The 57671-nt window shown below is 34.8% G+C and carries 40 protein-coding genes, 2 tRNA genes and 3 rRNA genes (2 of these 45 running past the window's edge); 16 read left to right on the forward strand and 29 right to left on the reverse strand.

Features of this window, described 5'->3' with window-relative positions:
* The 20 genes from rrf to EG348_RS04950 all read right to left on the reverse strand — a co-directional run.
* Positions 1-85: ribosomal RNA gene (gene rrf / locus EG348_RS04855) — 5S ribosomal RNA — on the reverse strand; it reaches 23 nt to the left of the window's first position.
* A gap of 204 nt (positions 86-289) precedes the next feature.
* Positions 290-3056, reverse strand: a 23S ribosomal RNA gene (locus EG348_RS04860).
* A 162-nt stretch (positions 3057-3218) separates the two neighbouring features.
* Positions 3219-3292: transfer RNA gene (locus tag EG348_RS04865), tRNA-Ala, on the reverse strand.
* Between the two features lie 86 nt (positions 3293-3378).
* Positions 3379-3452 (reverse strand) — tRNA-Ile (locus EG348_RS04870).
* 223 nt (positions 3453-3675) lie between these two features.
* Positions 3676-5192: ribosomal RNA gene (locus EG348_RS04875) — 16S ribosomal RNA — on the reverse strand.
* Together the 16S, 23S and 5S rRNA genes with 2 tRNA genes alongside form the textbook arrangement of a ribosomal RNA operon.
* A 1120-nt stretch (positions 5193-6312) precedes the next feature.
* Complete coding sequence (locus EG348_RS04880; RefSeq protein ID WP_123981161.1) at positions 6313-6999, reverse strand: hypothetical protein; 687 nt, start codon at positions 6997-6999, stop codon at positions 6313-6315.
* Positions 7000-7010: 11 nt separating this feature from the next.
* Positions 7011-7871 (reverse strand): dTDP-4-dehydrorhamnose reductase, encoded by an 861-nt coding sequence (rfbD, locus tag EG348_RS04885; protein WP_123981163.1) that lies wholly within the window; start codon positions 7869-7871, stop codon positions 7011-7013.
* On the reverse strand, positions 7871-8356 hold the full coding sequence (locus EG348_RS04890) for an acyl-CoA thioesterase (protein ID WP_123981165.1): 486 nt from the start codon (positions 8354-8356) through the stop codon (positions 7871-7873). The genes rfbD and EG348_RS04890 overlap by 1 nt, the downstream gene beginning before the upstream one ends.
* A 70-nt stretch (positions 8357-8426) precedes the next feature.
* Entirely contained in the window at positions 8427-8927 is a 501-nt protein-coding gene (locus EG348_RS04895) for an OmpH family outer membrane protein (protein WP_123981167.1), read from the reverse strand.
* A 66-nt stretch (positions 8928-8993) separates the two neighbouring features.
* A complete protein-coding gene (locus EG348_RS04900) occupies positions 8994-9557 on the reverse strand; it encodes an OmpH family outer membrane protein (protein WP_123981169.1) in 564 nt (187 codons plus the stop codon).
* An 8-nt stretch (positions 9558-9565) separates the two neighbouring features.
* Positions 9566-12103 carry an outer membrane protein assembly factor BamA gene (bamA, locus tag EG348_RS04905; RefSeq protein WP_123981171.1) on the reverse strand — a complete coding sequence of 846 codons (2538 nt, stop codon included), beginning with the start codon at positions 12101-12103 and terminating at the stop codon, positions 9566-9568.
* Between the two features lie 28 nt (positions 12104-12131).
* A complete protein-coding gene (locus tag EG348_RS04910; RefSeq protein ID WP_123981173.1) occupies positions 12132-12881 on the reverse strand; it encodes an isoprenyl transferase in 750 nt (249 codons plus the stop codon).
* 6 nt (positions 12882-12887) lie between these two features.
* Positions 12888-13781, reverse strand: a complete 894-nt coding sequence (locus EG348_RS04915; protein ID WP_123981175.1) for a DUF6089 family protein — start codon at positions 13779-13781, stop codon at positions 12888-12890.
* 214 nt (positions 13782-13995) lie between these two features.
* The gene (locus tag EG348_RS04920; RefSeq protein ID WP_123981177.1) at positions 13996-16479 is read right to left on the reverse strand and encodes an exopolysaccharide transport family protein; all 2484 of its coding nucleotides are present in this window, start codon (positions 16477-16479) and stop codon (positions 13996-13998) included.
* A gap of 2 nt (positions 16480-16481) precedes the next feature.
* Positions 16482-17354, reverse strand: coding sequence for a polysaccharide biosynthesis/export family protein (locus EG348_RS04925; RefSeq protein ID WP_123981179.1), 873 nt, complete (start codon positions 17352-17354; stop codon positions 16482-16484).
* A 36-nt stretch (positions 17355-17390) separates the two neighbouring features.
* Complete coding sequence (locus tag EG348_RS04930) at positions 17391-18509, reverse strand: glycosyltransferase family 4 protein (protein ID WP_123981181.1); 1119 nt, start codon at positions 18507-18509, stop codon at positions 17391-17393.
* A 110-nt stretch (positions 18510-18619) separates the two neighbouring features.
* Positions 18620-19624 (reverse strand): glycosyltransferase family 2 protein, encoded by a 1005-nt coding sequence (locus EG348_RS04935; RefSeq protein ID WP_123981183.1) that lies wholly within the window; start codon positions 19622-19624, stop codon positions 18620-18622.
* A gap of 3 nt (positions 19625-19627) precedes the next feature.
* Positions 19628-20698 (reverse strand): formimidoylglutamase, encoded by a 1071-nt coding sequence (locus tag EG348_RS04940; protein WP_123981185.1) that lies wholly within the window; start codon positions 20696-20698, stop codon positions 19628-19630.
* A gap of 154 nt (positions 20699-20852) precedes the next feature.
* Complete coding sequence (locus EG348_RS04945) at positions 20853-22316, reverse strand: T9SS type A sorting domain-containing protein (protein WP_123981187.1); 1464 nt, start codon at positions 22314-22316, stop codon at positions 20853-20855.
* 183 nt (positions 22317-22499) lie between these two features.
* A complete protein-coding gene (locus EG348_RS04950) occupies positions 22500-23588 on the reverse strand; it encodes a glycoside hydrolase family protein (RefSeq protein ID WP_123981189.1) in 1089 nt (362 codons plus the stop codon).
* Between the two features lie 199 nt (positions 23589-23787).
* Here EG348_RS04950 and EG348_RS04955 point away from each other — a divergent pair, with 199 nt between their 5' ends.
* A complete protein-coding gene (locus tag EG348_RS04955; protein WP_123981191.1) occupies positions 23788-24717 on the forward strand; it encodes an alpha/beta hydrolase family protein in 930 nt (309 codons plus the stop codon).
* Between the two features lie 116 nt (positions 24718-24833).
* On the opposite strand, the gene topA is transcribed toward EG348_RS04955, so the two are convergent.
* The 9 genes from topA to EG348_RS05000 all read right to left on the reverse strand — a co-directional run bounded on the left by topA (position 24834) and on the right by EG348_RS05000 (position 42864).
* Positions 24834-27419, reverse strand: a complete 2586-nt coding sequence (gene topA / locus EG348_RS04960; RefSeq protein WP_123981194.1) for a type I DNA topoisomerase — start codon at positions 27417-27419, stop codon at positions 24834-24836.
* Positions 27420-27710: 291 nt separating this feature from the next.
* Positions 27711-31253 carry a T9SS type A sorting domain-containing protein gene (locus tag EG348_RS04965; RefSeq protein WP_123981196.1) on the reverse strand — a complete coding sequence of 1181 codons (3543 nt, stop codon included), beginning with the start codon at positions 31251-31253 and terminating at the stop codon, positions 27711-27713.
* A gap of 437 nt (positions 31254-31690) precedes the next feature.
* Complete coding sequence (locus EG348_RS04970) at positions 31691-32956, reverse strand: hypothetical protein (RefSeq protein ID WP_123981198.1); 1266 nt, start codon at positions 32954-32956, stop codon at positions 31691-31693.
* 1 nt (position 32957) lies between these two features.
* Positions 32958-33881, reverse strand: a complete 924-nt coding sequence (locus tag EG348_RS04975) for a glycosyltransferase family 2 protein (RefSeq protein WP_123981200.1) — start codon at positions 33879-33881, stop codon at positions 32958-32960.
* Between the two features lie 524 nt (positions 33882-34405).
* Positions 34406-35023, reverse strand: coding sequence for a hypothetical protein (locus tag EG348_RS04980; RefSeq protein WP_123981202.1), 618 nt, complete (start codon positions 35021-35023; stop codon positions 34406-34408).
* A gap of 162 nt (positions 35024-35185) precedes the next feature.
* Complete coding sequence (locus tag EG348_RS04985) at positions 35186-36700, reverse strand: T9SS type A sorting domain-containing protein (protein WP_123981204.1); 1515 nt, start codon at positions 36698-36700, stop codon at positions 35186-35188.
* 189 nt (positions 36701-36889) lie between these two features.
* A complete protein-coding gene (locus EG348_RS04990; RefSeq protein WP_123981206.1) occupies positions 36890-40090 on the reverse strand; it encodes a hypothetical protein in 3201 nt (1066 codons plus the stop codon).
* A 431-nt stretch (positions 40091-40521) separates the two neighbouring features.
* The gene (locus EG348_RS04995) at positions 40522-41610 is read right to left on the reverse strand and encodes an acyltransferase family protein (RefSeq protein WP_123981208.1); all 1089 of its coding nucleotides are present in this window, start codon (positions 41608-41610) and stop codon (positions 40522-40524) included.
* 117 nt (positions 41611-41727) lie between these two features.
* Positions 41728-42864 carry an EpsG family protein gene (locus EG348_RS05000; RefSeq protein ID WP_123981210.1) on the reverse strand — a complete coding sequence of 379 codons (1137 nt, stop codon included), beginning with the start codon at positions 42862-42864 and terminating at the stop codon, positions 41728-41730.
* A 218-nt stretch (positions 42865-43082) separates the two neighbouring features.
* Between EG348_RS05000 and EG348_RS05005 the strand changes: the two genes are divergently transcribed.
* The 15 genes from EG348_RS05005 to EG348_RS05075 form a co-directional block, all read left to right on the forward strand.
* Positions 43083-46736 (forward strand): MMPL family transporter, encoded by a 3654-nt coding sequence (locus tag EG348_RS05005; protein ID WP_123981212.1) that lies wholly within the window; start codon positions 43083-43085, stop codon positions 46734-46736.
* A 42-nt stretch (positions 46737-46778) separates the two neighbouring features.
* Positions 46779-47693: a dialkylrecorsinol condensing enzyme DarA gene (locus EG348_RS05010; RefSeq protein WP_123981213.1), complete on the forward strand. Its 915-nt coding sequence runs from the start codon at positions 46779-46781 to the stop codon at positions 47691-47693.
* 1 nt (position 47694) lies between these two features.
* Positions 47695-48834, forward strand: coding sequence for a beta-ketoacyl-ACP synthase III (locus EG348_RS05015; protein ID WP_123981214.1), 1140 nt, complete (start codon positions 47695-47697; stop codon positions 48832-48834).
* Positions 48834-49265: a hypothetical protein gene (locus tag EG348_RS05020; RefSeq protein WP_123981215.1), complete on the forward strand. Its 432-nt coding sequence runs from the start codon at positions 48834-48836 to the stop codon at positions 49263-49265. The genes EG348_RS05015 and EG348_RS05020 overlap by 1 nt, the downstream gene beginning before the upstream one ends.
* Before the next feature lie 5 nt (positions 49266-49270).
* Entirely contained in the window at positions 49271-49714 is a 444-nt protein-coding gene (locus EG348_RS05025; protein WP_123981216.1) for an ABC transporter permease, read from the forward strand.
* A gap of 6 nt (positions 49715-49720) precedes the next feature.
* A complete protein-coding gene (locus tag EG348_RS05030; protein ID WP_123981217.1) occupies positions 49721-50125 on the forward strand; it encodes a hypothetical protein in 405 nt (134 codons plus the stop codon).
* 54 nt (positions 50126-50179) lie between these two features.
* The gene (locus EG348_RS05035; RefSeq protein WP_123981218.1) at positions 50180-51175 is read left to right on the forward strand and encodes a BtrH N-terminal domain-containing protein; all 996 of its coding nucleotides are present in this window, start codon (positions 50180-50182) and stop codon (positions 51173-51175) included.
* 1 nt (position 51176) lies between these two features.
* Positions 51177-51932 carry an ABC transporter ATP-binding protein gene (locus EG348_RS05040; protein ID WP_123981219.1) on the forward strand — a complete coding sequence of 252 codons (756 nt, stop codon included), beginning with the start codon at positions 51177-51179 and terminating at the stop codon, positions 51930-51932.
* The gene (locus EG348_RS05045; protein WP_123981220.1) at positions 51919-53190 is read left to right on the forward strand and encodes an ABC transporter permease; all 1272 of its coding nucleotides are present in this window, start codon (positions 51919-51921) and stop codon (positions 53188-53190) included. Before EG348_RS05040 ends, EG348_RS05045 begins: the two co-directional genes overlap by 14 nt.
* Entirely contained in the window at positions 53165-53605 is a 441-nt protein-coding gene (locus tag EG348_RS05050) for an acyl-CoA thioesterase (RefSeq protein ID WP_072411195.1), read from the forward strand. The genes EG348_RS05045 and EG348_RS05050 overlap by 26 nt, the downstream gene beginning before the upstream one ends.
* Positions 53602-54795 (forward strand): beta-ketoacyl synthase N-terminal-like domain-containing protein, encoded by a 1194-nt coding sequence (locus EG348_RS05055; protein WP_123981222.1) that lies wholly within the window; start codon positions 53602-53604, stop codon positions 54793-54795. Before EG348_RS05050 ends, EG348_RS05055 begins: the two co-directional genes overlap by 4 nt.
* A 1-nt stretch (position 54796) precedes the next feature.
* Positions 54797-55339: a 3-oxoacyl-ACP synthase gene (locus EG348_RS05060; RefSeq protein WP_123981224.1), complete on the forward strand. Its 543-nt coding sequence runs from the start codon at positions 54797-54799 to the stop codon at positions 55337-55339.
* 94 nt (positions 55340-55433) lie between these two features.
* On the forward strand, positions 55434-55691 hold the full coding sequence (locus tag EG348_RS05065; RefSeq protein WP_054512816.1) for a phosphopantetheine-binding protein: 258 nt from the start codon (positions 55434-55436) through the stop codon (positions 55689-55691).
* A 71-nt stretch (positions 55692-55762) separates the two neighbouring features.
* On the forward strand, positions 55763-56962 hold the full coding sequence (locus EG348_RS05070) for a beta-ketoacyl-[acyl-carrier-protein] synthase family protein (RefSeq protein WP_123981226.1): 1200 nt from the start codon (positions 55763-55765) through the stop codon (positions 56960-56962).
* Positions 56959-57671, forward strand: partial view of a beta-ketoacyl synthase N-terminal-like domain-containing protein gene (locus EG348_RS05075; RefSeq protein WP_123981228.1) — the 5' portion only. 349 nt of this gene lie beyond the right edge of the window; the window shows 713 of its 1062 coding nt (coding positions 1-713); the start codon lies at positions 56959-56961; its stop codon lies off the right edge, out of view. The genes EG348_RS05070 and EG348_RS05075 overlap by 4 nt, the downstream gene beginning before the upstream one ends.

Below are 57671 nucleotides of genomic sequence, written 5' to 3' on the forward strand. Positions count from 1 at the left end.
GCTTTCGCAGTACCATCGGCGCTGGTGGGCTTAACTTCTGTGTTCGGAATGGGAACAGGTGAGCCCCACCGCTAAAACCACCCTAAAGGCGTTATATAAGGTTGCAGGTTGATGGTTATAGATTGCAGGGAAAACCTGCTTTCTGACAGCTAACATCTGCTACCTGATTTTAATCGATAAAAACACTCACAAAGACAAAACCTTTCTTGCACTTGCAAGTCTCTTGAGATAGGTTTTTAATGTAATATTAATGATTACTCATTTGATGATTATATTTATTCCTTCAATAGGCAATAAATCTACGGGTAATTAGTACTACTCGGCTATGCTGTTACCAACTTTACACCTGTAGCCTATCAACGTCGTCATCTCCAACGACCCTTAAAAGATGTCTCATCTTGAGGCGAGTTTCGCACTTATATGCTTTCAGTGCTTATCTCTTCCAAACGTAGCTACTCAGCGGTGCTCCTGGCGGAACAACTGATACACCAGAGGTTTGTTCAATTCGGTCCTCTCGTACTAGAATCAAGCCCTCTCAAACATCTAACGCCCGCAATAGATAGAGACCGAACTGTCTCACGACGTTCTGAACCCAGCTCGCGTGCCACTTTAATGGGCGAACAGCCCAACCCTTGGGACCTTCTCCAGCCCCAGGATGTGACGAGCCGACATCGAGGTGCCGAACCTCCCCGTCGATGTGAGCTCTTGGGGGAGACTAGCCTGTTATCCCCGGAGTACCTTTTATCCTATGAGCGATGGCCCTTCCATACGGAACCACCGGATCACTATGTCCTGCTTTCGCACCTGATCGACTTGTAGGTCTCACAGTCAAGCACCCTTATGCCATTACACTCTACGCACGGTTACCAAGCGTGCTGAGGGTACCTTTGAAAGCCTCCGTTACTCTTTTGGAGGCGACCACCCCAGTCAAACTACCCACCACGCAATGTCCTTCTAAAAGAAGTTAGGCTCCAAGTAAGTAAAGGGTGGTATTTCAACGTTGACTCCACAAACACTAGCGTGCCTGCTTCAAAGTCTCCCACCTATCCTACACATTACTTACTCAAAGTCAATACGAAGTTATAGTAAAGGTTCACAGGGTCTTTTCGTCCCATTGCGGGTACTCGGCATCTTCACCGAGACTACAATTTCACAGAGCTCATGGTTGAGACAGTGCCCAGATCGTTACACCATTCGTGCAGGTCGGAACTTACCCGACAAGGAATTTCGCTACCTTAGGACCGTTATAGTTACGGCCGCCGTTTACTGGGGCTTCAGTCAAACGCTTCGCATTACTGCTAACGCCCTTCCTTAACCTTCCAGCACCGGGCAGGTGTCAGACCCTATACAGCATCTTTCGATTTAGCAGAGTCCTGTGTTTTTGATAAACAGTCGCCTGGGCCTTTTTACTGCGGCCACCATTGCTGATGGCGTCTCTTCTCCCGAAGTTACGAGACTATTTTGCCTAGTTCCTTAACCATGATTCACTCTAGCACCTTAGGATTCTCTCCTCGACTACCTGTGTCGGTTTTGGTACGGGTTGCTTCACTTCGGCTTTTCTTGGAAGCACTTTCCTTACAGCAACTTCGCCCGAAGGCTAGGTCTTGACTATTCCGTCAGTCTCCAGTAAGTACGGCACTCCGTCCCCTTTTTAGTGTGAGCAAGTATGGGAATATTAACCCATTGTCCATCCACTACCCCTTTCGGGTTCGCGTTAGGTCCCGACTAACCCTCAGCTGATTAGCATGGCTGAGGAAACCTTAGTCTTTCGGTGAGCGGGTTTCTCGCCCGCTTTATCGTTACTTATGCCTACATTTTCTTTTCTGTACGCTCCACAATGGCTCACGCCACTGCTTCTGTGCAAACAGAATGCTCCCCTACCAGATATAACCCAATGGTTATAAATCCATAGCTTCGGTACTCTATTTATGCCCGATTATTATCCATGCCGGACCGCTCGACTAGTGAGCTGTTACGCACTCTTTAAATGAATGGCTGCTTCCAAGCCAACATCCTAGCTGTCAATGCAGTCCAACCGCGTTGCTTCAACTTAATAGAGATTTGGGGACCTTAGCTGTTGGTCTGGGTTCTTTCCCTCTCGGACACGGACCTTAGCACCCGCGCCCTCACTGCCGTGGAACATTTATTAGCATTCGGAGTTTGTCAGGAATTGGTAGGATTTGACTCCCCCGCATCCAATCAGTAGCTCTACCTCTAATAAACTTATACACGACGCTGCACCTAAATGCATTTCGGGGAGTACGAGCTATCTCCCAGTTTGATTGGCCTTTCACCCCTACCCACAGGTCATCCGAAGACTTTTCAACGTCAACCGGTTCGGTCCTCCACTTTGTGTTACCAAAGCTTCAACCTGCCCATGGGTAGATCACAAGGTTTCGCGTCTAATACTACTAACTAAGCGCCCTATTCAGACTCGCTTTCGCTCCGGCTCCGGACCTGAAGTCCTTAACCTCGCTAGTAACATTAACTCGTAGGCTCATTATGCAAAAGGCACGCCGTCACCCAACATGTGGGCTCCGACCGCTTGTAGGCGTACGGTTTCAGGTTCTATTTCACCCTTCTATTCGAAGTGCTTTTCACCTTTCCTTCACAGTACTTGTTCACTATCGGTCTTTCAGGAGTATTTAGCCTTGGAGGATGGTCCCCCCATATTCAGACAGGATTTCACGTGTCCCGCCCTACTCATTTATCATCAAAATATACCTTTCAAATACGGGGCTATCACCCTCTATGGCTGTTCTTTCCAGAACATTCTTTTAAATATATAAAGACTTTTGGGCTAATCCGCGTTCGCTCGCCACTACTTACGGAATCTCTTCGATTTCTTTTCCTCCGGGTACTTAGATGTTTCAGTTCTCCGGGTTTGCTCTCTAAATAAATTTAGAGTGACATGTCTTCAACATGCCGGGTTGCCCCATTCGGACATCTGCGGATCAATTCGTGTGTGCCGATCCCCGCAGCTTTTCGCAGCTTACCGCGTCCTTCTTCGCCTCTGAAAGCCTAGGCATCCGCCATACGCCCTTAACGATTTCTTTCCTATTTTATTAATTACTCAAGCACTCGCAAGTGCTCGGTTTTCTCTTTGTGATATTTTTACCGTTAATGTCAATGATCTTTAATGTCTTTCTGCTTGTCTGATAAATGAATATTTGTTTTGGCTCTATTCATCGTACTTTTAAATCAGACTCACAAAACTGTGGAGAATAAGGGAGTCGAACCCTTGACCTCCTGCGTGCAAGGCAGGCGCTCTAGCCAGCTGAGCTAATTCCCCCTCTAGTCAGATGTTAGATGTTAGTAATTAGATATTAGTAAAAAACTAACTTCTAAGTTCTAATTTCTAACCTCTATTTTAATTAGTAGTCTCGGGCAGGCTCGAACTGCCGACCTCTACATTATCAGTGTAGCGCTCTAACCAGCTGAGCTACGAGACTTCATTATTTAGATATTAGAGGCTAGATTTTAGATGTTAGACTAATTTCTAACGACTAACTTCTAATTTCTAATTCTAAAATCTCTTTCTCCCTGATACTAATTTCTAGTGGGTTTTGTATTTTTTTAATATAAATCAACCGAGTAAAAAACTAAAACGTCCTTTAAGTAAGTACATGGTACACTTAAGTACCTTAATTTTGTTTAACGTCTAAAGACGCTCTAAAATGAGATGTTCCAGCCGCACCTTCCGGTACGGCTACCTTGTTACGACTTAGCCCTAGTTACCTGTTTTACCCTAGGCAGCTCCTGTTACGGTCACCGACTTCAGGTACCCCAGACTTCCATGGCTTGACGGGCGGTGTGTACAAGGCCCGGGAACGTATTCACCGCGCCATGGCTGATGCGCGATTACTAGCGATTCCAGCTTCATAGAGTCGAGTTGCAGACTCCAATCCGAACTGAGACCGGCTTTCGAGATTTGCATCACATCGCTGTGTAGCTGCCCTCTGTACCGGCCATTGTATTACGTGTGTGGCCCAAGGCGTAAGGGCCGTGATGATTTGACGTCATCCCCACCTTCCTCTCTACTTGCGTAGGCAGTCTCACTAGAGTCCTCAACTTAATGCTAGCAACTAGTGACAGGGGTTGCGCTCGTTGCAGGACTTAACCTAACACCTCACGGCACGAGCTGACGACAACCATGCAGCACCTTGAAAATTGTCCGAAGAAAAGTCTATTTCTAAACCTGTCAATTCCCATTTAAGCCTTGGTAAGGTTCCTCGCGTATCATCGAATTAAACCACATAATCCACCGCTTGTGCGGGCCCCCGTCAATTCCTTTGAGTTTCATTCTTGCGAACGTACTCCCCAGGTGGCTAACTTATCACTTTCGCTTAGTCTCTGAATCCGAAAACCCAAAAACGAGTTAGCATCGTTTACGGCGTGGACTACCAGGGTATCTAATCCTGTTCGCTCCCCACGCTTTCGTCCATCAGCGTCAGTTAAGACATGGTAACCTGCCTTCGCAATTGGTGTTCTAAGTAATATCTATGCATTTCACCGCTACACTACTTATTCCAGCTACCTCTACCTTACTCAAGGCTCGCAGTATCAATGGCAGTTTCATAGTTAAGCTATGAGATTTCACCACTGACTTACGAGCCCGCCTACGGACCCTTTAAACCCAATAAATCCGGATAACGCTTGCACCCTCCGTATTACCGCGGCTGCTGGCACGGAGTTAGCCGGTGCTTATTCGTATAGTACCTTCAGCTTCCCACACGTGGAAAGGTTTATCCCTATACAAAAGAAGTTTACAACCCATAGGGCCGTCGTCCTTCACGCGGGATGGCTGGATCAGGCTCTCACCCATTGTCCAATATTCCTCACTGCTGCCTCCCGTAGGAGTCTGGTCCGTGTCTCAGTACCAGTGTGGGGGATCACCCTCTCAGGCCCCCTAAAGATCATTGACTTGGTGAGCCGTTACCTCACCAACTATCTAATCTTGCGCGTGCCCATCTCTATCCACCGGAGTTTTCAATATCAAATGATGCCATCTAATATATTATGGGGTATTAATCTTCCTTTCGAAAGGCTATCCCCCAGATAAAGGCAGGTTGCACACGTGTTCCGCACCCGTACGCCGCTCTCAAGATCCCGAAAGATCTCTACCGCTCGGCTTGCATGTGTTAGGCCTCCCGCTAGCGTTCATCCTGAGCCAGGATCAAACTCTCCATTGTATGTTTGTCTGACTCACTCAAAGTTATTAACGTTCTAGTCTTTTCCTTACTTGGTTGTTATATCTATTTTTCAATGATCTTCTTGTATCTTCCGCTTTTTACCATACCTAATTTTCTGTCGTTTTCAGTATAGATTTGCGTGTGCAAAAGTAATTATTTATTTCTAATTGACCAAGATATTTTTGATTTAATTTAAAGTTTTTTAATTCACCCTAATCTCATCTTTCAACATCCCAATCTTCTACTCCTCTGCTCCCGTTTTACCGGACTGCAAAGATACAAATCTTTTTAAACCTTACAACTTTTATTTACTAAAAATTTAAAGTTTATTTCTAATCCGTTTCGTAGTATTCATACTCTATTACCTCCTTCTGCGCTACTTCCAACTTCTCGTTTTCAGTGGGGCAAAAGTACTCCAACTTTTCCCACCATTCCAAATATATTTAACATAATGTTCATATAAAATCTGTATTGTGGAAAAGTTTTGATTATAAGCTATTGATATAGTTTTATTTATAAAGTAAGCCGTAGTTATCCACACTATTCGATTGTCTTTTTGAGAAGTGTCAGAATAGGTGTTTTCAACGGTTGAAAGTACTTTGAAGGGTGATTTCTTATATAATCTGGTATACTATATATAAGGTATAAGGAAAACTAATATGTTTTAAGGGATGCTTTTTTATCTAACCACAGATCTACACAGATTGGCACAGATGAGTGTGGGATAACTTAGATGTTTGAGGGTGGGTAGAGTTGGAGGCTAGCTTTTCTAGTTTGTTTGGGAGTTGTTGAAAGGAAAGGCGTAAGAGAAAAGGAATCCGGATTGATAAACCGTCAATGTCTGGGGACGAGAAATAGTAATAAAAATGCCCAATACCCTAGCCCGGATTGAAGCGGCATCCTTTTGAGTGGCGGCCGGAGCGAAGCGCAGGACGTCACTCAAAAGATACAGCGGAAAGCAGGATCAAGCTCCTGAAAAGTTTTGAGTGGGAGAGGGAATGGGTGGGAGAGTCTGGGAGTGGGAGAATTGGAGGGTTTGGGAGTGCTTTGCTTCGACAGGCTCAGCACTCGCTAGCTTCGCTTCTCGCGATGATAATTTGTGGAAATAAAAAAGCAGAGTTTAATTACTCTGCTTTTCTTTATTATATATAGTACTTAGAAATTCTGCGTAGGATTTTTCTAAACCTATGATATCGCCTGATTTTAAATTTAATCCTCCTACTCCTGTTTCGTCGGATTTTATTTTTGCAGCGGAAATCTGAAAATATTGATTTTCTTCTTCAGCTTTAGGCTGCAGCTTTATTGTTGATCCTAATAGTTTCTTTGTAGAAATTGCGTAAATTTCTCCCGGCATGGTCTTCACAATTGTGTATGATCTTGGAGACAAAGTGTAGTCTTTTTTATTTATGCTGATTTTTTGAGCTTTATCTGATGAAGCAAATAAATAGATATTCCCTTTTTGGTTTAAAAATTTCTCTTTTGAGATATAATATAAGGCCAATTTATAATTTGAAGGATTGAAAGGCTGTGGTGAGCCATCAATGTTTTCAAATGGTTTTAATGAAAATGCATTAGCTCCGATTTCTTTTGCCTTCTTATAGATTAAAGAAAAAACTTCAGCGTCGTTTTTGGAAAAGCCCTGCACTTCTACTTCTCCTAAAAGTTCGGCCTGCTTTGCTTCTTCATTTATTTTATACAAAAATTTATCGGTGTTATCATGTGTCTTTTCAACCTTGGTTAAATAAACATTCTGAGCACTGAAAACCTGAGCAAAAAGAACAAAAATGATAATTCCTAAATTTTTCATGAGATATTATTTTATTGTGAAAGGATTTCTACACATTCTTCTAAACTATTCTCCCAATGTTTTAGTTCAATTTTATAAGTTTCTTCAATTTTATCTAAACACATTGTGCTTCTCTTTGGGCGTTTTGCCGGAGTTGGATATTGTTCTGTTGTTAATGCGTTTAATTTTACTGAAGATTTTGAAAATTCAGCAATCTTTTTAGCAAATTCAAACCAAGTTGTTTCCGGGTAATTTGAAAAGTGGAATACACCGAAAGTCTTCGTTGGTGCTTCAATGATTTTCATGATCGCTTCTGCCAAATCGTTTGCATTGGTGGGCTGACCATATTGATCTGCAACAATTCCAAGCTCGTCTTTTTGCGAAAATAGATTCAGCATCGTCTTCACAAAGTTTTTGTTGAACTCTGAATATAGCCAAGATGTTCTTAGAATAATGGTTTTAGGATTAATTTCTAAAGCCAATTCTTCTCCTTTTAATTTTGATTCTCCATAAACGCCGATCGGGTTTGTGAAATCATCTTCTGAATAATCCAAATTGGTTTCTCCATCAAAAACATAATCTGTAGAAACATGGATGAATATTGTTTTATTATCTAAGCAAGCCTGAGCAAGATTTGCTACACCCTCTGCATTTACAGCAAATGCTTTTTCACTTTCTTTTTCGGCAAGGTCTACTGCAGTGTACGCTGATGCATTGATACAGAAATCCGGCTTTTCATTATTGAAAAAAGTATTTACCTGATCAACGTTCGTAATATCAAGCGTTTGTGAATCTGTGAAAACAAATTCGTAATCAAGTTCAAAATCAGGTGCAATTTTTCTTATGCAGTTGCCTAATTGTCCGTTGCTTCCTATAACTAATATTTTCTTCATTATGAATTTTTCGCGTTTTGTGATCTTAAAAATTTAACTCTTGACTGAAAATCTTTCTGTTCTAAATCTACGTAGAATTTATGAAATGTATCTTTGATATCTTCAGGGTGAACTTCCGATTTTCTTGTTTTCATATTAAAATAAATTATCGTAACCCATAATACTGCATGAACTGTTTTCTCATCTAAGCTTTTCATCAGTATTTCTACTTTTGCAGTTCTGTCTTTTATCTCGATTGTTTTACTACTTATAACAACCTGTGTATTATATCTTACTTCTTTTAAATAAGCTATTTCGTTTTGAATGGCAATCCATGTACAGCCGGTTTTTTTAGTATACTCTTCATAAGTGAATCCGTAAAATGTTTCTACGTGATCCTCCCTTGCATTGAACATATAATCCAGATATTTTACATTATTCAAATGCCCTATCGGATCACAATCACTGAATCTCACTTTTACCGTGGTTGATACTTCTTTTTCCATTTGGCAAAAATAAAAAAACCACCTCTAAAAGAGGTGGTTAGTTTTATAAATCTTTGTTAATTTGTTACAATTAAAGACCTAATTCTTTTTTTACAGCTGGAGTAGCATCAACACCTGCTTTGTAAACAAATGCAGAAGAGTTAGCATCCATCACGTAATCATAACCGTTAGCTTTAGAAACTTTAGTTACAACATCGTTTAATTTCTTTTCAACCGGCTCATAAGCTGCATCTCTTTTAGCAACGAAATCTTTTTGCGCTTTATCTTGCATTTGGTTGATCTCGTCATTCATTTTAGATAATTCAGCTTCTCTTGCTTTGTTTTCTTCAGCAGTTTTCTTTGGAGCTTCTTCAGTATATTGCTTTAATTTAGCTTGTCCAGCGTCAGCTTTCTTTTTAATTTCAGCTTGTTTAGCATCTAAGAAAGTTTTTAAGTCAGCATCTGCTTTTTTCTTTTCAGGCATTGCTTCAAGAACACCCATAACATCTAAAGTAGCAATTTTTTGAGCTTTTGCCATACCTACAGATACAACCATCATTACTGCTGCAAATAATACACTTAATTTTTTCATAATTGGTAAATAAATAATTTAATTTGTTTTTAGATTTTAAATATAGGTAAAAGTTAATTATGATAATTACTTTTTACCTTTCGTACTTGTTTTTTCCTTTTTATCAGATCCTGACGAATCTTTTAATAAGATATCCAATACTTTGTCTGTATAGTCGAATCTTTTTTGAAGAAAAATAACATTAACGTTATTGGCTTTATCAAGAACTATGCCCAAGCCATTCTTCTCAGACATGGTTTTGATGGCTGTCCAGATCTGATCCTGGAACGGCACAACCAAACTTGTTCTTAGCTTAGTGATCTCACCATTAGCTCCAAACCTTAAACTTGTAGTAGTTTTGATGTTTTTATCTAAATCCATCACCTCTTTTTCTCTAAGCTTTAATTGGTCTCCGACTAATAATACTTTCTCGTTCTCAAAAGCTGATCTTTTCTTTTCAAACTCAGATTGTAAATTCTGAAGTTCTGATTGCCAAGTATCAATTTGTGAGTTTAATCTGGCTTCCGCTTCTTTATATTGAGGTAATTTATCCAAAATATATTCTGTATCAACTACGCCCATTTTTTGAGCATTGCTCAATCCGAAAAGCAAGAATAATACAAATGTGAAAGCTAATTTAAAGTTTTTCATATTGCGAATTATAATGATTGGTTCATCAAGAAATGTGGCTGCCATCCTGCAGGCTCAGTCCCAAGAACTGTTTTATCAAATCCGTAAGCAAAATCAAATCCGATCAATCCAAATGCACCCATGTAAACTCTTACCCCAAGACCAACTGATCTTTTTAATTGGAATGGATTATAATTACTCCATGAGTTCCAAACGTTACCACCTTCTGCAAATGTTAATGCATAGATTTTAGCGGTCTGGCTCATTGAGATTGGATATCTTAGTTCTAAAGTAAATCTATTATAGATTGTACCTCCACCTCTCTGAGTAATATCTTCTGCTGTACCACCATAAGTAGTAGCATTGTCGTAACCTCTTAATGGAATTAATTCTCTACCGTCATATCTACCTCCGGCAATCCCTGTTCCTCCTACATAGAATCTTTCAAATGGTGGAGCTCCCAATTCTTTGTTATATCCATCCATGAATCCCATTTCGGCAGAAGATCTTAACACAAGTTTTCCGGCAATTTCGTTATAAACATCAGCTTTGAACTTGATTTTGTAGAATTCCATCCACCTATACTTCTCTGTAGGAGTCAGTGTTGAATAATCTTTGTTATTAAACAATGAATATGGCAGTGTAAATTTTCCTGAAAGTTCAATATTAGAACCCGATGTCGGGAAAATTGGGTCAATACCTGCAGAGTTTCTGCTTAATCCGATATTAAGACTTAAGTTATTTGCTGTTCCATATAATTCAGTAGTATCACCGAATTCAAATGGATAGTTACTAAAGTCATATTTCTGATACTGAATACCTGTGTATAATGAGAAGTAATCATCCGGCCATTTCAATAGTCTGTTTAGACCTACCGAAGCAGAGAATATATTTAACTTCTGAGCATTACCATAAGCATCAGAATATTTTACTCTTGAAGTATTCAAACTTACAGAAAGTGCAGTTGGTCTTGTTCCGAATAACCAAGGTTCTGTGAAAGATACCCCGTAGTTTTGGAAATACTGCCCAGCCTGTGCCTGAATAGATAATGTTTGACCATCTCCCTGGGGAACCGGTCTGAAATCCTTAAATTTAAGGAAGTTCTTCAAAGAGAAGTTATTGAATGTTAACCCCAACGTTCCGATAAAGCTGTTACCACCGTAACCCGCCTGTAACTGAACCTGAGAAGAACCTTTTTCAACTAATTTCCAGTTGATGTCTACTGTATTATCCTGTTGATTTGGCTGAATATCCTGGCCTACCTGCTGTGGATCAAAGAATGACATACCTGCTAAATCAAAGTATGTTCTTTTAATATCACTTTTAGCAAAAAGATTTCCGGGCTTTGTTCTTAAAGCACGAAGGATAACGTGGTCATGGGTTGTTGTATTCCCTTGCCAAGTTACTTTGTTCCAAGTTGCTTTTTCACCTTCGTTGATACGGATTTCAAGATTAATCTTATCTCCGTCTACAGATTTTTCAACAGGAGTAACGTTAGAGAAAAGATATCCGTTATTCATATAAACTGACTTGATATCAGAATCATCTTCTTTACCTCCGTCTTCTCCAACTTTTTTGTTGAATCCTACTGCATCGTAAATATCTCCTTTCTTATATCCTAAAAGTCTCTGTAAATAATCTGTAGGATATACTGTATTTCCGGTAAATGTAATATCACCAATGTAATATTGCTTACCTTCTTTAAGTTTTACGTTAATCTCGTAATCATTTTTATTATTTCTCCATACAGAATCAGAAACGATAGCCGCATCTCTATATCCCAAAGAGTTATAATAGCTTACAAGACTTTGCTTATCTTCCTGGTATTTTTCTTCAATGAATTTTGAAGGCTTTAAGATCCCTCCAATACTAAACCTTTTTTGTTTCGTTTCTTTGAAAGCCTTATTTCTAAGCTTAGAATCTGTCACAGTCTCATTTCCTTCGAATTCGATGTGATTGATCTTTACTTTCTTACCTTTTTCTACATTAATAGTCCAATCTACCAAAGCAGGATCATTGGCATTTACTTTATCCTCAATTGTGATCTTAGCATCTGCAAATCCTTTTTTGATATAATCTTTAGGAATATTTGTTTTAAGGCTTGAAACCAGATTTTGGGTAATTTTTGTTCCCGGCTTCAGATTGTTGTCTTTTGCCAGTTTTTCGCTTTTAGATTTCCCAATTCCTTTACCCTTAAACTTCACTTCTCCAAGTTCTTTTAAGTCCTGTAAATAGAATTTCAAAACTACAGTTTCGCCTTCAATACTTTGTACATAGACCTCTACTTCCGAAAAAGATTGAGTATCCCAAAGCTTTTTGATAGCGTTGCTGATTTTTTGCCCGGGGATATCTACATTTTCTCCTTTTGACAATCCTGTAAATCTTAAGATCTGTGCAGGTGTGTATTTTTTAACCCCATCTACAACGATGTCTTTAAGCATGTAAGAGCCAATTTGGCTGTCTGCATGCACAGGATTATTCACTTTTGTGCTGTCCTGTGGCGTTACCTGTCCATAAAAATGTGCAGAAGCAACAAACATAATGATGGGTAATAGTCTAAACTTCATTTTATCGTAGTCTTTCTTTTCTTAAATTTTACTGAATCTTTATTTGTTCACCAGTTAGGCCGTATCTCCTTTCTTTGCTTTGATAATCTACAATGCACTGAAAGAAAATGTCTTTTGAAAAATCCGGCCACAGAACGTTTAAAAACTGCAGTTCTGCATAGGCGATCTGCCAGAGGAGGAAATTACTTATTCTTGTTTCGCCACTTGTTCTTATCAATAAGTCTACAGGTGGGAAATCTTTAGTATAGAGATAGTTTTCAAATAATTTTTCATCAATATTTTCAACATCTACCTTACCTTCCTTTACATCAGCACTAATATTCTTAACGGCATTCAGTATCTCATTTTGTGAGCCATAGCTTATAGCCAATACCAAATTACCTTTTGTGTTTTCTTTTGTAAGTTCTACCACGCGAAGTAACTGATCCTTCACGAGTGACGGCAATTTATCTAAATTACCAATAACATGCATTCTTAACCCTTTAGTGAAAATTTCCTCTGCTTCCAGCAAAAGCGTTTCTACAAGTAAACTCATTAGAGTATTTACTTCTTCTGCAGGACGTTTCCAGTTTTCCGAAGAAAACGTGTAAAGCGTTAAGTATGGGATGTTTATCTCATTACATGCATTAATAGCATTTCTTACAGCATCAATGGCATTTTTATGACCAAAGGTCCTTTCTTCGCCTCGAGATTTTGCCCATCTTCCATTACCATCCATAATGATAGCAACGTGTTGTGGTAAATTCTCAGAATCTATTTTATCTTTAATCAACGACATAATTAATTAATCACAATAACATGGTGGTCTTCCGAAAGAATAAGTAAGACCTAAGCTTACTGTATTCATCCAATCTTTAGACTTTAAATCTCCAATATTTCTTTCACCAATAAGTTTTGCCTCTCTTTCTTTAGATACGACATAATAAGCACCTGTTTGAAGTAGAGATCCTCCTGTAGCAGGGTTTAAAATATCCCCATTATAATTACTAGTAACATCTTTCTCAAGAATCCTACTGTAATCCAGCTGATCCGTCATTGTGTATCTAAAGGTAGCTTCTGCATATATTGCCCAGCTATAGTTAAATTTATATTTCAAACCTACTCCAAACGGAATATGCATTGTTGTTTTTTTTCCAGTAGTATATACAGGTGTAGTGGTAAAGTCCAGCTCGTTAATAGGAGCCTGTGCTACCCCATCTGCATCTCTTCTGAAGTCATTTACCATCGTTGCCTTTGGTGCATCAAACATCAAAGCTCCAACCCCACCAAAAATATATGGGCTCAGCATACCTTTCTGTTCATTGTTTACCGGGAAGAAATTGTATTCGAACATTAAACTCGCCTCATAAACATTATTTTTTCCTCCTGCATTTCTATTTTTTCTATATTCTTCTTTGGCCGCCTTATCACTGAACTGGATCTGATTATATCCTAAATCTAATCTAACAGTTTGGTGTGGGTTAAAATTAAATCTGTATAAAATACCTCCATAAAATGGGATCCCCCAATCCGACGCCTTATTTAAATCCAACGGCTTTTGTAAAATATAATTCGTTCTTCCTATATCACCAACTAGGTTACTCATCCCTAGACGAACCCCCAATTCGTTTCTTTGAGCTTTAATACTTACCACAGTTCCCAAAACGGCAAGGAAGCTAAATAATAATTTTTTATTCATAAAAGAATATGGATTTATGGTTATTTTAAAATTTAATTTTTGCAAATATAAAACATTTTTATATTAATGATAATCTTAATGTTTAGTTAAAAATAAACAAAAAAACATAATTTGTTATAAAGTAAACGACAAAGTAGCAAAAATATTCTTTTTTTAATAGATTTAAAATTCTTAAATACATAATAAACCCCCATTAAATGAGGGTTTAAAAACACTATTTTTTATTAAAGACTGTTCTGACCTTGTTTCTTATTCTTATTAACAAAGGCTCTTTATAATTTTTATCTTCATCGAAATACCCATAACCATATCCGTAACCATAACCGTAGCCATACCCCTGTTTTGCATCATAATCGTTATAAACCAGACCTAAATGCTCAATCTCATTGTTATGATATTTCTCTGTAATCATCTTCAGCATATACTTTTCTGTGTATTCGTGACGAACCACATAGAGGTTAGCATCTGAATATTTCATCAATTCATAAGAATCTGCAACCAAACCAACTGGCGGGGAATCAATAATAATGAAATCGTATATATTTTTAAGCTCTTCCAGAAACTTAATATTTTTATCACTCATTAAAAGTTCCGAAGGATTTGGCGGAATTGGTCCTGAAGTAGCAACATCAAGATTTGGAATATTTGTTTTATTAATAATCTGATCTATTGAAACTTCTCCCGTAAGATAATTAGAAATCCCGTATTTATTATCTATTTTAAAATCTCCAAAGATCTTTGGTTTTCTTAAATCCATTCCCAAAAGAATCGTCTTTTTATCACTTAATCCTAAAACGGAAGCTAAATTGATCGAAACGTATGTTTTACCCTCACCTCCAATAGATGATGTAACTAATATTATTTTGCTCTTACCATTTTCTACTGATAAGAATCTCATATTTGCTCTTATTCCTCTAAAAGATTCGGATACAGAAGATTTAGGTTGCTCAAGAACCGTAAGCATGTTTTCGTTACTATTGTTCCCAATAACTCCAAGCAATGGAATTCTTGTGGCATTTAATAACTCTTTAATATTTCTAATTCTGTTGTCTAGAACTGTACCTATCAAAATAAATAACAATGGCAGAACCAGCAAACCACCCATAATTGCAGCCTTGGTTCCTTTTACATTCGGACCAATAGGGCCTTGTCCAACATTTTTAGCAGGGTCAATAACTGTAATGTCTGACTGATTGGTTGCCATTCTCATTTGGGTTTCATTTTGTCTTCCCAATAAGCTGTTATAGGTTGCTTCGATCATGTTATAACCTCTCTCAGCATCCAGATATTTTCTCTGCTTCTCGGGGTAACTAAGTAAATCTGAATTTGCATCCGAAACCTGTTGATTAATTTTATTAATCTCCGTATAATATCCTGTATAGTAATTCTTTAATGAATTGGAAGAACTTAATTTAGCATCATTAATCAGCCTGTTAATTTCCAACATTGGTTCAGAATTTGGCTTATAAATTGAAGCCATTTCTCTCTTTTTAAGATAGAGTGCTTTCAACTCTGATACAGAAGCTGTGAAAAGCCCATCCTCAAAACCAGCAGCATTAGTACTGATCATCTTATCAAAATTCTGAGTTTCCAGTGTACGTCTTATCGTATTCAGAGAGTTTAATTTACTTTCTAAATCTGCTTTTTTAGCTTCAAGATCTTTTATTTTACTCAGAGATTTTTCATCTCTATCTTTGATATCATACAGTTTTTCTGAAGTTTTTAAATAATTTAAAACGGCAGCACTGGAATCTAATCTTTTTCTTATATCATCAAGATTTCCCTGCAAATAGGATTCTGTATTTTTATCAACCGTATTTTTGTCAATTAACCTTTTTTTCTGTAATTCTGCTACAGATTTGTTTAGAAAGCTTACGGTACTGTTAAGATTATAGCCTGTTTTACCGATAATCATAATACTGTTGATCTCTTTATCAAAATCTACTGATATTGAAGAAACAATATCATTAACAGCCTGATTAACAGAAGTTAGATTAACAATAATCTTATCTAAAGTAATTTTCGCCTTTACAGGGTTTTGAACTAATTTAAATCTCAAATTTGGTGAATTATACCATTCACCTACTTTTATCACTTTATTAGCAGGTCTTTCATATGCATTCACGCTTTGATAACCTTCACTTTCATAACTGTATAAGTTTGTAGATTGTCCCTCTTCAGGTAAAACTACCTCATATGTACCATTACCCTTCGGCATCAAAGTAATAGGATAATTAATCTGCTGAGCGTGCTTTTTATCTATCTGTAAAAAAACCGGCGAATCATCTTTATCTAAAAAGGTAGATTTTATAGCTCCTTTTGTAGAATAATTAACAAAAAGATCCAACTCCTTTACAAGAAATTCGTTATGAGATCTTGACAGTAGCATTTTTTTCAAATAAATACCATCCTGATTCCCTGTCTGTGCCCAAATAAAGTTAATAGACTGGTTCGGTGTAAAATAATTGGATGTATTATTAGAAACACTTAATGATAAATTTGAAGAATAAACATTTTGAGCATAATATTTACTATAGACCCATGAGATCACATAGCCAATAAGCAACATAAATACAAACCAATACCAATTCTTTAATATCCTTCTTAAAAAATGTTCTATATCAAATAATGAGAAAGAACCGTATTTTTCCTTTTGAGAATCATTTTTCTCTACAGTAGTGTCTTTTCCTGGAATCATGATTAAAGGTTTTTTATAAGTAGAAAAATTGACAATGCCGTAGTAAATACACCAACTCCAGTCGTTAAAGTTTGTACAGGATCTTTTCCAAATCCGTTCAAACTCTTCGCTCTTGTGTTAAGATAAATCTCATCACCATTTTGAACATAATAGTAAGGCGAGTTCATTATATCTTCACGGGTAAGATCTATTTTTGCAACCTTAATTCCCTCCGGTAACTTTCTGTGAATTACAATATTTTTTCTGTCGATAGTTCTGTTCATTCCGCCATTAATAGCTAAAGCTTCAGTTATCGTAAGTATATTTTTATGAACTACTTTTTCTCCTGTAAGACCTGTCGTCTCAACATCTCCCAAGATATAATAAGTTATTCCGTTAGTATTCAGTCTAACCTCAGATTTCCCTTCCTGGAAATTCTCATTCACTTTATCCTGAATTTCTTTTGTAATATCATCAACAGTTCTTCCCTCAGCTTTAATATAACCAATACCAAAGATGTTGATCTCACCATTAGAGTCAACTCTTAAGCCATTAAAATAGAAACTCATATTTCCCCCTTGGCCACCGCCTGAAGCACTACCTCCTACTGCCCCACTAGAAGCTGGATTACTTGTGCCAGCAGATACGCTAGATCCAGATGTATTCAAAGAAGAGTAAAATTGTGCCGCATCACCTTTAGGAGTGGTCACAATATTAAGGTTCAACATGTCATTTTTAGTGATTCTGTAAACGGGAACATTATACGGAATCAGACCTTCTTCGTTTATTACGAGGCTTTCATTTGGCTGCATGTATCTTACATCTTTTGTAGTTACACATGATGTAAGGAAAAAGGGCAAAAGCAAAAGGAATAAATATTTATAATTTTTCATCATATTTTCAAGTTGTTTACAAAAATAAAGATTTAATTGTTATTTTTTATTATTTCTTAAAACATATATAAAATCAGGCAGATACGCTCCCAAAAAGCCCAAGCCCAAAATGATTAATAATAATAAATTGATATTAGTATGTCTTAAATAATACGCAACGGTTACAATAAAAAGATAATATACGATAATATAAAAAGTGGATCTCCTGTGGGTAAGATCAAGTTTTAATAATTTATGGTGTATATGATTTTTATCTGCATCGAAAGGTGATTTTTTGTTAGCAAGTCGGATGACAATTACATTCAGGGTATCCACGATTGGAAGGATCAATATCGCGACCGCAATTACAGGAGCAGACTGCAAATGATACCTTGGTACTTTAGGAAGGTCCTTATCTATAAAGATATCTATAAAACAAATAGCAGTGAATGCGAGTAAGAATCCTAATAACATGGAACCCGTGTCTCCCATAAAGATTTTATTAGTTCTGTAATTTGATAAATTATAATATAAAAACGCCAAAACGGCTCCGATGATCACACCGGAAAGAACCACCAGCGGATAATTATATTCTCCTAATCTATAATAACTTACACCGAAAAGAAGACAGCATATTACAGAATAACTTCCAGCTAAACCGTCGATACCATCTATCAAATTAAAAGCATTAATAAGGATAATAAAAGTAATAATACTGAATAAAATACTTATGAAATAACTAAGCTCATAAACTCCGCATATCCCAAATAAACTTCTTATTCGGATATCAGAGCCTATAACAATAAGTGCCGAAACAACGATCTGGGCAACCAGTTTTTTGTATGCTCTCATCACCACAATATCATCCATTACCCCGATATATAAAAGAATGACCAGCGACGCAAATAGAAATTTGTAGAGATCAAAAAGCTCATACGCAAAGATAGAAGTACATATTCCTATTGAATAGAAAACAGCAATTCCTCCTAAATTCGGTATTTTTCTCATGTGAGAACTTCTAACGCCTGGCTCATCCATCAAGTTCTTCCTTCTTGAGATCTTGATAATAGTAGGTACTGAAAAATAGGTGATTAAAAAAGAGAATAAAAAACCTAACCCTATCTTCACGTAGAAAATAGAAATTCCGGTTTCGGTTAAGAACAATTCAAAATTCTTCATTTTTTTTTCTAATCAAGTACATGTGTTTCCTTATAACTTTTAGAGAAGCTTTTATATTGGGATTTATAAAAAATTTCTGCCAATCGAAACAATCGTACTAACATTTGTGTTTACATTAATTTTCTTATCAATTTTTTCTGTCCTGCAAAAAACAATAGATAAAAAATCTTTTTTTTCAGTGGCAAAGATAAAAGATAATTTTTATCAAAACGACTATACTTTAATATATCTTTTATTTTTATATCCCTATCTTTCATGAAAAGCTCTAATTTATTGGCCATATCGTAAAAAACATCATCACTTTTCACAAAAGCGAGATATGCTAAAAAGGAATAAACTCCCTCAAAAATTTGAAAGTTTTTTAATTCCGCCTTCTTTTGAGCGTATTGAGATTTCTTAAAAACAGCTTCAACATCTTCCACTGCTTTCAGAATATCAAGTCCTTTTTCAGTATGAGTTTTAGTAATAGAATCCGTACGTTCCAGATACTGATAATGAAATTTTTGAGTCTGCGCTATATTTTCGCACTCTAATAAAAGCTGCGGAATAAGCTGAATATCTTCAAAATGAACACCTTTTTTAAATCTTTTCTGATCAAAAAGTTCTTTTTTGAATAATTTGTTACACGCAAAATAACTTAGATCAGAGAAAACCGAAAAATTGTTTTCAAGATTAATATTTTCCGGCATATTGGGGATTTGTGTCAGTTTTTGAGTCACATTTCCGTGCTGATCCACTTTTTGAATATTACAAATCACCATTTTCGACTGATGCTTTTCTGCAAGATTCAGCATTTCTTCGAACATCGTTTCCGTAACGTAATCATCACTGTCTACGAAACCGATAAAGTCGCCTGTTGCTCGTTCTAGTCCAAAATTTCGGGCATCACTCAGTCCGCCGTTTTCTTTGGAAAAAGGTTTTATTTTTTCGGGATATTTTTCAGCGTATTGTTGAATAATTGCCTCAGAATTATCATTACTTCCGTCATTTATAACCAAAACCTCAATATTTTGAAGCGTTTGATTAACTAAAGAATCAAGGCATTTTGCCAGGTAATTTTCGACATTATAAACAGGAACAATTATGGAAACTTTTTGGGGAACAAGTTTTATCATACATTATATTTTCGTCAGTCTTGCATTCAGCCAGCCTTTTTTGGCTTCATCAAAATCTTTTCTTGAGCATGGAATGCAGTTTTCTATATTTTCATCATCACCAAAATACCACAAATTACTGAAAGTATCCCGTTTGAAAGCATATTGTCTGTCATCAATCAAAACATAAAATATTTCGTAATGTCTTTCCTTCGGATGCGAGTGTTGTATATTAATTCCTTCAATCAGATACCAGATCATCTGTGCTAAAAGCTGATGATTTAATTGATTTTCGGAGTAAATATTATAATTAAAAATTCCGACTGATTTCAGATTTTCGCTCAAGCCGATTTCCTTCATATAAGCGCAAATTTCTCTTCGGTTCAGCCCATTCACCTGTGGATTCATTGAAAAAGGTTCACCGAAACTTTCAATCGCGTCACAATTTACCGTCACAAGATCGGTTTTCCTGAAAAAAGGTTCTGTTTTTTCGGTAGAATTCATCATTTCGGCTAAACGAATAATATCAAACTCTACTTCTTTGATCAATTTTACAGAATCAACTTCATTTAAATGTTTTTGATATCCTAAATGATGATAATTTTTAATAGAAAAATCCTTTGTTCCGAACATTTTACTTAAAAAAGTATGTTCGTTAATATTTTCACCTTGTTTTAAGGAAATAACATTGCTGATCTGCGTATAATTAATATTTTTCTTATGAAAATTTAAAGCTGAAAAAAGCGAAAAAGCAAAGTCATTTGAGCCTCCAATAATGATCGGAATCGCTCTTTTATAATGACAAGCCGACAAAACCTCCTGCAAAATATAATGAGAATCCTGAACAGATTTTCCTGAAACCAAATCACCCAAATCTACCAACGGGATTTCAAAATCAAGTTGTGAAAGTTTATAAAATTCTTTTCTTATCGCTGTAAAATCCTGTACTTCTGCATCACCATTTGAACCTCTATAATCCGAAACAAACAAAAGAACAATACTGTCTTCCTTTATATCTTTCGTGATTCGGTTTCCGATCTGCCAGCTTTCGGTTTTGAAATTTCTTGGTGAAATGATAAAATCTTCAAAATTCATTTATAATCCTCATTATTTCCACAAACATACAAAAAACCTCATCAAGTAAAAATCTTGTCAGGTTTTTTGTCCATAAAAAAAGCCATAAACTAATAATGTTAATGGCTGTGTAGTATTTGTGTACTATTATTTTAATTTTAAATACTACTATTTTTTATTGCTTTATAAATTTAGTTGTAATTATTTTTTGCCCTACCATGATATTAATAATATAAAAACCTGATAACAAAACTTCTACATTAATTCTATTATCTGAAGGTTTAGATTTTGAATGTATTATATTTCTCCCATTCAAGTCAGTAATGTCATATCCCGTTACTTTTTCATTTGTTGTAAAATATAAGAAATGTTTAACCGGATTCGGATAAATTTTCAGATTTCTTGAAGTCGCTTCAGAAGCTCCCAAATAACTTTCATTAAAAAAATACTTACGCGCTGTGCCTACATAACGAGTTTGCCCACCATACGCTATGGAATAAATTCCAAATAATACGATTGAGTTCCCATATAGTTCAAACCCTTCATTGTATACACTCTTATTAAGCATTTGCGGGGTAATAATTTTACCGTTCAATCCAAAAGAATTATCCAAATCACCATTCTCATCCATCTTCAAAGCATATGTATTGTACCAACCAGTTCCAGAAATCATAAATGTATTATCAGGAAGACGCACTATTTTTTTAGGAGTTGAGTCTGAATGAACAGGAATAACGCTTATACCTGTATTTTTAAACGTGGTGTCCAAAGTTCCGTTTGCATTTAAACGATATGTAATAAGACCAAAACAATTATTACCATTACAAATGCTTCCAGAAGTTAAGCCTAATATTTTTCCATTATCCAGAAACATCAGCTGAGCACTGCTATCTACATTCTGACCAAATGAGTATAGAAAAGTCCCTCCGGTTCCAAAAGAGGTGTCAAAACTTCCATCAGATTGAAGTTTTGTAACCACTATTCTTTGATCGCTAACCGCAACGATTTTCTGACCAGCCATAAAAATTTCGTTATTACTATTTACTTCCACTCTTCTATATCGATAAGTAAAACCTAAGGCAAGTATCCCGCTGTTTCCAAAAGTAGCATCAATGACTCCATTGGGTAAAAGACGTACAAGGCTATAATCTGAACCAGCATTAGTAGTTGTATATTTTAAGAGATAAATTCTTCCACTCTGGTCAATTTCTATATCAGCATATGATGCAGATTGATTAAAAATAGTAAAGTCGCTGATGAAATTTCCATTGATATCAATTTTTTGAACTTTCCCACCATACCCCATATCCATTATAATATAATTTCCGTCTCCTGCCGGTTTTATATGTAAGTAGTTTCCTGATTGAGAAAACAGCTTATAGCCAGTTCCGTTAAAAGTTGTATCCAATAAGCCATTAGAGGTAAATCGGGCAATGAAATTGACCCCAACCGCCAAGACTCTTCCATCGGGAAGCTTTGCTGTTGAGTGTATCTGTAACCCTCCAGACATCTGACTGCCATTATAAAACGCGAAATCAGTATATCCTCCACTCTGACCGTAAGAAGTATCCAATAGATTTTCCTGAGCAAAAATGTGTAACGAAATGAAAAGCCCTAAAAAGGAAAGAAGTTTATACATGATTCAATAATGATATTTTCAGGTTAATATTAGTTTTTTATAAAACAGGTCACAAATATATATAAATTAAATATAAGCAGTCTTATCCATAAAAACCGTCAACAAATTGTTAACGGTTTTGTATTTATCAATTTTGTCAAAGTTTAGAACTCTGACAAAGTTCTGCTGACTCGGTTTTAAACTTTAAGATTTTAAAATCTCAAAAATAAAAGTCGTAGAAGTTTCAAATTTTCCACCTTGTGTTGCACCGACTAAAAATTTAGGTGTTTTTCCATCTTTATCGAATAAAATCATTGGACGCTCTAATCTTCCAAATCGGTTTAAATTTTTCGGAGGAGTCGGTTCCTGAATGTAATGTTTCATTTCAAGATAAGCAATTTCCGGTTTCGTCCAATGAAGTCCGTCTTTTGTGGTTAAATGTAATCCATATTCATGATTGTAAAATCCCATATCTCTTGCTACCATGTGATATTTCCCGTTTTGTTCCCAGACAAAAGCATCTTCTAATTGAGCATTGTTGGGCAACGATGAAAAATCAATGACCGGATTTGCAGACACTTTTTCGTAAGGTCCCATCGGAAAATCGGCTTTTGCCAATCCATATTTTCGGTTTCCTCGGACAGGCCCTTTTTGAGTTTCATATTCTTGGGTGTTCCAGGATTTATAAAACAGCCAATATTTGCCGTCGTTTCCTTTTACAAAAGCAGGATTTGTGGTACAGTGATCGTCCCAAGAACCTTCTTTTCCGGGAAGAAGTAGAGGTTGTTCTGGTCTGATCCAATCTCCATCAAGGCTTTTTGAAGTCGCCAACCCAATTCTTTTTGTATTTGTTTTTCCGTTGGAATTTCCCATGAAAAATAAGTAATAGTGATTATCTACTTTCTTAATTAAAGGATTGTGACAGGTTGTTGCATCCCAAAATTCGCCACCTCTCGGAGTTAAAATAACTTGTTTATGCTGAAATTCATCAAAAGGAGAATCTGCTTCTGCCCGACAAATTTCAGAACCATTGAGCCAACCGCCCATTCCTTTTTCTTTTTTCCATCGAGAATAAAAAAGATGAACTTTTCCGTCTTCACCCCAAATTGGGGAACTGCACCAAATGTAGTAACCTTCCAACGAAAACTGTCGCCCGATTGGTTTTAAATTGAAATATGGTTTTTCTTCTGAAGACAATAAATCTGTAAATGAAGAACCTAAAACAATAGCCGCAATTCCTAAAGCTGAAGTTTGTAAAAAGTCTTTTCGGGTGAAGTTCTTGGGTGTGCTCATATCACATGATTTTCAGCTAATTTAGAAGAATCATCGTAATGAAGTATCCTGTGGTTTGGGGGTTAATCTAATTATTAATAAGTATTTTGGATTAGGAAAATGATTATATTTGGCTGATTAAGTTTTACTTATAAACAAGTTGCCTGTAATGCCACAAGCGCAAGACTTTACTACAATAATAAAGGACTAATAAACTAAAATGAAAACTATAAACAAATTGACTGTTTTAAAAAACATCCTAAGCACAAAAGAATTTTGCAAGAATTTTCTTCTGGTATTGTTTCTTTTTAGTACTATTAATCACTTATCAGCAATTCCGCCAAACTTTACAACTAAGAATATAAAATTCCTGAGTGAAGGAGATTCGCTTGCAGGAAAAATTTTTAAACCGGATCATATTTCCGCAGCTGTTGTAATTGTTCATGGATCCGGACAGGAAAAAAGGATGACAGAATTTGCAACACTGTTAGCTAAAAATGGCATTGCTGTTTTGACTTATGACAAACGTGGTGTCGGAGAATCTACCGGTGTATATGCCGGACCTGAAGTAGGAACCAATAATGTAGACGCTTCAAACCTTAATCTTTTATCTCTGGATGCGAGTGCTGCCGTGAATATATTGTCTACATATTTATCAAACAATAAAATACCAATAGGTTTAATTGGTGGAAGCCAAGCTGGATGGATCATTCCTTTGGCTGCAGAGAAAAACAAGAAAGTCAAATTTATGACTATATTTAGTGGTGCATTGATAACGGTAAAAGAACAACTTAGATTTCAGTTTTACACAAACGGAAATTCGAATTTCTGGGATACCCATACAGAAGAAGATGCCCGTAAACACACCATGACCGATCCCGATAAATACCAGTTTATAGATACAGACCCTATGGATATCCTTTCTAAATTATCAATTCCAGGAATATGGATTTTTGGAGGTAAAGATATTCAGGTACCCGTGAATCTATCCATTGAACATCTTAAAATATTAAAGTCTAAAGGTAAACGATATGAATATAAATTATTTCCAACATTAGGACATAATACTGCGTTCTCAAAAAATGAAGAGCCTATGAAAGAGGCTATTGAATGGATGAAAAATATATCAAAAAAAGTCGTTGATTTGTAATAGTAACCTCATTTCAATGAACAAATTTAAATACTTCTTCCTATTCGATATCGCAGATTAAAAAACAAATCCCTTTTGAAATCATCAAAAGGGATTTATATTTAAGTTTAAAACTATTATTTTTTTGCTGCCGGTTTTTTAGCAACTGCTTTCTTCGCTGTTGTCGTCTTTTTCGCGGCTGTAGTTTTTGTAGTGGCTTTCTTAGCAGCAGGTTTCTTTTTCTCGGCAAAAGCTTTAGGATCCTGATCTGTGATCCATTTTTTAACCTCATCTAAAGAAATATCTTTCAGCTCATCAGCTTCATATTTGGTGTCATCGCTTTTCTTCGGAATTTTGAACATTGCTTTTCCGAATTTTACGAATGGCCCCCATCTTCCGTTTTCAACAGAGATTTTCTCTTTTTCCCACTGTTGAATGTATCTGTTAGCTTCTTTCTCCAGTTTAGCATCAATTAATTCATTGATATCGCTTTGCGAAAGATTGTCGAAATCATATTTCTTAGGAACATTTACGAAAATGCTTTTATATTTGATGAAAGGTCCGAATCTTCCCGTTCCTTTTGTCACACCTTCACCTTTATATGTTGCGATTGGCGCGTCTGCTATTTTCTTTTCTTTAATAATCTCTTCCGCTCTTTCCTGATTGACAGACAAAGGATCTTCACCTTTCGGGATACTGATGTACGTTTCGCCCCATTTTACATAAGGACCAAATCTACCAACCCCAACTGAAACTGGCTGATCTTCGAAACTATTTAATTCAAAAGGTAATTTGAATAATTCCATCGCTTCTTCAAAAGTAATGGTTGCAACGTTCTGACCTGTCATTAATGATGCAAAAGTCGGTTTTTCTTCATCTTCAGTCTCTCCGATCTGGATCATTGCTCCAAATCTTCCGATTCTTGCATGAACATTCTTACCAGTTTTAGGATCTACACCTAAAAGACGTTCTCCGTTGGCACGGTCTGCATTTTCTTCGACATCTGCAATTCTAGGATGGAATTTAGAATAGAAATCGGTCATCATTTCTTTCCATTTCTGTGCTCCATTTGCAATTTCGTCAAAACTCTCTTCTACTCTTGCCGTGAAACCGTAATCTAGGATCTCCTTGAAATTATCTGTAAGGAAATCACTTACAACTTCACCAATATCTGTAGGAACAAATTTATTTTTATCCCCACCGAATTTCTCGTCAAGAACTGCTTTTTTAATTTCATCATTAGCTAAAGAAATCTTTACCACTTCTCTCATTTGCGGCTCGATTTCTCTTTTATCTACATACTCACGATTCTGGATGGTTTGGATGGTCGGCGCATACGTTGACGGACGGCCAATTCCTAATTCTTCCAGTTTCTTGATCAATCCGGCTTCTGTATATCTTGCACTTGGTCTTGTATACTTTTCGGTAGCAGTGATTGTTTTGTAGTTTAAAACTTCACCAACAGTAACTTTCGGAAGTAATTTATCGTTGCTTTCGTCATCATCATCTTCAGCTTTAACGATTCCGTAAGCTTTTAAGAAACCATCAAAAATGATAACCTCTCCCTGAGCTTCAAAATGCTGTGGTAATTTTGCGTTTCCGATCTCGATAACGGTCTTCTCAATTTTAGCATTTGCCATCTGAGAAGCCAGTGTTCTTCTGTAAATTAATTGATACAATTTACTCAATTGAGCATCACCAATACTTTTTACCGAAAAATCAGTCGGACGAATCGCCTCGTGAGCTTCCTGTGCAGAAGCAGATTTTGTTGTATAATTTCTTGGAGAAGAATATTCTGCTCCGTATTCAGTTGTAATTTGTTTTTTTGCACCTTCAATAGCTTCCTGAGAAAGGTTTACTGAATCCGTTCTCATATAAGTAATATAACCTTCTTCGTAAAGTCTTTGTGCAATACGCATTGTGTTGGTTACGTTATATCCTAATCTTGAAGATGCTTCCTGCTGTAACGTAGATGTCGTAAAAGGTGCAGATGCAGAACGCATTCCCGGCTTGGTTTCAACATTCAGAACTTTAAACTCTGTTGTTCTAGCCTGCTCAAGGAATTTTTCGGCGTCTTCTTCTTTTTCGAAGTCTTTTTTAAGTTTAGCAGCGATATCCTGCTCTGTTTTATTTACGAAGATTCCATCTAGCTTAAAACTAGCTTTAGGCTTAAACTCACGGATCTCTTTTTCTCTTTCAACAATTAATCTTACAGCAACTGACTGAACTCTTCCTGCAGATAATCCCGGTTTTACTTTTTTCCAAAGTACCGGAGACATTTCAAAACCTACAATTCTGTCTAAAATTCTTCTTGCCTGCTGAGCATTTACCAAATTCTGGTCTATATCTCTTGGGTTTTCGATTGCTTTTAGAATAGCGTTTTTCGTAATCTCGTGAAAAACGATTCTTTTTCTGTTTTCCGGTTTCAGTTTTAATTCATCTGCTAAATGCCATGCAATAGCCTCACCCTCGCGGTCCTCATCGGAAGCCAGCCAAACCATTTCGGCTTTCTTCACTGCGGACTTTAATTCTGTTACCAGTTTCTTTTTATCTGCCGAAACTTCATAATCCGGATTGAAGGTCTCAAGATCGATACCCATCCCTTTTTTAGGCAAATCCCTAATGTGTCCAAAGCTGGATTTTACTTCGAAATCTTTCCCTAAATATTTCTGAATAGTTTTTGCTTTCGCCGGAGACTCTACAATTACTAAATTTTTCGACATTCTAAAATTTTTGCAAAAGTAAAGCTTTTTTATTATATACTTTTTGTTATCCGATTTTAATTTAGCAACTAAAAGAATTTAATTAAGACTTAGTAAAAAGAATTCTAAGCAATACATCTCTTTATTCAAGGTAGTTTGCCCTTAAATAGTAAAGAAGAATTTTAATTAAAATAAAATGATATAGAATTTTTCATCAACCGTAATAGATGTAGAAAACATGGCATTTTTAGCAAAATAAAAAGGGAGCGAAAAATAAATCTTTCGCTCCCTTTACTATTAGTTATTTAGATATTACTCTTTAATAATTTTAACCACAATATCAGAATTATTGATTCTTATCAGATAAACTCCAGACGACAATGAAGAAAGATAGGCTTCATCATTTACAAACTGTCCGGATTGCACCAACTGACCAGACATATTATAAATTTGATAGAAATATTTTCCATTCTCAGTTGCACTAATATAAAGAACATCCTTAACCGGATTTGGAAATAATGTGACTTTATTTTTCCTAACCTTTTCAACAACTTCATTTTTTTCCAACGGAAGAGATGCTTTAGCAGCCGGTAATGAAGTAACCTGAAGTTTTGGAAGAGCACTCTGCTCATTTCCATTCGCATCGTATTTTATTTTAACACAACGACAACTCATGGCAAAATATGGGTCATTATTATTATGGAAAACGGTAAGACGATTGGCTATAGAAGCAGCATCAAATAAAATATTAACAGGTCTTCCTATATAATTTGAAGTTAACGCAGCAGTCCATACACCGGGATATTGGAAATTAATTACATTAAAAGTTCCCGTTGCCGTTTGATTGGCTATTACGCTTCTAAAACCTCTGGAACCGGAATTGGGATAATTTCCTATTTTATAGGTAGGATCATTAAATGTATACCCTATTGTTGTTGTCGTACTGGGATTTCTTACTCTTAATCCTAAATAATCAGTGATCACGCTGTACGTTGTTCCTACATTTTTATCCTTTTTGTACCAAGGGCTAATCCCAAAATCCTCATTAGAATTATAGGCGGTATTCATGATATCCGGAATTCTCCAACCTTCAGGACAAGGATCAAATGGTGATTTTTTACCGCCTCTGCCCCATCTGTCATAAGCTAAATTTGGCTCAGTTGACAACCAGTCTGTACCATTTGTATAAAGGGGATTTGAACTATTATAAGAGGCAAAAGAACTCGGAATCATATAAACCAAAGGATTTTTAACCGAATATGATAAAACCTTTGATATTTTGTCGGATACTTTATCTGTTGCCAAAACATTTGCGTTCGCAGGATTAGAATATGTATTATATGGAGTAATATAAGCACCCGACAAATTATTGTAGGTCGCATAAGGAAGCGAAGTATACGTCAATGTTCCGCTAGCAGTAACTGTTCCTAGAAATACACCGTAAGAAGCTCTGTTATCTGCATATTGAAAAACCGGAAGCGGGTCTTTTCTTCCCCATTGATAATGCAGGCCTGTAGAAGCTTTTATTACCGCAAGCTCTGCTGCTGTTGGAGTAAGAGGGTTCACAACAGTCGGAAATGCACCTGTAGCACCTAAATTCCTATCCATAAATTCTGTCTGAAGAACAGACTTAGCTTTGAGAACATAATTTACATAATTGATAACATTAGTATTCGGAAGCTCCGTCGTATAATTATTAGACTGAATAGGTGTATCCGTCACCCAAATATGCCAGCTCCAATATACAGGATTGGTAATACTTCCGTTATGCAGAGTTACCACAGCATTCCCGCTTTGATTAGGATTAATATCAACCAAAATCTTAGATGCAGAAATAGCAGAAACCGTACCCGGAGACGGATTAATAACGGTAATCTTGTTTACCAAACCTGTGTTGGTAGTCCAAAGAATATTTGCCTTCAAATTATTAAAACTAGAAGAATTAAGAATCTCCGGATTATTTAAAAGCTGGCTTTGAACCGAAAAAGCTTTACTAACAGGAATTTCAATAGTAGAAATCGCAGTATTTTTAACAATCTGATAAGTATTAGGATTATTCAGACCTTCTCTATACTCTTGCTGTTGCGCTATATATTCTGTAGGAAAATCATAGCTATTTACAACATATAATGGATCTTTTATACATCTACATCCATTAGCATCTGAAGTTACAGCTGTCATTAATGGCATATAAAAATACCTTCCTTTTACATTGGGAAGCCCTGGGTCTGGTATATCCGGCTGGTCTTTATCTGGTATCATCCATAATATTCTAGCATTTACAGAGGGAGAAGCATCAAAATGTCTCGGCATCGTTGCCGTCCATAACCCCGTGTGATGCTCATCACTATACTGCCCTTCGTGGGCACTACGAACCAACTGCCCCGTACCTGAGAATATCCCCATATTGTTGCCTGCTACATTTGAAAGATCAAACCCGTAATTAGAATATACTTTAAAACCTGTCATAAAGCTGGGCACACCAACATCGGTAGGTTTTATGATATGGTATTTATTGGTTTCAAAAAGATCTTTTCCCATGTTGGTTTTTACTCCAAAAGGAGAAAAATCAACCCTGATATTATCCGCATATGTTGTGGAACCGAGATTGGCAACTAAGACAGAAGGTACTCGCCAGCCATTTGGACAGGGATCAAAGGAAGATTTGTCTCTATAAGGCTTGGCGCTGTCATCACTATTGTATACAGCATCAATTTTACCTTGCGAATTATCTGACCAAAGGTTCAGCTCAGTAAGTTTGCTGTCTGCCAACCCTGTTGCTTTTCCAAACCAATTAACCGGCAGATTTGCATTGTTACTATAGTACGCAGGACCAGAATTATCATCTTTATTGATGTATATAAGACTTAAAGGATTTCTTATAGACAACTTGATATTATTACTTACCTCAGCATTTGATAATAGAACATATTTAGTAAGATCATCAATTTTAATCGCATTGGTGAAATTTTTCGCACCTCTATGTCTCACTCGTCCTATAGAACCACTGGCTTCATAAAAATCGTCTATTTTGGTTACCAATGGAGGTATAGGATCTTTTCTTCCCCATTGATAAAGCAGCCCTCCGCTTTTACTCCAGTCGTTATTGGTCATGGAATTGCTAATGGCTCCTAAATTCCTATCCATCCATTTCCACTCGGAATCCGGAATTGATTCTACTGTACCATCACTTCTTTCACGCCTGATATTAACGAAACTTTTATAAGTCGACCCATTCGTAGGATCATCGGTAACCCAAATGTGCCAAGACCAGAAAATCTCACCATTAATTCTAAAAGCGATCACAGCATTTCCTTTTTTAGATTTATTAATAGGAACTTTAATTTTTGCATTTACTCCAGCATCCAGAATTTCCAGAGAATAGCCCGATCCGGTTTTTATAAGGCCATGAACATCCTCCCATAATACATCAGCGGTAACTGTCCCTGCCGGAACACTTGCTCCGCCAATATATTTATCTTTCTCCCACATTACATAAGCCTTCTTTACAGGCACATATAAGCCATCACTATTCTGGCTGGGATCAAAAATATAACTGTTGGGAGCTTTTGTCCAATCCAACGGAACAAAAGCCGATTTCACCCGCGATTTACTTCCAGTATCTTTACCACCTCCGATGTTTATATTTGAATTAATAGATTCTCTATTAATAACATCCGCATCTTTGCTCTCTCCCTTTTTCGAAACCTTACTTATTGTATCCTTTTTTTTCTGATACAACTCTTTTGAGGTTTGAGAAAACAAATAATCTTTCACACCTCTACTACTTGCAGAATAAGTGCTCATTGACAATAAACAAAACATTGTCGTTGCATTTTTAATTGACTTTTTCATATTCTTAACTTTTGTGTCGCATCAAAAATACAAATTTTAAGCCTTTCTCAATCATAATTCATTTATTTTATAAATAATAAAACATTTATATGATTTGAATCATAAATAAAATAACACTACTGAATTATGAATGAAAATATAGCATTCTCAACTTGAGCATTGCAAAAATATGATATTTTCAATTAAAAAATTTAATTAATAATACTTTTTAAACAAATATTAATAACAATAAATCAATTATTAATAATTAATTTACATTTTAGGACATAAAAAAAGAGACAATATTTTTCGTATTGCCTCTTTTTTATGATTTGATTAAAATTTTAAGGTAGAAGGTAGTTTTTATAAAGATCTATTGTAAATCTACCTGCAGTAATATTTCTAAAACTTGAGAAAATCACAAAATTAAGTTTAAAGTCATTTTATTTCGCCATTATTTAACAACCTTTATCCTTTTTTAAAAATGAAAAAAAAGCGAGAGATATTACAATAATTAATAATATCAGAAACGGACAGTACCAAATAAAAAAGTCAACATGCGGATGTATATGTGCATGCTCTTTAAACAAGATAAGCCAGCTTAGCGGTGCTAACATTGAAAACCAAGTTGTAGCGATCAACTTTCTATCAATATTCTTAATATATAAGAAAACGGAAGATATAATTCCCAAGATAATAATTACAATAAATGGCAGCTTAATAAAATCTTCATTTATAAAAGATCCGCCAACATATCGTAAGATTATATCTAAATGATATTGTTTCAAAGTGTTTAAATAAGCATACTCACCTTTGTACACATATTCTCCGTTTGCCCTTCTTGAGTAAGCATCTACAAGATGTGCAATTCCGTCTCCAAAATTGCCCGTTAAAAGTTTAAACTGATACAACTGAAATAAGACCGTCAATATTAATGGAGTAACAACTATTAATATATGAGACCATATGAACTTAAAATAAAAAGAAAGTTTATTTTCAAACACATAATAAATGTACGGAATAGCTGATGATATTAGGAAAACTGTAATAAATTCGAATCCTGTGAACCAAAATTTTACAAAAAACAATAATGAAAATATACTTATATATTTTTTGATATTATAATCACCTTTATTTTTCTCAAAATAAAAAAGGGAGTAAACAAAAGGCAGGAAGTATACCCAATTACACCACCAGGTACTTTTACCGTATAAAAATATCCAGTAATTTGGAAGTATTAGCAGAAAGCTTACAACACATGTTATTAAGCCAAATTTCCTCTTTACCCAAACCAAAATTAAGGTTAACAATATACTTAATGATAAAGAGTTCAGCATTCTGAAGATTAAAATCTCGACATTATTATCTAAGCCAAAAATTTTATCAAAAACGCTGTATAGTATTGCCTGACCTCCAATTTGAGACTTGTAGGCCCAATAATAATACTTTTTAGGGCGTTCATTATTCACAAATTTGTCGTAAGATTTCTTACCCGCCAAATTTCTTGAAGAAAAGTCATTATCCGTATAAAAAATCCCAGTAAAACCTCCATCTTCAAAAATTCCTCCTTGCTGTGAATTTAAAAGTTTCCCTATGATCAACGTTTCAGATACCTCAACTTTACTATATTCAAACCTTTCTTTTGGTATAAGATGAAATAAATTGAATTGAGTATTGCAGAAAAATAAAAAAATGAAAAGAAGATAAATAAATTTATTTTTCATGTCATTTTGTGCTATTAAACCTTACTTTAAAGTTCTTTTTATCAATTATACTGATATTATCCAGAATAAGACCCGTCATGACAGAAAGCAATGAAACAATGATCAACATTATAGAGAATATAAGAGTAGGAACCTTATAAACATATTTATATTCAAAATATTCTTTAATAGGAACAACCATAAATAAAAGACCAATAACGAATAAGATAGCAGATACTGCCCCAAAAAACAGAAGCGGCTTGTAGAGCCTTACCAAATTAAAAAATAATTTGATCACCTTGAATCCATCGGTAAAAGTATTTAGTTTTGACACACTTCCCTCCGGACGGTCTCTATAGTCTATCGAATATTCTTCTATCGCCAACTCATAATTAAGAGAATAGATAGAAAGATCGGTTTCTAGCTCGAATCCTTTTATAGTACTTGCGTAATTTTTTACAAATTTTTTCGAGAAAATTCTGTAACCAGATAATATATCTTTTAACTGCGAACCAAAAAACACATTGATAAGACCTCTCACCAGATTATTTCCAAAATTATGAAATGCTCTTTTGTTTTGATTCTTATAACTATTGTTAGAGAGCCTGTCTCCAACCAACATATCACAATTATTTTCAGTAAATTGATTTAGCATTTCCTGCACACAATCTACAGGATAAGTATCATCACCATCGATCATGATATAAATATCTGCTTCTATTTCTCTAAACATTTTGAAGACAACATTTGCCTTCCCTTGTTTTTTTTCATACTGTACGATTGCTCCGGCTTCCTTTGCAATTGCCGCTGTTCCGTCCTTTGAATTATTATCATAGACATAAATTTCAGCACTTGGAAGAAAGGTTTTGAAGTCACTCACAACTTTCCCAATGGTTAAAGCCTCATTATAACAGGGAACGAGTACGGCTATTTTAGGAGACTCCATTAGTAAAACAATGTTTTTTGTTCAAGATTCAGCCATTTTTGTTGAGGGAGTTTGACGGAAGTATACTTCATACCGTCAAAAATTATTTTTTTCATCATCATCATATTTAAAAAATTTTGGTAAAAATAATAAAAAACTATCGAAAGTTTTTTAAATTAATATAAATAAAACTGCCTCAATATTGAGATGCACCATTTTATTTACTATAATCTGTATTGAAAATTCTCTATCCAATTGCTATAATCGGAAAATTGTTTCGGAAAACCACCTATCTATTATAGAATAATATCTGTCTCATAGGGAATATCATCTATCTGATGTGAAATGCCATCTAATTCATGAGGAAAATCATTTATCTGATTCGAAATATCACCTATCTAGTATGAAACACAATCTGTCTCATTCGAAAAACCATCTATCTGTTTCGAAATGTTATATATCTCATTTTGAATATCAACTGATTGACTATTTTATTAAATGAACAAAAAAAACTGCCTGATTCTAAAGCTCAGACAGTTTTTATTTTATTCCTTTGGAGTCTCAATATTGTGTCGAGTTCCTAAGTCAGGGATTTTCCGGGAAATTTTGTAGTTATTATGAAAAGATTTGTCCAGAATATCGTACTTTTTCATAAGCCTGTCCATATTTTTTAAGCAGAGATTTAGCTTTTTGAATTCTGCCTGTAAATTTTGTGTAACATTTTGTGTCGTATCTATACTTATACCTGAATCATATGCTTTGGCATCAAAATTATTGATTGATGTAAGCCATTCCTGTACTTCCGCTGTAGTCACATAGTCAGGATTGAGTTGCGAAATATTTTCATAAACTATACTGTACAATTTGTTACAGTAAATTTTTGCATCAACCCCTGTCATATTTTTAATTTTTGATTTATTTGTCGTAAGCTGTTTGGCTAGCGGACTGTCTTTATAATCAAAATAATCTGCGGCTGTATTTGCGTACGCTACAGTAAGACTGATCATTAATGATCTTGCATCTGTTTTTAAAATCGTATTTGCAGTAGTGTCGGTAGCTTGTACATCAGCTAATATTTCCAGATTAGCTATAATAGCATTCAGTTCTGAAATTCTTGCCTTAAGAGGGGTTATTGACTGTGTATCTTGATTGTTCAGCGGCAAAAAACTGTTTAAGAGTTTTAGCCATCGTAAGCTTGTTTGATTGTTTTGTAGTCATAATTTGCACATTTAGGGATTTAAAACAAAATTATAAAATATTTCAACTTAAGCAATGAAAAAACTGCCTCATAGTATATGAGGCAGTTCAAGTTTTTAAGTTAGGTTTTACTCTTTAATAATTTTAACTACCGTTTCAGAATTATTGATTCTAACTAAGTAAGCTCCTTGAGTAAGAGAAGAAACATTAGTTTGTCTGTTTTCAAATTTCCCTTGTTTTACAAGTTGCCCTGAAGCATTGTAAATCTGGTAATAATAATCTTTATCATCTGCATTGATGTATAGAATGCTCTTCACAGGATTAGGGAAAACAGTTAGTTTTTTGTTATTTTTTTGAATTTCTTCAATTTGTTTCTTAGCAAAAACATTGGATGCTTTTGCAGTCGTATTTTGCGGAACTGTCATAGGTTCAGTATTAGGATCATATCTCCCGATTTCTTTTTTGGTAACCTTATCTATTTCTACTTTTGCACAACGGCAAGACATTGCTGCCTGAGGATAAAATCCTGTTCCTGAAAGAAGTTTCCCAGCATTATTAAGACTAGAAATACTAGATAAATTAAGTCCAATGGCATATCCTGAATAATAGTCGGAAGGAGAACTTGTCCAGAGACCTGTCTGGTATCTATAGTTATCTGTTGTTGTATCTCCCGTAAATTTCAGATTTTTCCAGTCATTTCCTCCTAATATCCCTCTAATACCAGTGGTTGGAATGTTCCCAATATTATATTTTGATCCTCCAAAATTAAACACCCATCCACTTCTACTACTTGCTCCTCCACTCTCAGCATTTGTTGTTAGTGTGAATCCTGGATATTTTTTCACATTTACGGCATTATTTGTCCCAACATACCCTCCAACTAGGTCTGTTACTTCAAATTGTGGAATACCATAACCTGCAAAAGCACTTGTTGTATTATAGCCATTATAAAACCATGGGGATGATCCTTTTGCATAGCTACTAGTTGGTCCTGCTCCAAAAATCGTAGCAAAACTCATATCTGGGATTCTCCAACCTTCCGGACAAGGATCATAAGGTGATTTTTCTGTAGCATGCCCCCACCTGTCCTGCATTTGTCCGCTTTCGTCTGACATCCAGTCTTTCACTTGTGCAGACGCTAGCTTTAAAGTCTTTGTAGAATCATTAGGATTAATTAACTCACTTGGTATTTCTTTTCCAGTTTTGCTTCTAAACAAGAAAGATAGCGGGTTTTCTGTTGCGTACTTTATTACTTTTCTTATTTTTTCATGTTTAGGTTCTGTACCTAAGATCCCCGCAGATGTTTTATAGGCATTCCACTCACGAGAATATCCATTAACAGGATCTGTTGAGCTAAATACTGCATCAGTAACCGGGGATGCTACATTATAAATTGCATTTCCCGAAGCATCTACACCTGTTTGTCGGAAGACATTATATCCCCCCGCTACAGTGACAGTCCCTCCAGTCGTATTCTGAGCGCCTCCCGGATTATGGAAAGTAGGCAAAGGATCTTTTCTTCCCCATTGGTAATGCAGACCTCCCGATTGTTGGATTTGAGTCTTTGTCTGCAACTCAATAGCTGAAGTAGATCTAGCAAAATAGGATGGTAGATTTTGTAATGCTCCTAAGTTTCTATCCATAAACACTGTTTTTAAGGGAGGATTTAAACTTTTGGTAGGATTAACAATATGCCCACTTGTCGTAGGAATAATACCTCCATTAGCTTCCGATTCAGTGGTGTAAGTAACCCATTTTGTTTTATCTAATGGATCAGTTACTGGTGCCCATACATGCCAGCTCCATAGTATTTTATCCTGATTAGATTGACCCTAAACTCCGTTATTTCCTTTGTGAAAGGCTACTACAGCATTTCCTTTCGCTCTAGCAGCAAGTGTTACTTCCATCTCTTCATTAGGATATGCACCCGTAATTTTCACACTTTTAATAAGAGCCGGATTAGTAGACCAAACAATACTCGCCGTATTTTTTGTACCTCCCGGAAGTTGTTTATTATCTGACAGATAAAGCTTTTGCATTGCATAGGCTTTTTTAAGACTTATTTTTAATACTTTATCCTGAGCCGTAGCATCCGTGGCTTCACCTGTCATTACTACATGACTGTTAGCTTCTTTTGTCCATGATTTGTAATCAGTATTATCTGTTTCAGTAGAAGGTACATATTGCATATTAAAATTACCTAATAAACCAATATTAGGGTCTTTCATACACCTTACCGCAGAAGCACCATTAGCTTTAGTTGTTTGATTAACATAAATAGCATTCCATCCTGTTGTAGATTTTGAAGTATCTTCTGGAGAACTATAAAAAACAGAAATTCTAGCTCCTCCAATACCATACGTTGCAGTATTTAAAGTAGCATCAGAAGCCTGATCTTGATATACAATTTTTGATTTATTTGCATAATTAGAAGTAGCAGCATCAGGACCATAATATTCATAATTCCCATTCATTGGGATGATTCCTATTTTTCTATTCGCCGTCCCTCGGAAATCTATTCCTAATTCAGGATACACTTTTACACCGTCTAAAACTGGACTTACAGTATTTGGATAAATCATACTGTTTGCTGCAATATTATCATCATTAACATTTCCTGTATTTTTTCTTCCATAAGGATTTAAATCACTGTTAATCGTATTTCTTCCATATTGAGAAGGTACTCTCCAACCGTTAGGGCATGGATCAAATTCTGACTTTAATTCGTAAGACCAAGAGTCTGCTTTTACAATTGGATCACTAGTGCTTCCGTTACTGTTCAGACCTTTTCTATTATCAGACCATAAATCCCATGTTTCTATTAAATTAGTATCTGCATTAGGCGTTTTATATTGTTGGTTAGAAAACCAAGTCCCATCATTAATTGCATTAGTAATCAAGTGTATCGGATTATTAATAGAATATCTGATATTCCCATTTGTTGAATCAAATCCAGTGTTATTATTTTCACCTTGAGTTACGGGTTGTGTATTTCCTCTATATTTAATAGGAATTCTTCCACTATTAGGCTCAGAAGGTAAAAGTCCTGCATTTTCATGTCTTCTCGTCCCAGCGGTTCCTGTAATTTCATAGTATGACCCATCTTTATATACTAAAGTAGGAAAAGGATCTTTTCTACCCCACTGATACATCAAACCTCCTGATTTATTCCAATCATTTCCTAAGAAACTTGCATTGGTAGCGCCTAGATTTCTATCCATATACTTTGGTACAAATGAAGTTCCCGATAGATCTGTTTCATGGCCTTGCCCATATTCTGCACCATCTTCTTCCGGACTATCTGTTACCCATACATGCCAAGTCCAATAAACGTTGTTATTAACCCTAAAGTCTATGCTTGCATTCCCCTTACCTTTTGTTTTATCAACAATAACTTTAATTTTAGCATTTTCACCCGTACCTTCTATTGTTGTTGATTTAATCAATCCATTTACATCTTCCCAATATACAGATGTTGATTGAGCACCATTTTTATCAATAGGGGTAAATACATTATTTTCGTTCTGCATATATCTCCCTTTTGCCCACATTTCATAGGCTTTTTTTACAGGGATATAAAGACCGTCGTCTACAATCTCGACATTATTTTTATCTTTATGCTTTCCTGTGAAAATATAACTATTCGGAGCCTTAGTCCAATCTGTAAAGTCCGATTCAGCACCTGAATTTATTGTGAAACAATTGCTAGGACATTCTGGAGTAGGCGGAGCTCCAAAAATACCTACATAATTGATAAACTTATTAATTTCAGCTTCTATATCAATCAATGGTCTTGAAGGACCATTCCAGTCATCACGTACAAATCTATTCTTAATAGCACCCACACCATATAATGATGCCGACAAAGTGTTACTTAATGAAAAATTTTCAGAGCCAGGACCTCTTTGTTTACCATATAAAGGCGGATAGCCAAAATCATTTTGTGAATTATAATTACTTGTTGAAGTTAAAGAGATATACTGCCCGTTGTTTTTATACACCCTTAAGCCTGTTATCTTACTTATAACAATTACTACAGGCTCTTGATTTGCAAATACATCGCCCAGCTTTTCATTTATATAATTATAAAGATTATAATATCTGTTAACAAGAGCGTTAGGATTTGTAAAATCTAAGTACCCTCTACCCATCTGCTCCCCACCTTCCTCAGGAGGTAAAACCCAGTTACTAAAATTGATAAAAAAGCTTTCATTTGAAAACTTACCCGCGAACATATACACTGGATCATGATAAGAAAACTCAAAAGGACTAACATCACTACCTTGATAAATATACTTTTGTGAACTTGCAATAGTTGCGAGATTGTTTGGATTAGTGATATTAATGATAGGCGAATTGATATTAGAATTATCCAATGTTGCATTCCCAAGAAGTGATAAAACATTGTTATCAATTTTTTTCGCCAAATTTAGAGAAGTTACCCTATCTTTTACTCCAGACACTGTCCCATTAGGATTATACAATACTGTTCCATTTTTTTTAGGAGTAAATAGAATAGTGTATTGATTTTCATCCAAATCACAATTTGCATACGTATAGTTTGACTTTTTATAATGATTTACCGTTTTATTCCATACTATCGATTGCCAGTTATTAATCGCCGAAGCAGAACTTAATTCAATCTTAATGTCGTAAGTATTTAATGTCGACTCCGGCAACTCGAAATTAGCAGTGAGTTCTTCATTATATTCATAATCACCAGCAAATGTTTTACACCATATAGAAACCCAATTATTTTGAGTATCCTTGTACTTAATTGTAAGTTTAACATCCCCTGAAGTATTTGGTTTGTTAAAATTACCTTTAACAACAACCAATCCCTTCTCATTCACATTTTGTTGAACAACAAAACCAGGATCTAAATCATAGGAATATGGAGGAGTAAATTCCCCTATCCTATTGCTCAATACTTTTCCCCTATAATCCGGAACTACAAAAGTTCGCGAGGTAGCATGAGCAGAAACAATGCATAGCATTGCTGTAAAAATCTTTAATACAGATTTTTTTTTCATACGTAAAAATTTTAAAATTGTGCTTTTTATTTAGAATTCAACTTTTTAAAAATCATATTAATAATCAAGAAATAATATTTTTATAATACAGCTACAAACCGTACTAAAAATAGTTATACAATTAATTATTATTTACGAAAAAAAGTTAAATATTGTTGATGGCTACAAATCGAAATATTGCAGTAAAGTAAATTTTGTTTCCATAATTTGTGTTCAAAAAATTTGTGTTTATATATTGCAAACGTATGTAAAAAAAATAGATTTCGCAATAGATTGACAAAAAAACAATGTCTATTAAGTCAAATAGACCAATTACATTAATTATATCAATTAAAAAGTAAAAAAAATATAAAAAATAACATCCAAAGAAAACATAGCAATGTAATTAATTATTCCATTGCTTCTTTTTTATGAAACTAAAATTCAATCTATCACCGTTTTTCATTTAGAAATTTCACAAAAAAACAAATGTTATGATTTAAAAAGCTTAATGTCTTTTTCAAAAATTGCTGAAATTTTGGCTCGACATATTTTGATATAATATATGATATAAGAACTAAAAAGAAACTGGATATTATAGGAAGAAGTATATCCGGAATAAATGGAAAAGCTTTATTAATTTTTATAATTAATGATATCAACATATTTTCATGAATAAGATATAAAGGATAGCTTATAAATCCTATAAAAACTAAAAATTTTGAAGCTACAATTTGTTGAATACTTGGAAACAAAAAAACTGAGGCAAATAATAGAACCAAAGCAAGCAAATAGATAATCATTCCAAAATCGGCTTTATCATAAACTGATAAGATTGACAATGAACTCATAATTACAAAATATAAAAGATATTTTTTATTATTCTCTACAAAATATAAATACATTACAGCTCCTGCAGAAAACCATCCAAATTGTATAAATGTATCTCTAAATCCGCTTAATGCACCATTCAAATGAACTTTATAGTGCACAGAAATAAAGCTTAAAACGAGAGCAAGAATATAAATAAGAAAATTAAACAATATTGCTTTTCTCTTTCCAAATAAATAAAATAATAATCCAAAAATTAAATAAAATTTCACTTCAAGATAGATCGTCCAAAAGGACGTTTCCAAAAGTGGAAAATCAATTTTGGTTATACCTTTTAGTATACTAGGATTAATAAAAACTAATCCTGGCAAAAGTGATTTTAGAGGAGGAATTCCTAAAGGTCTCTCATAAAAAAATGAAGAAGTAAAAAAAATAATTAATGAGACAACAAACATAGAAGGGAACAATCGTATCCATCTATTTTTTAAAAATTTTAAATAACTACTCGTTTTTTCTAAAGACATTAATATTACAAATCCAGATATAAGGAAAAAAAGTTGAACACCAAGATTGCCATATTTAAACAGAAAAACATTAGAATATTTATCACCAAAAGGCAAATATTCATACCAAATGTAATAGCCATGGTATAAAATAACTAAGAGGATTGCTATACCTCGAAGCCCATCTAAAGATTCAATTCTTTTCATCTTTCAAAATATTATTGTGTTTTTTATTCTTGTTTATTAAAATATATTTTTTTTATCACAACCAAAATGTAATCTCTATCTCAGAGATACAACTTAGAATCATTTAATCAAGTATTTTTAAGGGAGAAGGAAATTTTGATAAAGATCTATTGTAAATCTCCCCGCTGTAATATTCCTAAAGCTTGAAAAAATCACAAAATTAGCAATGAAAATAAAAATAATAAAGCTATACAGCATTTTTTTAGTGTTTTTTGAAACTACATATAATGCATTTGGAATTATTAAAGAACCAAACCCTGTAAATGCACCAACCAATCTTGATGAGAAAACAGGATTATTCCTAAATATAAAGTAAAAGCATATCCCCACAAGAGCATAATTTCTGTGATATTCATAATATGGATATTTTTCCACCATTTTAGTATCAAAGAAAAACAGGAAAAAGGTAAGAATAGCCGTCATAATTTCAGGAACACCAATCCCTCCATTAAGTCTTTCTACATTTTCTTCCATATAAGCATTAAAACCACCAACAACAACACTATCAGAAGCAATACTATCCATAAAGCTCCCAAAAACCCTATATACTTCAAATGGAGACATAATTATGGAAATCAAAATTGCTCCCAACATAATTCCTTTATTTACAGGAATACGGGCAATCCAATACATAGGCAAAAATGCATAACAAACATTATGGACTCCTCCGGCGAGATAAATACACAAAAGATAATAAATAAGTTTTTTTTCTTTTATAAATCGCACGGCAAAATATACCATAAATACCCCTAAGTTCTGTCGCATTTGTCCGCATTCCCCAATAAAAAAACCGGGAATAAACATAAATAAAATGTAAGTAAAGGGATAAAAGGTATTATCTTCTACATAGCTAGCCTTGAAAAATATGGCAAATGATGCCACCACAAAGGTCAACATATAAAACGGAGCATTGAAAATATTAAGCATAAGCTTATTCACCAATGAGTACAACCACTCTACAACTACCTGCTGTGGAGGGTCTAGATGGAGCCCTTTCAGAATAATACTTTCATAGCTTAAGGTATCAGTATATACATAAATAGCCCTATAGCTTCCATAATCGGGACCTGCATCTCTAAAGCCCGCAACAAGTACAAGGTATCCACAAAAAAAGTACAGATATTTACGCTCAACTTTACCACGAAATACTTCTTGGTAACTGAAAATGATCAGAAAAAAAAGTGCTATTAGAAAATACGGGTGTAATAAACTCATTATTTTAATCTATGTGTGTATTAAAACATATAAAAAACCAAGTTTTTACTTAAAAGTTTTTATTATATTTTTTTTCATCAATTTGGAACTTCTGCAAAAGTAGATTTTTTTTTTATTTCGTCAAGAATATTTATTCATTGTAAGCTAAAACTTTATATATTAAATCTTTTGAACTTATACTTAAAAAATTAAATTTGCAAACTTGATTTTATAATGTAATGCACCGTTTTTTTATTTTTTTATATTATCTCATTTCTAAAAACAAAGTTCTTTCAGTATTTATTACTTTAAGTATTGCTTTGATATGCGGATTTTTCGCCTCAAAAATTAATTTTGAGGAAGATATTAATCAGATAATTCCTAAAAATGAAAAATCGGATCTTACAGCAAAAGTTCTTAAACAACTGAATTTTTCAGACAAGATCATCGTTATCATTGAAAACACATCTAAAGAAGATCAATTTCAACTTTCTGAGACAGCAGATACTTTTTTAACTAAAATTGAACCTTTACAAAAATACATTGGCTCTATTCAGGGGAAAGTAAATGATAATGAGATTTCAGAAACCTTTGATTTCGTTAATCAAAACCTTCCCTTATTCTTAAATGAAAACGATTACAGGGAAATTGAAAGAAAACTTCAAAAAGACAGCATCGCAAAGCAGGTAGAAAACAATTATGTTTCTTTGGTTTCCCCAACAAGCCTAGTGACCAAAGAATTTATTAAAAAAGATCCGTTGGGAATCACATTTTTAGGAATCAAAAAACTGAATGCTTTAAATATCAGCAAAGATTTCAAGCTCGAAGACAATTACATCGTTACCAAAGACGGAAAAAATCTTTTGCTGTTCATCGAACCTAAAAATAAAAGCAACGATACCAAAAATAACGAAACATTTGTCAATCAATTAAATGAAATAAAAGACAATCTCAACAAACAATTCAAAGGAAAAACGGAACTTAGCTATTTTGGTTCACCTGTAATTGCTGTCGCAAATGCTCAACAGATCAAAAAAGACATCCAAAACACGGTAATTATATCCATGACCGTACTTTTGACTTTGCTGATTTATTATTTCAGGAACTTTTTCACACCGATTATCGTTTTTCTTCCGACTGTATTTTCAGTTTTACTCGCTTTATTCATTTTATATTTTATTAAAGATAAAATTTCCGCAATTTCTTTAAGCGTCGGCGCTATTTTGATCGGAATTACGATAGATTACGCGTTACATATCTTGACACATTACAAGCACAACAATAATATTGAAGAGCTTTACAAAGAAATTACGCAACCTATTATATTGAGTAGCGCAACAACTGCTGTTTCATTTTTATGTTTGGTTTTTGTACGTTCAGAAGCGTTGAAAGATCTCGGACTTTTCGCTGCAATTACGGTTATTCTGTCATCGATTACAGCATTGATTATCGTTCCTCAACTTTATAAACCTAAAGAAAAAGATGAAAAAGTCAGTATCAATTTCATTGATAGAATCGGTTCATATCCGTATGAGAAGAATAAGCCTTTAATTATTGGATGCTCCATCATTATTATTGCCTGTATATTTGGTTTTAGACATGTTGGTTTTAATGAAGATATTGGAGATCTTAATTACATTCCAAAAGATTTAAAAATAAGTGAAGCCAAGCTGGAAAAACTTTCAGATATCACTTCAAAATCTATTTACACCATTTCTTATGGAAATTCTGAGGAACAGGCCTTGACAAGAAATTCTAAATTATCTCAATTCCTTGAAAAAGAAAAGAAAGATGGGAAAATTTTAAGCTACAACTCCATTGGAAATGTTGTTCTTTCTGAAAAAGATCAACAAAAGAAAATTGAAACCTGGAAAAAATTCTGGGACAGTCATAAAAAAGATCAAACTATTTCTGAATTAATTGATAACGGAAACAAATTTGGTTTCAACAGCTCTGCATTTAATCAGTTCAATGAAAATTTGAATAAAAACTATTCTACTTTAAAGTTAAAGGACTACGAAAAAATAAAAGCTTTACAAATTTCTGAGTTTTTAAGTAATGAAAACGGTTTCTACACAGTTTCTAATGTAGTGAAAGTAGATGAGACCAAAAGAGACGCTTTCATCAAAGATGTTGAGAAAAATCATGAAGCTCTGGCAATAGACCGCCAACAGATGAATGAAAACTTTTTAGGATTACTAAAAAGAGATTTTAATACTTTGATTAATTATTCATTATTAGCAATCATTTTAACGATCATTGTTTTCTTCAGAAACTTCGAATTAACGATTCTTACGATGTTCCCGATAGTTTTAACAGGAGTTGTAACGGCGGGAATTTTATACTTTTTAGGATTAGAATTAAATATTTTCAGCACCGTTGTGTGTACGCTGGTTTTCGGAGTTGGTGACGATTTCAGTATTTTCCTAACGAAGGCGATGCAAAAAGAGCATACCACGGGGAAAAATGAACTTCCAACGTATAGAACTTCCATTATTCTGGCTGTTTTTACAACAATTTTATCCATCGGTTCTTTGATTTTCGCAAAACATCCGGCTCTGCATTCATTAGCTTTGGTTGCCTTGATCGGAATGTTCTCTGTGATCATAATCACCTCAACATTATATCCGTTCTGGTTTAGATTTTTAATTACCAACAGAGCAAAAAAAGGACTTTCTCCAATTACTTTCAGATTGTTTTTACGTTCCGTGATCTCGTTCTTTTATTACGGTTTAGGAGGAATTTTCTTTTCTTTCTTCGGACATTTTTTTGTGAGAAAAGCAAAAGGGAAAACCTTAAATACCATTAAAAAATCTATTGCTTTATTTCTAAAGTCGGTTCTGCATCTTACTCCGTTTGTAAAGAAAACTGTAATAAGAAACCCTAACGAAGACTTCAGCAAACCGTCAGTTATTATTGCCAATCACACTTCTTTTCTGGATACTTTGGCACTCGCAATGGCAACGCACAAAATCGTTTATTTAGTTAACGACTGGGTGTACGAATCTCCTGTATTTGGAAAACTGGTAAAAGCTTTAGGTTTCTTCCCTGTTTCTCAAGGCATAGAAAACGGAATGGAACAACTTAGAGAAAAAATAAATGAAGGCTATTCTTTAATGGTTTTTCCCGAGGCCGAACGTTCTTATACGAATGATGTAAAAAGATTCCACAAAGGAGCATTTTATATTGCTGAAGAATTTGGTTTGGATGTCGTTCCTGTTTACATCCACGGAAATTCTGAAGTGCTTCCAAAAGGCGACTTCATTATATATGACGGAAGCATTACCGTAAAAGTTGGTGATAGAATCAACAATGATGATCTCAGCTTTGGAAAAAATTATTCTGAGAGAACAAAAAAGATCAATGCTTATTTCAGACAAGAATTTGCAAAACTGAGAAATGAAATTGAAGATGAAGATTATTTTAAAAAGAAATTATTTTTAAGCTTTTTATATAAAGAAACGGAAGTTGTAGATGAACTGAAAAAAGATTTCAAAACCAATAAATCTGTTTATTTTGAATTGAATAAACACATCCCAAAAGATGCCATAATTCTACATATTGCTGATGATTTCGGGCAAAAAGATGTTTTGCTGACGCTTCAGCAAGCTGGCAGAAAAATATTCAGTTTAATCAATAATCATGAAAAACGTGAAATTGCAAAACAGAGTTACATTGTAAAGAGAAGAAAGATTAATTATATCAACAACATCTCGGAAATCAATAAAAAAACAAATATGCTTTTAATTTCTGACAAAAATTTTAATCTAAAAGATATTACCGAACTTCCGGAAACTGTTATTTTAATGAATATTAAAAACTATTCATTTGAAAATGATAATTACGAGCTCGAATTTAGTTCTGAATCAATAAAAGTATTTAGGCATAAATAATAAATATGAAAAGCATATTTTTGTAACCGATAAAAAAAATTAATGCAAAAAAATATACTTGTAATATATTATTCACAAACGGGACAATTGGAGGACATCGTAAAAAATGTCGCTCAACCGTTTGAAAATAATAAAGAAGAATATAATGTTACGTATTATAATATTCAGTTAAAGGAAGATTTTCCTTTTCCCTGGTCTAGTGATGTGTTTTTCAACACATTTCCGGAGTCTTATTTACAGATTCCGAGCGAGATACTTGCACCTTCTGAAGAGGTTTTGAATAAAAAATATGACCTCATTATTTTTGGTTATCAGGTTTGGTATTTAACACCATCCATTCCTATCATTTCGTTCCTGAAAAGTGGTTATGCAGAAAATATTCTTAAAGATACCCCTGTTATTACCATTTCAGCAACAAGAAACATGTGGATGCTTTCTCAGGAAAAACTGAAAGTATATTTAAAAGATATGAAAGCCCAACTTGTAGGAAATGTCGCTTTGGTAGACAGACACGACAATTATACAAGTGTATTAACGATTTTGCGCTGGTTAACAACCGGACAAAAAGAAAAATCAGGGATGCTTCCCGCGGCAGGAGTTTCAGATGAAGAAATTACAGGTTCTGTAAAATACGGCAAGATCATTGAAAAGCATTTAAAAAATAATGATCTGGATAATCTTCAGCCCGATTTGATCAATAACGGAGCTGTAGAGATCCGCCCTTTTTTGGTAAGAGTAGAAAAGGTAGGAAACAAGATCTTCACCGTTTGGTCTAACCTGATTATCAAGAAAAAAGAAAAACGACCATTGCTGATAAAATTCTTTAAGGTATATTTGATGGCAGCAATCTGGGTAATTTCACCCATCGTTTTAGTTTTACACCTGCTGACGACACCTATATTTTGGTTTAAAAGGCAAAAACAGAAAAAATATTTACAAGGAATTAATTTAAAATAGAATGTACGACGTATTTATAACAAAAGCCTCAACATATTTACCGAATGAACCCGTTTCTAATGATGAAATGGAAACCTATCTAGGGTATATAAATGATGCCAAATCAAAAGCTAAGTCATTGATTTTAAGAAACAATAAAATCACAACAAGATATTACGCTTTAGATAAAGAAGGAAATCCTACACATACCAATGCTCAGATAACAGCAAAAGCAATTGAAGGTCTTTTTGATGAAAATTTCAAAAAAGAAGACATGAAATTGTTATCTGTAGGGACAACTTCACCAGACCAGATCCAGCCATCACACGCATCAATGGTTCATGGTGAATTAAACATTGGAAAATCTATCGAAATAAATACTGCAACAGGCCTTTGCAACTCAGGGATGAATGCTTTGAACTACGGTTTTCTTTCCGTAAAAGCAGGCGTTCAGGAAGCAGCAGTCTGTGCCGGTTCTGAAAGAATGTCAGCTTGGATGACGGCTGATAAATTCAACCATGAAGCAGAAAATTTAGTATTATTGGAAGAAAGACCCATCATCGCTTTCAAAAGAGAATTCCTGAGATGGATGCTTTCTGATGGAGCAGGTGCTTTCTTATTGCAAAATAAGCCAAGAGAAAATGAAGTTTCTTTAAAAATTGATTTCATTGATTTCTATTCTTACGCTCACGAAATCGAAGCTTGTATGTATGCAGGTTGTGAAAAGCAGGAAGACGGAAGCCTGAAATCTTGGGCAGATTACCCTTCGGACGAATGGTTAAAGCAATCAATTTTTGCACTAAAACAAGACACTAAAATTTTAGATAAATATATTTTGGTGAAAGGTGCCGAAAGTTTAAGATCATCTTTCGACAAGCACAATCTTGATCCCGAATCTATCGATCACGTTTTAGCTCATATTTCTTCAGGTTATTTTAAAGAAGGACTTAAAGATGAGTTTGCTAATGTAGGCTTGGATTTCCCATGGGAAAAATGGTTCTATAATCTTTCTGAGGTGGGAAATATCGGTGCTGGTTCTATTTTCATTGCTTTAGAACAATTAATGAATTCAGGGAAGTTGAAAAAAGGAGAAAAAATACTTCTTTGCGTTCCTGAAAGTGGAAGATTCGCGTATTCTTGTGCTTTGTTAACCGTTTGCTAATGGAAAACAAATTACCAACATCTGATCAAAATTTTGTGGAAAGCTTAATTCCGCAAAGATCTCCTTTTGTAATGGTGAATGAACTTTCCGAATATTCTGAAAATCACCTGATCTCAGGATTTGAAATAAAAGAAGAGAATATTTTTGTGCAGAACGGAATTTTTCAGGCATCGGGATTGATAGAACATCAGGCGCAAAGCGTAGCTTTACACACCGGATACAAATATTATCTTTTGGGGAAAGATGCTCCAACCGGATATATTGGTGCTATCAAATCTTTTGAAGCTGAATCATTGCCAAAAGTCGGAGATCATTTGAGGTCTGAAGTTACCATTCTTAATGAAGTAATGGGAGTTACGCTTGTAAATATTATTACCAAACTAAATGATATCGAGATCGCCAACTCTCAAATGAAAACTGTTGTAAAATAATTTTAATGGAAATCAAGGAAAACGACATCATCAATATTCATCAATTCTTACCTCATCGCAATCCAATGCTGATGACAGATTATATTCTGGAATTGACCAAAGAAAAAGTGGTGACTTCGTTTGAAATTCTGGAAGACAATATTTTTGTGCATAATAATGAGTTCGTTGAAGCTGGTTTAATTGAAAACCTTGCGCAAACCTGTTCATCAATTCTCGGACAAAGTTTCTTCGAAAATCCTGAAGCCGATACAAAAGTGATCGGTTTTATTACCAATATCAAAAAAATTGAAGTTTTCGCGTTGCCTAAAGTTGGTGACAAAATTATTTCAAAAGCATCTTTGATTTCTCAGTATGAAAATATCTGCAACATCTTTTGTGAGACCTTCAATAATGATGAATTATTGATCAGAGGTGAGATTAATTTGTTTATTCAGGAAATAAAACAATAAAAACAGATGAAAAAACAAGACCTTCCTCAAGACGAAAGCAATCTGAAGTCAGCTAACATGACTGAGGTTTTGTATGTAACTGACGAAAACAACAATTATACAACTGCCAACAGTATTGGCTGGGAAGCTAAAAAAGCAGCTTTAAATGAATCTTTAGCTCTTATCAACGAAAGAATAGAAGAAGCAAAACAGGATGTTGCCAATAATGTAGCGAGTCCGATTGTTTACTTCATGGAATTGAATAAAATGGATTTGCAGGTTCTTGCTTCCTATGCCGGAATGTGGCAATGGAGAGTAAAAAGACATACAAAACCAAAAATCTTTAAGACACTAAGCGAATCCGTACTGAAAAAATATGCCGATGCATTCGGAATTTCAGTGGATGAATTAAAAAATTTCAACGGGAAATAAATAGAAACCTTCAAAATTTTGAAACCTTGAAGGTTTGGTAAAATCAAGCAACGAATGAAACTTAATTTTGAACACCATCAAACTGCGCATTGCGAAAACGGTGTTGCCTCTAATTTATTAATAAACAAAGGACTGAAACTCAGCGAACCAATGATCTTCGGAATTGGCTCTGGGTTATTTTTCGTGTATTTACCTTTTTTAAAAGTAAATTTCGCCCCAGGTTTTAGTTACAGACCAATGCCGGGAGCTATTTTCAGCAAAGCCGCAAAAAGACTGGGAATTAAAATTAAAAGAGAAAAATTCTCGAATCCTAAAGACGCACAATTAGCGTTAGAAAAAAACTTAGAAAACAATGTACCTACAGGTTTACAGGTTGGGGTTTTTAACCTTACGTATTTTCCTGAAGAATATAAATTCCACTTCAACGCCCATAATTTAGTTGTTTACGGAAAAGAAAACGGAAGATTCTTGATCAGTGATCCAGTGATGGATTACACCACTTCCCTTTCCGAAGCCGAATTGGAAAAAGTAAGATATGCTAAAGGCGCACTTCCTCCAAAAGGGCATATGTACTACCCTACTTACATTCCTGAAAATGTAAATCTGGAAGAAGCCATCAAAAAAGGAATCAAAGATACCTGCAAAAATATGCTGGCTCCCGTTCCGATTATTGGCGTAAGAGCTATGAGATGGGTAGCGAAAAGCATCCCGAAATGGGCAGATAAAAAAGGAACAAAAGTCACCAATCATTATTTGGGACAGCTTATTAGAATGCAGGAAGAAATTGGTACCGGCGGTGGCGGTTTCAGGTTTATTTACGGTGCATTTTTGCAAGAGGCTGCCGTAATTCTTAAGAATGATGAGTTGAAAGAATTATCTAAAGAAATTACCGCAATTGGTGACCTTTGGAGAGATTTTGCCGTAGATATTGCGAGAGTTTACAAAAATAGAAATTCTAAAAGCGATATTTACAACCAACTTTCAAAATCAATGCTTCATATTGCTGATCTGGAAGAAGCTTTCTATAAAAAACTGAGAAAAGCAATCTAACGTGGAGAATATCATTGAAATAAAAAATCTGTATAAAAAATACAAGTCTGCAGAAGAAGTTTCTGTAAATGATATCTCGTTGAATATTGATAAAAACGAAATCTACGGAATTCTGGGACCCAACGGAGCTGGAAAAACAACATTAATCTCAATGCTTTCGGGGTTGATAAAACCAACTTCAGGAACTTTTAAGATCAACGGATTATCTCCTCAAAAAGACGGTTTTAAATTAAGACAAATCATCGGGATCGTTCCTCAGGAATACGCATTATATCCGACTCTTACCGCAAAGGAAAACTTAATGTTTTTTGGAAGCTTGTACGGTTTACCTCATAAAAAATTAAAAACAGCGATTGATGAATCTTTAGAACTTATGGGTTTATCAAAATTCGCGGATAAAAAAGTAGAGCAATTCTCTGGAGGAATGAAGCGCCGTTGCAATTTGATAGCAGGAACACTTCACAATCCTAAAGTCTTATTTTTAGATGAACCAACCGTTGGCGTTGATGTTCAGTCTAAAAAAGCAATTATTGATTATCTTTTGGATTTAAATAAAAAAGGAACGTGCATCATTTATACCTCACATCACCTTTCTGAAGCAGAAGAATTCTGTACAAAAATCGCGATCATCGATCATGGAAAAATCCACGCGGTCGGAACTCCCGAAGAATTGGTGAATCGAGTTCCAAGTGCGGAAAATTTAGAAGATGTTTTCATTTCATTAACCGGAAAAGAATTAAGAGATGTTGTTGTATAAATTGTGGAGAAGTTTCGTTAAGGAAATCCTTTTACTGAAAAGAGATATCGGAGGAATCGTCATTATTTTTGTGATGCCTTTATTGCTGATCATAACGATCACATTAATTCAGGATTCTACATTTAAAAATCTGGAAGGCTCAAAAATTCCGATTATTTTTATTGATAACGACAAATCTGAAATTTCAAAAAGTATAAAACATGAGCTCGAAAATGGTAAAACATTCGAATTAGTGACCAATTACACCGAAAAATCTGCGCAAGATGCCGTTTTTTCCGGTGATTATCAGATGGCAATCGTCATTCCTGAAAATTTAACGAAAGATTTAAATGCAAATATTGATTCTAAGGTCCAGACCATTGTAAGCTCATTTGGAATTGAGGCAGATTCAGCTTCTGCAAAAAAGAATGTTGACATAAAAGCCAAAGACATTCTCTTGTATTTTGATCCGGCAACCAATATCGGTTTCAAAAACAATGTAATGAATGCCGTTAATAAAATGGTTTTTGAGATCGAAAATAAAAAAATCTACAAAGCATTCCAGGATCAATTGGGAACCACGGAAAATCTAGATGAAAATAAAAACTTAATCAGTTTTAAAGAAATTACGCCTACAAAAGGAAAAATGGACGTGATACCAAATTCCGTTCAGCATAATGTTCCGGCTTGGGCGCTTTTTGCGATATTTTTTATCGTCGTTCCGCTTTCTATTAATTTAGTGAAAGAAAAAAGTCAGGGAACGAGCGTAAGAGTAAGAGTCAGTCCGACGCCTTATTATATTCATATTTTAGGAAAAACGTGTACGTATTTGATCATCTGTATCATTCAGTTTTTATTGATGGTTGCGGTGGGAATTTACCTTTTCCCTTATATGGATCTTCCGCAATTTGATGTGACAGGAAAAATGTTTCATTTAATTATCGTTACCATTTTCGCAGGATTAGCAGCTATTGGTTTTGGTGTTTTATTAGGAACATTAGCTGATACTCAGGAACAATCTGCACCGTTTGGAGCAACTTCTGTTGTTGTATTGGCAGCAGTCGGAGGAATATGGGTTCCCGTATTCTTAATGCCTGAATTTATGCAGACCGTTGCGAAATTCTCACCCATGAACTGGGGACTGAACGCTTATTACGACATCATTCTAAGAAACAGCGGAATCGCAGGTATCGCAAAAGAACTGGCTTTATTATTTTTATTTTATATTGCCATGGTCACTATTTCAATTTTTTATGAAAGGAAACAAAATGCAGTCTAACGAAAAACCAATCCAGTGTACAGAGGAAGTACGAGTACGATTCAATGAGACAGATCCGTTGGGTATTGTGTGGCATGGCCATTACATTGTGTATTTCGAAGACGGAAGAGAGGCTTTCGGCAGACAGCATGGCTTGACTTATCTTGATATTCAAAAAGCTGGATTTGTAACGCCTATCGTGAAAAGTACTTGTGAGCATTTTCTACCTTTAAAATATGGAGAAACATTCAATATCGTAACCACTTTTGTCAATACAACTGCGGCGAAATTGATTTATAAATACGAGCTTTTTAATCAAGACAATAAATTGGTGTGCAGTGGAGAAACCATTCAGGTTTTCTTAGATTCTGACAATAATTTATGTTTGTATAATCCTGAGTTTTTTCAAGCTTGGAAAGATAAAATGGGATTATGAGAAAAGAAGTTTACATCACAGATTACAACTGCGTCACTCCTTTAGGATTTGATGTTGCATCCAACTGGAATGCTTTACTTCAAGGAAAATCAGGCGTTGCAAAACATAAAGTGATCGAAAATCAGGAAGCTTTTTATACTTCTATTATCGATTCTGAAAAATTGGAAGAAGAATTCAACAGATTCTTCGACTCCGCTCAGAAATCGAAGATTCGGCGTTTAGCCAATGACAATATGGATTTCACGAGGCTTGAAAAAATGTTTTTGTTAAGTTTAAAACCTTTGGTAGAAAGACATAACATTTCAGACGAAACTGCTTTTATTTTATCGACAACAAAAGGAAATATCAGCTTATTAAAAAATAAAGCAACTGTACCGGAAGGTGCTTATCTTTCAAGTTTAGCACAAAAAATCGCTGACTTTTTCGGATTTAAAACCAAGCCCATTGTAGTTTGTAACGCCTGTGTTTCAGGAGTAATGGCGATTGCTATTGCTAAAAATATGATTCAAGCAGGAAGATATAAAGATGCATTTGTCGTGGCTGGAGATGAGATCTCCGAATTTGTGATTTCAGGATTCAATTCTTTTCAAGCCATCGGAAACGAACCGTGCAAACCTTATGATAAAAATCGTAACGGAATCAATCTTGGAGAAGCTACAGCAGCAGCTTTTATTACAAGTCATTGCGAGGAACGAAGTGACGAAGCAATCTCAAACGAAAAGTTTAGTTTTAAAATATTAGGGGACTCAGCAATCAATGATGCCAATCATATTTCCGGACCTTCAAGAACGGGAGACGGATTGTATGCAAGCATTAAAAATGCAATGACAGAAGCGAATGTTTCAGCAGAACAAATCAATTTTATATCTGCACACGGAACAGCAACTATATATAACGACGAAATGGAAGCTATTGCTTTCAACAGAATGGAATTACAAAATGTTCCTCTCAACAGCATGAAAGGTTTTTACGGACACTGTTTAGGAGCATCAGGTCTACTGGAAAGCATTATTTCTATGGAAAGTGCTCTTCACAGTACCTTAATTTCATCTAAAAACTTTGAAGAAATGGGAGTTTCCCAACCTTTACATATTATTAAAGAAAACCAGCCTGCAGACATCAAATATATTTTGAAAACAGCTTCAGGTTTTGGCGGGTGTAATGCTGCAATTGTTTTAGAAAAATGTTAACATGATGAAGAAAACCGACATTTGCACCATAGAAAACTCAAAAATAACCTTCAATGAAGAAGTTATTTTCGAAAGTCAAGCTGAAGTATTCTCAGAATTTGCGAAAGAAGCTTATAAAAGTTTAGAATTGAATTATCCTAAATTTCATAAAATGGATAACTTGAGTAAATTGGCATTTTTGGCTTCCGAAGTGATTTTAAAAGATGAAGATCACAGCAAAACAGCAATAGTTTTAGCGAACAGATCATCAAGTTTAGATACTGATTTCAAATATCAGGAAAGCATCAACTCTCAGGATAATTTCTTCCCGAGCCCGGCTGTTTTTGTGTACACGTTGCCTAACATCTGCGTCGGGGAAATAAGCATCAGACATAAAATGCAGACAGAGAATGCTTTTTTTGTTTTGGATGAATTTGATGAAAAATTTTTAAATGATTACTCAGAACAGATCTTACAGTCAGGAAAGGCTGAAAAGGTACTCTGTGGCTGGGTAGAGCTATATCAGGAAAGTTATAAAGCTTTTGTATATTTGCTTACGAACTAATATAACAATTTAACAATATAACAATGTAGCAATAATTTGCAGTCATCCATGGTAAACTGGTACACTGCTAAATTGGTACATTAAAATAATTTTTATGGAAAACTTACAAACTGAATTGAAGCACAAAATTATCGAAGTACTTAATCTTGAAGACGTTTCTATAGAAGAGATCAAAGATACTGATCCGTTATTCGGAGGAGGTTTAGGATTAGATTCTATCGACGCTTTAGAGTTGATCGTTCTTCTTGACAAAGATTATGGAATAAAATTAGCCGATCCTAAAAAAGGAAAGGAAATTTTTCAATCTATCGATACGATGGCAAAATTCATCGAAGAAAACAGAACAAAATAAATGAATCAATCTAGCAATGTATCAATATTGGTAACCCGTTAAATTGATGCACTGTTACATTATAAGATAAAATGAGTCAAAAAATTGCCATAACAGGAATGGGCATCATATCTTCCATCGGAAACAATGTGGAAGAAAATTTTATTTCGTTAAAAACCGGAAAACACGGAATTTCAGATATTCAATTATTTGAAACCCGCCACACCGGAAATATTAAAACAGGCGAGATAAAACTATCTAATGAAGAATTGGTACAAAAACTTCAGCTTAATGAAGATAATAATGTGACAAGAACTGCTTTACTAGGTATGGTTGCTACAAAAGAAGCTGTAGAAAGTGCCGGAATATTAGATATTAACGGCTACAAAACGGGTTTAATTTCCTCAACAAGCGTTGGCGGAATGGATATCACCGAAAAATATTTCTACTCCTATGAAGACTTTCCTGAAAAGCAAAAATATATCGACTCTCATGATGCAGGAAATTCATCATTAGCGATTGCAGATTATTTAGGTCTGAAAGGTATGGTTTCGACCATCAGTACGGCTTGTTCTTCAGCAGCTAACGCGATTATGATGGGCGCAAAGCTTATTAAAAATGGTGTTTTAGACCGCGTGATCGTTGGTGGAACAGATTCTCTTTCAAAATTTACTTTGAATGGATTTAGTACCCTAATGATTCTTACCGATTCTTACAATACACCTTTCGACAATGACAGAAAAGGATTAAATCTCGGAGAAGCAGCCGCTTTTCTGGTGTTGGAATCTGATGAAGTTGTTAAAAAAGAAAATAAAAAAGTCCTAGGCTATCTTTCGGGCTATGGAAATGCCAATGATGCTCACCATCAAACCGCTTCTTCAGAAAACGGACAAGGTGCATTTCTGGCGATGGAAAAAGCATTGAAAGTCTCAGGTTTACAGAAAGAAAACATCGATTATATCAACGTTCACGGAACCGCAACTCCAAATAATGATCTATCGGAAGGAATTGCGATGATCAGAATTTTTGGAGAAAATCAAGTCCCGGAATTTAGTTCTACAAAAGCATTTACAGGTCATACTTTGGCGGCGGCGGCAGGAATTGAAGCCGTATATTCATTGTTGGCTATTCAAAATAATATCATTTTCCCGAATCTTAACTTTAAAAATAAGATGGAAGAATTTGATTTAACTCCCGTTACTGAATTGAAAGAAAAGAATATCGATCATGTACTTTCCAATTCATTTGGGTTTGGAGGAAATTGTTCAACTTTAATTTTCTCAAAATCATGAGTGCAGTTTATATCAACAGTGCAGCCTGCATCTCGGTTCAGGACACTTTAAATGAAAATTTCACACAAAATCTTACGCCTGAAAATTCAGTTTTGGTTGTAAAAGCTATTGAACCTAATTACAAAGAATTCATTCCGCCCGCAATGAGCAGAAGAATGTCTAAAACAGTAAAAATGAGTTCTGTAGCCTCAAAATATGCTTTAAAAGAAGCCGGAATTGAAAATCCTGATGCGATTATTGTCGGAACAGGAATGGGATGTTCCCAAGATTCTGAAAAGTTTTTAAAAAATGTAATTGATAATAATGAAGAGTTCTTGACTCCAACTTATTTTATTCAGTCTACTCACAATACGGTTGCCGGGCAAATTGCTTTAGCATTACAATGCCACGCTTACAACTTCACGTATGTGAATACCTCTTCTTCATTGGAATTCTCGATGTTAGACGCCAAACTTCAAATTAATGATGGTGAAGCTGATAATATTTTGGTAGGTTCAACGGATGAACAGACCGACAGAACAATGGAATTGTATAAATTAAACAATACCATTAAAAAAGAAGAAAATCTTCCCGTTGATTATTTGAATTCAAAAACTGACGGTGTAATTTGGGGAGAAGGCTCAAGCTTTTTTGTTTTGGGAAAAGAAAAGACAGAAAGTTCTTACGCTCAATTGAGAGATATTAAAATCAATAATAGATTAGAACAGAA

The sequence above is a fragment of the Chryseobacterium sp. G0201 genome (assembly GCF_003815655.1).
In the GTDB taxonomy this organism is placed as follows: Bacteria; Bacteroidota; Bacteroidia; order Flavobacteriales; family Weeksellaceae; genus Chryseobacterium.

Coding starts and splice junctions, on each gene's coding strand:
- EG348_RS04880 (WP_123981161.1), bottom strand. CDS start 6,999: ATGAAAAATTTAGGAATTATCATTTTTGTTCTTTTTGCTCAGGTTTTC.
- rfbD (WP_123981163.1), bottom strand. CDS start 7,871: ATGAAGAAAATATTAGTTATAGGAAGCAACGGACAATTAGGCAACTGC.
- EG348_RS04890 (WP_123981165.1), bottom strand. CDS start 8,356: ATGGAAAAAGAAGTATCAACCACGGTAAAAGTGAGATTCAGTGATTGT.
- EG348_RS04895 (WP_123981167.1), bottom strand. CDS start 8,927: ATGAAAAAATTAAGTGTATTATTTGCAGCAGTAATGATGGTTGTATCT.
- EG348_RS04900 (WP_123981169.1), bottom strand. CDS start 9,557: ATGAAAAACTTTAAATTAGCTTTCACATTTGTATTATTCTTGCTTTTC.
- bamA (WP_123981171.1), bottom strand. CDS start 12,103: ATGAAGTTTAGACTATTACCCATCATTATGTTTGTTGCTTCTGCACAT.
- EG348_RS04910 (WP_123981173.1), bottom strand. CDS start 12,881: ATGTCGTTGATTAAAGATAAAATAGATTCTGAGAATTTACCACAACAC.
- EG348_RS04915 (WP_123981175.1), bottom strand. CDS start 13,781: ATGAATAAAAAATTATTATTTAGCTTCCTTGCCGTTTTGGGAACTGTG.
- EG348_RS04920 (WP_123981177.1), bottom strand. CDS start 16,479: ATGATTCCAGGAAAAGACACTACTGTAGAGAAAAATGATTCTCAAAAG.
- EG348_RS04925 (WP_123981179.1), bottom strand. CDS start 17,354: ATGATGAAAAATTATAAATATTTATTCCTTTTGCTTTTGCCCTTTTTC.
- EG348_RS04930 (WP_123981181.1), bottom strand. CDS start 18,509: ATGAAGAATTTTGAATTGTTCTTAACCGAAACCGGAATTTCTATTTTC.
- EG348_RS04935 (WP_123981183.1), bottom strand. CDS start 19,624: ATGATAAAACTTGTTCCCCAAAAAGTTTCCATAATTGTTCCTGTTTAT.
- EG348_RS04940 (WP_123981185.1), bottom strand. CDS start 20,698: ATGAATTTTGAAGATTTTATCATTTCACCAAGAAATTTCAAAACCGAA.
- EG348_RS04945 (WP_123981187.1), bottom strand. CDS start 22,316: ATGTATAAACTTCTTTCCTTTTTAGGGCTTTTCATTTCGTTACACATT.
- EG348_RS04950 (WP_123981189.1), bottom strand. CDS start 23,588: ATGAGCACACCCAAGAACTTCACCCGAAAAGACTTTTTACAAACTTCA.
- EG348_RS04955 (WP_123981191.1), top strand. CDS start 23,788: ATGAAAACTATAAACAAATTGACTGTTTTAAAAAACATCCTAAGCACA.
- topA (WP_123981194.1), bottom strand. CDS start 27,419: ATGTCGAAAAATTTAGTAATTGTAGAGTCTCCGGCGAAAGCAAAAACT.
- EG348_RS04965 (WP_123981196.1), bottom strand. CDS start 31,253: ATGAAAAAGTCAATTAAAAATGCAACGACAATGTTTTGTTTATTGTCA.
- EG348_RS04970 (WP_123981198.1), bottom strand. CDS start 32,956: ATGAAAAATAAATTTATTTATCTTCTTTTCATTTTTTTATTTTTCTGC.
- EG348_RS04975 (WP_123981200.1), bottom strand. CDS start 33,881: ATGGAGTCTCCTAAAATAGCCGTACTCGTTCCCTGTTATAATGAGGCT.
- EG348_RS04985 (WP_123981204.1), bottom strand. CDS start 36,700: ATGGATAGAAACTTAGGAGCATTACAAAATCTACCATCCTATTTTGCT.
- EG348_RS04990 (WP_123981206.1), bottom strand. CDS start 40,090: ATGAAAAAAAAATCTGTATTAAAGATTTTTACAGCAATGCTATGCATT.
- EG348_RS04995 (WP_123981208.1), bottom strand. CDS start 41,610: ATGAAAAGAATTGAATCTTTAGATGGGCTTCGAGGTATAGCAATCCTC.
- EG348_RS05000 (WP_123981210.1), bottom strand. CDS start 42,864: ATGAGTTTATTACACCCGTATTTTCTAATAGCACTTTTTTTTCTGATC.
- EG348_RS05005 (WP_123981212.1), top strand. CDS start 43,083: ATGCACCGTTTTTTTATTTTTTTATATTATCTCATTTCTAAAAACAAA.
- EG348_RS05010 (WP_123981213.1), top strand. CDS start 46,779: ATGCAAAAAAATATACTTGTAATATATTATTCACAAACGGGACAATTG.
- EG348_RS05015 (WP_123981214.1), top strand. CDS start 47,695: ATGTACGACGTATTTATAACAAAAGCCTCAACATATTTACCGAATGAA.
- EG348_RS05020 (WP_123981215.1), top strand. CDS start 48,834: ATGGAAAACAAATTACCAACATCTGATCAAAATTTTGTGGAAAGCTTA.
- EG348_RS05025 (WP_123981216.1), top strand. CDS start 49,271: ATGGAAATCAAGGAAAACGACATCATCAATATTCATCAATTCTTACCT.
- EG348_RS05030 (WP_123981217.1), top strand. CDS start 49,721: ATGAAAAAACAAGACCTTCCTCAAGACGAAAGCAATCTGAAGTCAGCT.
- EG348_RS05035 (WP_123981218.1), top strand. CDS start 50,180: ATGAAACTTAATTTTGAACACCATCAAACTGCGCATTGCGAAAACGGT.
- EG348_RS05045 (WP_123981220.1), top strand. CDS start 51,919: ATGTTGTTGTATAAATTGTGGAGAAGTTTCGTTAAGGAAATCCTTTTA.
- EG348_RS05050 (WP_072411195.1), top strand. CDS start 53,165: ATGAAAGGAAACAAAATGCAGTCTAACGAAAAACCAATCCAGTGTACA.
- EG348_RS05055 (WP_123981222.1), top strand. CDS start 53,602: ATGAGAAAAGAAGTTTACATCACAGATTACAACTGCGTCACTCCTTTA.
- EG348_RS05060 (WP_123981224.1), top strand. CDS start 54,797: ATGATGAAGAAAACCGACATTTGCACCATAGAAAACTCAAAAATAACC.
- EG348_RS05065 (WP_054512816.1), top strand. CDS start 55,434: ATGGAAAACTTACAAACTGAATTGAAGCACAAAATTATCGAAGTACTT.
- EG348_RS05070 (WP_123981226.1), top strand. CDS start 55,763: ATGAGTCAAAAAATTGCCATAACAGGAATGGGCATCATATCTTCCATC.